The 57,671-nt window shown below is 59.1% G+C and carries 37 protein-coding genes and 15 pseudogenes (1 of these 52 only partly in view); 28 read left to right on the top strand and 24 right to left on the bottom strand.

Features of this window, described 5'->3' with window-relative positions:
* Nucleotides 1–507: 507 nt before the first annotated feature.
* Both ACVJ5M_RS44380 and ACVJ5M_RS44375 read right to left on the bottom strand, forming a co-directional pair.
* On the bottom strand, nucleotides 508–939 hold the full coding sequence (locus ACVJ5M_RS44380; protein WP_354079582.1) for a response regulator transcription factor: 432 nt from the start codon (nucleotides 937–939) through the stop codon (nucleotides 508–510).
* A 49-nt stretch (nucleotides 940–988) separates the two neighbouring features.
* Entirely contained in the window at nucleotides 989–1,672 is a 684-nt protein-coding gene (locus tag ACVJ5M_RS44375) for a response regulator transcription factor (protein ID WP_354079584.1), read from the bottom strand.
* A 1,265-nt stretch (nucleotides 1,673–2,937) separates the two neighbouring features.
* Here ACVJ5M_RS44375 and ACVJ5M_RS44370 point away from each other — a divergent pair.
* Nucleotides 2,938–3,264 (top strand): hypothetical protein, encoded by a 327-nt coding sequence (locus ACVJ5M_RS44370; protein WP_354079586.1) that lies wholly within the window; start codon nucleotides 2,938–2,940, stop codon nucleotides 3,262–3,264.
* 619 nt (nucleotides 3,265–3,883) lie between these two features.
* Nucleotides 3,884–9,463, top strand: coding sequence for a trifunctional serine/threonine-protein kinase/ATP-binding protein/sensor histidine kinase (locus ACVJ5M_RS44365; protein ID WP_354079588.1), 5,580 nt, complete (start codon nucleotides 3,884–3,886; stop codon nucleotides 9,461–9,463).
* Between the two features lie 512 nt (nucleotides 9,464–9,975).
* Here the strand turns inward: ACVJ5M_RS44365 and ACVJ5M_RS44360 are convergent.
* Complete coding sequence (locus ACVJ5M_RS44360; RefSeq protein ID WP_354079590.1) at nucleotides 9,976–10,245, bottom strand: hypothetical protein; 270 nt, start codon at nucleotides 10,243–10,245, stop codon at nucleotides 9,976–9,978.
* A gap of 622 nt (nucleotides 10,246–10,867) precedes the next feature.
* Here ACVJ5M_RS44360 and ACVJ5M_RS44355 point away from each other — a divergent pair.
* From ACVJ5M_RS44355 to ACVJ5M_RS44340, 4 genes and pseudogenes are all read left to right on the top strand, one after another.
* Nucleotides 10,868–12,127, top strand: a complete 1,260-nt coding sequence (locus tag ACVJ5M_RS44355) for a pectate lyase family protein (RefSeq protein WP_354079592.1) — start codon at nucleotides 10,868–10,870, stop codon at nucleotides 12,125–12,127.
* A gap of 428 nt (nucleotides 12,128–12,555) precedes the next feature.
* Nucleotides 12,556–13,485, top strand: coding sequence for a TauD/TfdA dioxygenase family protein (locus tag ACVJ5M_RS44350; protein WP_354079594.1), 930 nt, complete (start codon nucleotides 12,556–12,558; stop codon nucleotides 13,483–13,485).
* Between the two features lie 278 nt (nucleotides 13,486–13,763).
* Nucleotides 13,764–14,394 (top strand): annotated as a pseudogene (locus ACVJ5M_RS44345) (polysaccharide deacetylase family protein); the annotation flags it as partial.
* A 1,124-nt stretch (nucleotides 14,395–15,518) separates the two neighbouring features.
* Nucleotides 15,519–16,088: a GNAT family N-acetyltransferase gene (locus ACVJ5M_RS44340; RefSeq protein WP_354079596.1), complete on the top strand. Its 570-nt coding sequence runs from the start codon at nucleotides 15,519–15,521 to the stop codon at nucleotides 16,086–16,088.
* Between the two features lie 486 nt (nucleotides 16,089–16,574).
* Here ACVJ5M_RS44340 and ACVJ5M_RS44335 read toward each other — a convergent pair.
* A pseudogene (locus tag ACVJ5M_RS44335) lies at nucleotides 16,575–16,828 on the bottom strand (hypothetical protein); the annotation flags it as partial.
* Between ACVJ5M_RS44335 and ACVJ5M_RS44330 the strand changes: the two are divergent.
* Nucleotides 16,820–17,163 (top strand): annotated as a pseudogene (locus tag ACVJ5M_RS44330) (transposase); the annotation flags it as partial. The pseudogenes ACVJ5M_RS44335 and ACVJ5M_RS44330 sit on opposite strands and share 9 nt — an antisense overlap.
* A gap of 389 nt (nucleotides 17,164–17,552) precedes the next feature.
* Here the strand turns inward: ACVJ5M_RS44330 and ACVJ5M_RS44325 are convergent.
* The 3 genes and pseudogenes from ACVJ5M_RS44325 to ACVJ5M_RS44315 all read right to left on the bottom strand — a co-directional run.
* Nucleotides 17,553–18,059 carry a hypothetical protein gene (locus tag ACVJ5M_RS44325; RefSeq protein WP_354079598.1) on the bottom strand — a complete coding sequence of 169 codons (507 nt, stop codon included), beginning with the start codon at nucleotides 18,057–18,059 and terminating at the stop codon, nucleotides 17,553–17,555.
* Nucleotides 18,019–18,660 (bottom strand): TlpA disulfide reductase family protein, encoded by a 642-nt coding sequence (locus ACVJ5M_RS44320; protein ID WP_456679748.1) that lies wholly within the window; start codon nucleotides 18,658–18,660, stop codon nucleotides 18,019–18,021. The genes ACVJ5M_RS44325 and ACVJ5M_RS44320 overlap by 41 nt, the downstream gene beginning before the upstream one ends.
* Nucleotides 18,661–19,473: 813 nt before the next feature.
* Nucleotides 19,474–20,063, bottom strand: a pseudogene (locus ACVJ5M_RS44315) (IS630 family transposase); the annotation flags it as partial.
* A 43-nt stretch (nucleotides 20,064–20,106) separates the two neighbouring features.
* Between ACVJ5M_RS44315 and ACVJ5M_RS44310 the strand changes: the two are divergent.
* Nucleotides 20,107–20,364: a LexA family protein gene (locus ACVJ5M_RS44310; protein ID WP_354079600.1), complete on the top strand. Its 258-nt coding sequence runs from the start codon at nucleotides 20,107–20,109 to the stop codon at nucleotides 20,362–20,364.
* Nucleotides 20,365–20,403: 39 nt separating this feature from the next.
* Here ACVJ5M_RS44310 and ACVJ5M_RS44305 read toward each other — a convergent pair whose 3' ends face one another.
* Nucleotides 20,404–20,577 (bottom strand): hypothetical protein, encoded by a 174-nt coding sequence (locus tag ACVJ5M_RS44305; RefSeq protein ID WP_354079602.1) that lies wholly within the window; start codon nucleotides 20,575–20,577, stop codon nucleotides 20,404–20,406.
* A gap of 397 nt (nucleotides 20,578–20,974) precedes the next feature.
* Entirely contained in the window at nucleotides 20,975–21,133 is a 159-nt protein-coding gene (locus ACVJ5M_RS44300; protein ID WP_354079604.1) for a transposase domain-containing protein, read from the bottom strand.
* A gap of 402 nt (nucleotides 21,134–21,535) precedes the next feature.
* Here ACVJ5M_RS44300 and ACVJ5M_RS44295 point away from each other — a divergent pair, with 402 nt between their 5' ends.
* From ACVJ5M_RS44295 to ACVJ5M_RS44285, 3 genes are all read left to right on the top strand, one after another.
* Nucleotides 21,536–22,774 (top strand): cytochrome P450, encoded by a 1,239-nt coding sequence (locus ACVJ5M_RS44295; protein WP_354079631.1) that lies wholly within the window; start codon nucleotides 21,536–21,538, stop codon nucleotides 22,772–22,774.
* Nucleotides 22,775–23,634: 860 nt separating this feature from the next.
* On the top strand, nucleotides 23,635–24,726 hold the full coding sequence (locus ACVJ5M_RS44290) for an IS5 family transposase (RefSeq protein ID WP_354081279.1): 1,092 nt from the start codon (nucleotides 23,635–23,637) through the stop codon (nucleotides 24,724–24,726).
* Nucleotides 24,726–25,070 carry a hypothetical protein gene (locus tag ACVJ5M_RS44285; RefSeq protein ID WP_354081277.1) on the top strand — a complete coding sequence of 115 codons (345 nt, stop codon included), beginning with the start codon at nucleotides 24,726–24,728 and terminating at the stop codon, nucleotides 25,068–25,070. Before ACVJ5M_RS44290 ends, ACVJ5M_RS44285 begins: the two co-directional genes overlap by 1 nt.
* Before the next feature lie 537 nt (nucleotides 25,071–25,607).
* Here the strand turns inward: ACVJ5M_RS44285 and ACVJ5M_RS44280 are convergent.
* The 4 genes and pseudogenes from ACVJ5M_RS44280 to ACVJ5M_RS44265 form a co-directional block, all read right to left on the bottom strand.
* On the bottom strand, nucleotides 25,608–26,933 hold the full coding sequence (locus tag ACVJ5M_RS44280) for a DUF3422 family protein (protein ID WP_354081250.1): 1,326 nt from the start codon (nucleotides 26,931–26,933) through the stop codon (nucleotides 25,608–25,610).
* Nucleotides 26,934–29,440: 2,507 nt separating this feature from the next.
* Nucleotides 29,441–30,721: an NAD(P)/FAD-dependent oxidoreductase gene (locus tag ACVJ5M_RS44275; protein WP_354100721.1), complete on the bottom strand. Its 1,281-nt coding sequence runs from the start codon at nucleotides 30,719–30,721 to the stop codon at nucleotides 29,441–29,443.
* A 187-nt stretch (nucleotides 30,722–30,908) separates the two neighbouring features.
* Nucleotides 30,909–31,170 (bottom strand): annotated as a pseudogene (locus ACVJ5M_RS44270) (helix-turn-helix domain-containing protein); the annotation flags it as partial.
* Between the two features lie 11 nt (nucleotides 31,171–31,181).
* A complete protein-coding gene (locus ACVJ5M_RS44265) occupies nucleotides 31,182–31,409 on the bottom strand; it encodes a hypothetical protein (RefSeq protein WP_354081252.1) in 228 nt (75 codons plus the stop codon).
* A gap of 1,021 nt (nucleotides 31,410–32,430) precedes the next feature.
* Between ACVJ5M_RS44265 and ACVJ5M_RS44260 the strand changes: the two genes are divergently transcribed.
* From ACVJ5M_RS44260 to ACVJ5M_RS44245, 4 genes and pseudogenes are all read left to right on the top strand, one after another.
* Nucleotides 32,431–33,414 (top strand): TlpA disulfide reductase family protein, encoded by a 984-nt coding sequence (locus ACVJ5M_RS44260; RefSeq protein ID WP_354081253.1) that lies wholly within the window; start codon nucleotides 32,431–32,433, stop codon nucleotides 33,412–33,414.
* Nucleotides 33,415–33,997: 583 nt separating this feature from the next.
* Nucleotides 33,998–34,461, top strand: a pseudogene (locus tag ACVJ5M_RS44255) (IS5/IS1182 family transposase); the annotation flags it as partial.
* A gap of 39 nt (nucleotides 34,462–34,500) precedes the next feature.
* Nucleotides 34,501–35,906: pseudogene (locus ACVJ5M_RS44250) on the top strand (IS30 family transposase).
* Nucleotides 35,907–35,913: 7 nt separating this feature from the next.
* Nucleotides 35,914–36,240, top strand: a pseudogene (locus tag ACVJ5M_RS44245) (IS5/IS1182 family transposase); the annotation flags it as partial.
* A 195-nt stretch (nucleotides 36,241–36,435) separates the two neighbouring features.
* On the opposite strand, the gene ACVJ5M_RS44240 reads toward ACVJ5M_RS44245, so the two are convergent.
* Nucleotides 36,436–36,648, bottom strand: coding sequence for a helix-turn-helix domain-containing protein (locus ACVJ5M_RS44240; protein WP_354081226.1), 213 nt, complete (start codon nucleotides 36,646–36,648; stop codon nucleotides 36,436–36,438).
* A gap of 261 nt (nucleotides 36,649–36,909) precedes the next feature.
* A complete protein-coding gene (locus ACVJ5M_RS44235; RefSeq protein WP_456679747.1) occupies nucleotides 36,910–37,068 on the bottom strand; it encodes a helix-turn-helix domain-containing protein in 159 nt (52 codons plus the stop codon).
* Nucleotides 37,069–37,736: 668 nt separating this feature from the next.
* Between ACVJ5M_RS44235 and ACVJ5M_RS44230 the strand changes: the two genes are divergently transcribed.
* Nucleotides 37,737–38,003, top strand: coding sequence for a hypothetical protein (locus ACVJ5M_RS44230; RefSeq protein ID WP_354096694.1), 267 nt, complete (start codon nucleotides 37,737–37,739; stop codon nucleotides 38,001–38,003).
* A 682-nt stretch (nucleotides 38,004–38,685) separates the two neighbouring features.
* Here the strand turns inward: ACVJ5M_RS44230 and ACVJ5M_RS44225 are convergent.
* Both ACVJ5M_RS44225 and ACVJ5M_RS44220 read right to left on the bottom strand, forming a co-directional pair.
* Nucleotides 38,686–38,871 carry a hypothetical protein gene (locus ACVJ5M_RS44225; protein ID WP_354081222.1) on the bottom strand — a complete coding sequence of 62 codons (186 nt, stop codon included), beginning with the start codon at nucleotides 38,869–38,871 and terminating at the stop codon, nucleotides 38,686–38,688.
* Between the two features lie 780 nt (nucleotides 38,872–39,651).
* A pseudogene (locus tag ACVJ5M_RS44220) lies at nucleotides 39,652–40,994 on the bottom strand (LLM class flavin-dependent oxidoreductase).
* Nucleotides 40,995–41,554: 560 nt separating this feature from the next.
* Between ACVJ5M_RS44220 and ACVJ5M_RS44215 the strand changes: the two are divergent.
* From ACVJ5M_RS44215 to ACVJ5M_RS44195, 5 genes and pseudogenes are all read left to right on the top strand, one after another.
* On the top strand, nucleotides 41,555–42,484 hold the full coding sequence (locus tag ACVJ5M_RS44215; protein ID WP_354081220.1) for a TauD/TfdA dioxygenase family protein: 930 nt from the start codon (nucleotides 41,555–41,557) through the stop codon (nucleotides 42,482–42,484).
* Nucleotides 42,485–42,510: 26 nt separating this feature from the next.
* A pseudogene (locus ACVJ5M_RS44210) lies at nucleotides 42,511–43,269 on the top strand (ABC transporter substrate-binding protein); the annotation flags it as partial.
* Between the two features lie 306 nt (nucleotides 43,270–43,575).
* Nucleotides 43,576–44,426 (top strand): annotated as a pseudogene (locus ACVJ5M_RS44205) (ABC transporter ATP-binding protein).
* Nucleotides 44,419–44,592, top strand: a complete 174-nt coding sequence (locus ACVJ5M_RS44200) for a hypothetical protein (RefSeq protein ID WP_354096691.1) — start codon at nucleotides 44,419–44,421, stop codon at nucleotides 44,590–44,592. Before ACVJ5M_RS44205 ends, ACVJ5M_RS44200 begins: the two are co-directional and overlap by 8 nt.
* A 277-nt stretch (nucleotides 44,593–44,869) precedes the next feature.
* Nucleotides 44,870–45,289, top strand: a complete 420-nt coding sequence (locus tag ACVJ5M_RS44195) for an ABC transporter permease (RefSeq protein ID WP_456679746.1) — start codon at nucleotides 44,870–44,872, stop codon at nucleotides 45,287–45,289.
* Here ACVJ5M_RS44195 and ACVJ5M_RS44190 read toward each other — a convergent pair.
* Nucleotides 45,258–45,461, bottom strand: a pseudogene (locus ACVJ5M_RS44190) (hypothetical protein); the annotation flags it as partial. The gene ACVJ5M_RS44195 and the pseudogene ACVJ5M_RS44190 overlap by 32 nt on opposite strands.
* A 344-nt stretch (nucleotides 45,462–45,805) precedes the next feature.
* On the opposite strand from ACVJ5M_RS44190, the gene ACVJ5M_RS44185 reads away from it, so the two are divergent.
* Nucleotides 45,806–46,093 (top strand): helix-turn-helix domain-containing protein, encoded by a 288-nt coding sequence (locus tag ACVJ5M_RS44185; RefSeq protein WP_354081216.1) that lies wholly within the window; start codon nucleotides 45,806–45,808, stop codon nucleotides 46,091–46,093.
* Nucleotides 46,090–47,373: a type II toxin-antitoxin system HipA family toxin gene (locus ACVJ5M_RS44180; RefSeq protein ID WP_354081214.1), complete on the top strand. Its 1,284-nt coding sequence runs from the start codon at nucleotides 46,090–46,092 to the stop codon at nucleotides 47,371–47,373. Before ACVJ5M_RS44185 ends, ACVJ5M_RS44180 begins: the two co-directional genes overlap by 4 nt.
* Before the next feature lie 1,506 nt (nucleotides 47,374–48,879).
* On the opposite strand, the gene ACVJ5M_RS44175 is transcribed toward ACVJ5M_RS44180, so the two are convergent.
* From ACVJ5M_RS44175 to ACVJ5M_RS44150, 6 genes and pseudogenes are all read right to left on the bottom strand, one after another.
* On the bottom strand, nucleotides 48,880–49,212 hold the full coding sequence (locus tag ACVJ5M_RS44175; RefSeq protein ID WP_354081212.1) for a hypothetical protein: 333 nt from the start codon (nucleotides 49,210–49,212) through the stop codon (nucleotides 48,880–48,882).
* 389 nt (nucleotides 49,213–49,601) lie between these two features.
* Nucleotides 49,602–49,823 carry a hypothetical protein gene (locus tag ACVJ5M_RS44170; protein ID WP_354081210.1) on the bottom strand — a complete coding sequence of 74 codons (222 nt, stop codon included), beginning with the start codon at nucleotides 49,821–49,823 and terminating at the stop codon, nucleotides 49,602–49,604.
* 2 nt (nucleotides 49,824–49,825) lie between these two features.
* Nucleotides 49,826–50,023, bottom strand: a complete 198-nt coding sequence (locus ACVJ5M_RS44165; protein WP_354081208.1) for a hypothetical protein — start codon at nucleotides 50,021–50,023, stop codon at nucleotides 49,826–49,828.
* A 45-nt stretch (nucleotides 50,024–50,068) separates the two neighbouring features.
* Nucleotides 50,069–50,347, bottom strand: a pseudogene (locus ACVJ5M_RS44160) (IS3 family transposase); the annotation flags it as partial.
* 37 nt (nucleotides 50,348–50,384) lie between these two features.
* Entirely contained in the window at nucleotides 50,385–51,758 is a 1,374-nt protein-coding gene (locus tag ACVJ5M_RS44155) for an IS30 family transposase (protein ID WP_354266075.1), read from the bottom strand.
* 46 nt (nucleotides 51,759–51,804) lie between these two features.
* Nucleotides 51,805–52,685, bottom strand: a pseudogene (locus ACVJ5M_RS44150) (IS3 family transposase); the annotation flags it as partial.
* Nucleotides 52,686–53,782: 1,097 nt separating this feature from the next.
* Here ACVJ5M_RS44150 and ACVJ5M_RS44145 point away from each other — a divergent pair.
* The 5 genes and pseudogenes from ACVJ5M_RS44145 to ACVJ5M_RS44125 all read left to right on the top strand — a co-directional run.
* Nucleotides 53,783–54,272, top strand: a pseudogene (locus ACVJ5M_RS44145) (LabA-like NYN domain-containing protein); the annotation flags it as partial.
* A 944-nt stretch (nucleotides 54,273–55,216) separates the two neighbouring features.
* The gene (locus tag ACVJ5M_RS44140) at nucleotides 55,217–56,308 is read left to right on the top strand and encodes an IS5 family transposase (RefSeq protein ID WP_354081279.1); all 1,092 of its coding nucleotides are present in this window, start codon (nucleotides 55,217–55,219) and stop codon (nucleotides 56,306–56,308) included.
* Nucleotides 56,308–56,652: a hypothetical protein gene (locus ACVJ5M_RS44135; protein ID WP_354081277.1), complete on the top strand. Its 345-nt coding sequence runs from the start codon at nucleotides 56,308–56,310 to the stop codon at nucleotides 56,650–56,652. Before ACVJ5M_RS44140 ends, ACVJ5M_RS44135 begins: the two co-directional genes overlap by 1 nt.
* Before the next feature lie 678 nt (nucleotides 56,653–57,330).
* Complete coding sequence (locus ACVJ5M_RS44130) at nucleotides 57,331–57,555, top strand: hypothetical protein (protein WP_354081103.1); 225 nt, start codon at nucleotides 57,331–57,333, stop codon at nucleotides 57,553–57,555.
* A protein-coding gene (locus tag ACVJ5M_RS44125) for a hypothetical protein (RefSeq protein ID WP_354081105.1) crosses the window boundary here: on the top strand, nucleotides 57,552–57,671 show its 5' portion. It continues 72 nt past the right edge of the window; the window shows 120 of its 192 coding nt (coding positions 1–120); the start codon lies at nucleotides 57,552–57,554; its stop codon lies beyond the right edge, outside the window. The genes ACVJ5M_RS44130 and ACVJ5M_RS44125 overlap by 4 nt, the downstream gene beginning before the upstream one ends.

Below are 57,671 nucleotides of genomic sequence, written 5' to 3'. Positions count from 1 at the left end.
ACGGATACTGGGTTGGAACGCTCGAATCTCGCGGTGCACACTGTGGATCGTTCGGAAGTCCAACATCGCCTGCAGCCTTTTGTGAATGCAGCGATCGTCTTGAAGGGCTGCGTGATTTCCCTGTGATTGGCGGGTCATCCTCCCACAGACTCCGGCGCCGGACTTTCTTTGGAGCACTCGCGAAAGCGTCGGGTGAACGCTTTTCGGCGAGGTCCTGCCTCGCAAGCCGCTGCCGCGGTACTTTAGACCTAAGCTCAGCATCGCTGTTTGTGCGCACCTTTGTTAGGGCGAGGAGGGCCTCGCCTCGTCGGATTACGCGATCATTCCAGTAGCGTTTTTGTCAGGAGCCCTTGCAAGTGCTTCGATGAGAGGCCGAAGGCACAACAACAGCGACAGGAATGCGGCAAGACGGAAAGGCGATGGTCGCCACCAGCACGAGGTAAGGACTGGCAGCGGCACATTAGGCGCCGCGCGGGCGCGGCGTGGTCCAGACTGCTTCCCCATCTTTCACGCGTCCGTTCCGCCACGATGCTCGCGCAGCGCTTCATCGAGGCAGGCTATCAACTCCAGACCGGCAAAGGGTTTGGCGAAAAAGCCACTTACGCCGACGCTCAACGCGCGGGCTCGCGTGCGATCATCCGCGAAGGCAGTAATCAAGATGAATGGCGCAGCGTGACCCTGGGCCCGCATCTGTTCCAAAAGTTCAAAGCCGCTCATCGTGGGCATCTGCACGTCTGCAATGACACAGGACGTGTCATTCAATTGAGACGACCGCAAGAAGTCCTCAGCCGATGCAAACGTATGAACGATGTGGCCCTGCGATTTCAGAAGGTTGTCCAGTGCGGCACGAATCGAAGGATCGTCGTCGACAACGGAAACAGTTGAGTATCTGGACAAGACGACTCGTTCTAGTTGGGTGAGGGCGGTGGCCGAATGCATGACGGCCAGCTGAAGGGTGCGCGTGTACGATGAAATTGTAAAATCATACTTAGGTTTGTACCCTGAAACGGTCGGTCCCAATTCCCAGCCTCTCAGCCATCCTGATCAAATCGGCTAGCGATCGAGCGCCCATCTTCTTCATCACGTGCCCGCGATAGATTTTAACTGTAATCTCGGCGAGTCCGAGTTCCGCGGCTACCTGTTTGTTCAATAGGCCGGCGGCGACCAATTTCAAGACATCCTGCTCTCGTGGGCTTAGGGCCTCAAACAAGGATTGCAGCCTCCTGACCACCTTGTCTACACCTCGTCTCTTCCGATCCTGTTCGATAGCTGCGACTACGCCATCGAGCAGTTCCTGATCGCGAAACGGCTTGCTGAGAAAATCGATTGCTCCACTCTTCATGGCTTTGACGGTCATCGGAATATCGCCATGAGCGGTGATGAAAATGATGGGAATGTTAACCTTCAGTTTGGCTAACTCACTCTGGAGCTCAAGCCCGCTCGATCCCGGCAGCCTGATGTCAAGCACAAGGCAGCTAGGACCATCAGGAAGCTCGCTTTGGAGCATTTCCTGGGCCGATCCGTAAGCAACGACATCTAGACCGATCGAACGAAATAGGTTGACCAGCGATTCGCGCATTGAGAGGTCATCGTCGACGACGAGGACGCTCGGCCTCACCTCCGGCCCTTCGACATTTGCGGCTTCCTTCCGCGGTGCAGAGCGCTTGGTCACGATAAGAGCCTCACTTGTGCAATTTACAGTGGAATTATCGCATCACAACGACCTTTGATTGAGACATGCAGCCTTTCGCGTAGGCTAATCTTTGAGATTTTCCAGGTGCGTGACTGGTTAGCCATTCGCACCAGCGTTGCCCATTACAGGAAAGTCTAGCAAAAACCGCTCGAGCGGTCGAGAACTGCCTTTGGCGTTTCTCCGCCGTCGCGTTGGACCAGCCCTGCGGCATCGATCAAATCAATGAACAGCCGGTCGAGAAGCACCGAATCCAAGACTTGCGGCGCTCGCTGCAGCGAACGACTCAATTTGTGGCTGAAGGATCAGAATGCCCGGCGCTTTGGTAGTTGAACGCGGGGGCGCGAGCTGAGCGAATTGGCGCGATTGTGCCTGTGCATGCGCCGATCCCGCCGGCGTTGCGATCGGCAACCGGCGTAGACTATCGCACCCGCACTAAGGAAGATACAAACCAGAACGAGAAGCAGCGGCATCAGCACATGAACTCTTTTTTCCGTCGTCAGAGCGCCTGTGAGTTGCGTCTTTGCGAGCTCGGGGAAAGCACCTTGCATCGACTTCGTACAACCTGACGCAAGGTGCGATTCAAGTCCTTTCCGTCATCATGTTTGTAGGAAATATGCTCGAACTCGAGCTGCTGCGGGGACGCTCACGTTCGTTCGTCTCGTTGCTTCCTTTACCAGGCTCGCCCCCAAAGATCAGGCGGCGTAATCTGAATGGAGAGGCGGGATACACTCCATTCGGTGTCCGGCTGCATTCGGTGTTCGGCTGCGGACCAGTGCGGCAAAAGGCAGCTGCATTGCGCTGCTGCATCAGCCAAACAACCGCTGATCCAGCGAAGAATCATTCTCCTAAGAATTGGCGGACATCAGAGTTCCGTGTCGGGCAGCCTGGAGATCGGCTCTTTGACCTACATAGGACCGACAAAACCCGGCCCGAGCGGTCAACCTGAAGCTATTGTCAGCCCCACCAGCAGCTCATCGATCCGCTAGGCGGGGTCATTAAAGGCGGCCCGACGCACTCCGTCGAGCAGAAAGTGCGTCGGGTGCGCCCCACATCGCCAGTACATCCGTGGTGATGCTGCAACCAATGAAGCAACCAGCGTGGCAAAACTGAGGCTCGCTCACCAACGTAGAGGCTCGCTCACCAACGTAGAGTAGGTCGTGACTTCCTGCGAATTCGTACCGGTCAGGAAGGGCTTGAATCGTTCGTAGCATCACGTTGTACGATGCCGGTGTAGATCTATCGAATTGGCAAAGTCCGATCCGGCACAGTTCTGGTTGGCAAAGACTTGGATAAATGTTGTCACGGTGCGCGTGGCGAGAAGAAGACGTTCCGCTGTTCTTCATTTAATTGCCTTTTCCTTCACCGGTTTTGGGGAGCTTACGCCTCCCTTGAACAGCGGTTTAACCAGCATGAACTTTCTCAGATCTATCGAAATCGCCTGGCCGGCAATCGCCCTCCTGAGAACCGAAGCGAGTGGCATTCGGATCGGTGAGAGCCTGTACGGACGCTTTGTGAGCATCAGGAGTGCCTTTGTCGCGGGTCAGTTGCTCGAGCAATGGGAGCAGGAATGAAGAGGATAGTTTTGGCGCGGTTTCGTTCACAGTGGCTCGCAGATCTGCCCTTGATGCTGTGGTTCGGAGTCGATGACAGCGTGGCGCCTTCCAACAACGGAGCCAGGAGTGAATGTTGATCTCGAAAACAGCACCGCGCATGTCGGCGGGATTTTTAGCCTGAGCGCCGTTGCGGCGCTCAGGCCGATGCAGCCGTCAGAAGCCGGCGTCCAATGGACTCGCACGTTGCGCCGATCATGGGCAAACCGATCAGCGTTCACATGTCATTGCCTGCTTGAGCAGTAGCAGCGATCTGGGGCCCTGCTGCAGGTCGGGCAGTGCGCCGCTGGCGGTCGGGTAACGGCTACGAGCCGTTCGATCAAAAAGGATACTTCGCCTCTACACTGCGCCAGTCGGGAGCGCCCGCCGCCGATGCTGTGCAGGCCCGGCCTGCGCGCCGGATTGGGCTGGATTGACACGATCGGGCTGTCAGGTATTGGGTGGTGTAAGTTGCATCTTGTTTGCCGCGGTTCAGTCTTTGGCGGCCTTGATCGGTACTCGCGCCCTTTGCGAAGTCCCTTCACAAGCTCGCCCCATATGTGTCAGATTTTGGCTCAATCCTTATTGACTGGGCGGGCAAATGCCGCGGGACCCCCTCAGCCGAACTCTGTTCGGCTCAAATGTCGACAGTGACATCCAGGACATCCAGCCCCTGTGGGAGGACGGTGATCGCGCGTTCTGCCGTGCGTGGCGTCGGCAAACCCACGGCAGCAGCGCTGTCGTGCTTATTGTGCGGCCCACCGCAGAACACCCAGCGACGCTTGACCGCCTCGCCCACGAGTGTGAGCTGAGGGAGGAGCTAGACGAGGCATGGGCGGTGCGGCCGTTGGAACTTATCCGGGAAGCTGGTCGGACTATGCTGGTCCTGGAGGATCCATGCGGCGAGCCACTGCTAAATTTACTCGGAATCCGTATGGAGCCCAAGCCGTTCCTGCGCCTCGCTGTTGGTATCACGAGGGCCGTGGGCAAGCTTCACCGGCGCGGCTTGGTCCATAAGGACCTGAAACCCGCTCACATTCTGGTCAATTGTCCTGACGAACAGGTCCGACTCACTGGGTTTGGTCTGGCTTCCCGCCTTTCCCGCGAGCGCGTGCCGCCTGAGCCTGCCGAGTTCATCGCGGGCTCGCTGCCCTACATGGCGCCCGAACAGACCGGACGAATGAATCGCTCAGTCGACTGTCGCAGTGATCTCTATTCACTTGGCGTGACATTCTATCAGATGCTGACCGGCGCGCTGCCGTTCACGGGCTCAGATCCCTTGGAGTGGATCCATTGTCATATTGCAAGAAAAGCAACACCGCCTGTCGAGAAATCGCAAAACCTCCCAGAGCCAATCTCTCAGATTGTGATGAAACTCCTCGCGAAGACCGCCGAGGAACGCTACCAGACTGCCGCTGGCCTTGAGCACGATCTGCAACACTGTCTGGCAGCATGGGCCAACCACGGTCGCATCGACACATTTGAGCTCGGCGCAGACGACACACCTGATCGGCTGCTCATCCCCGAGAAGCTCTATGGCAGAGCCCGCGAGATCGAGACCTTGCTTGGCTCTTTCGATCGCGCGGTGAAGAGCGGCGCGCCGGGGTTGCTGCTGGTTGCCGGCTACTCCGGCATTGGTAAGTCCTCGCTTGTCCAGGAGCTACACAAAGTACTCGTGCCCTCGCGCGGACTGTTGGCATCAGGCAAATTCGAGCAACTGAAGCGCGATGTTCCCTATGCGACATTAGCACAGACCTTTCAGAGCCTTGTGCGTCCTCTCCTCAGCAAAAGTGAGGGCGAACTCGCGACTTGGCGGCAAGCGCTCCGGGAGGCGCTCGGCGCGAATGGACGGCTGATGGTCGAATTGATCCCCGATCTGAGCCTGATCATTGGCGAGCAGCCCGCGCCTGCTGAGCTTCCACGCCGGCAAGCGCAAAATCGTTTCCAGCTCGTGCTTCGCCGCTTTATCGGTGTGTTCGCCCGGCGAACCCATCCATTGGTGCTCTTCCTCGACGATTTGCAGTGGCACGATGCCGCAACGCTCGACCTGATCGAGGATCTTCTGACTCAGTCGGACCTGCACCTACTGCTGATCGGAGCTTACCGCAGCAACGAAGTTGATGCAGGCCATCCACTGAAACGCAAGCTCGAGTCCATCAGGAGAGCCGACGTAATTCTAGAGGAGATAACGCTTTCGCCGCTCACTGCAGTCGATGTCGCGCAGTTAGTCGCGGACACCCTTCGCTGCGGACCAAAACGCGCTGCCCCGCTTGCAAAGTTGGTGCATCAGAAGACAATGGGCAATCCGTTCTTCGCCATTCAATTCTTGTCTGAACTTGCCGAAGAGCACCTGTTAACGTTCGATCACGAGCCTGCGCGCTGGCGTTGGGATCTCGAGCGCATTCACGCAAAAGCCTACACCGAGAACGTCGTCGATCTGATGCTGGGTAAGCTCATCCGGCTGCCCGACGAAACGCAGGACGCGCTGCAACAGCTGGCCTGTTTCGGCAACATGGCCGAGACGGCAGAGCTTGCGATCGTGCTCGAAACGTCACAGGCACAGGTGCAGGCGAGGCTATCGCCAGCGATCCGGCAGGAACTGGTCTCGCGCCAGGGAACAGTCTACCGCTTTGTCCACGATCGCGTTCAAGAGGCGGCTTACTTGCTGGTCCCGGAATCCTCGCGCGCTCCTGCCCATTTGCGGATCGGTCGGATGCTTGCGGCACATGTCCCTGCGCACAAACGTGAGGAGGCTATCTTCGATGTTGTCAGTCAACTCAATCGAGGTATCGCGCTAATCGCTTCCGGTCAGGAGCGAGAGCAGCTCGCGGAGTTAAATTTAATCGCAGGGCAGCGTGCCAGGGCGTCGGCGGCCTACGCCTCGGCACTGACATATTTCACTGCCGGTGCTGCGCTACTCGCGCAGGATTCGTGGCAAAGGCGCCACGATCTCGCATTCGCACTGGAAACCAGTCGGGCCGAATGTGAATTCTTGGTAGGCCGGCTGGAGATTGCGGAGTGCCTCCTGTCCGCGCTGTCGAAGCGCGCTTTGAACGCGCCCGAACGAGCGACGGTCGCATGTTTGCGGGTCGATCTTTACGTGACGCTTGGTCAGCACGGCCGAGCGGTGCTCATAGGCCTCGAGTATCTTCGCGATGTCGGGATCGAGTGGTCGCGGCATCCGACGGACCAGGAAACACTAGCCGAATATCAGCGGATGTGGTCACAACTGCCGGACGCGATCGAGGAGCTTGCTGGTTTGCCTGAAATGACAGATCAGACCACGCTTGCCACGCTTTCCGTCTTGACGCGGATTCTTCCGCCCGCAGGTTTCACGGACGTGAATTTATCCGCTCTGGTCATCTGCAGAGCCGTCAGCATCAGCCTCGAATACGGCAACACTGATGCTTCTTGCACCCACTACGCATGGCTGGGCCGAATCTCGGCCGGCCGCTTCGGTGACTACCAAGCGGCTGATAAATTTGGTCATCTTGCGTGCGATCTGGTTGATCGCGGTGAGTTCTCTCGTTTTCGGGCTCCGGTCTATTTGGCGATCGGAGGCAACGTAATCCCGTGGACGAAGCCCCTAAGGGACGGGCGAGTGTTGATCCGGCGAGCGCTCGAAGCTGCAAACAGGATCGGCGATTTTATCTATGAGGCGTACAGCTTGGTTCATCTAACCGCGAATATGATGATGGCAGGAGACCCCCTGAAAGAGGTGCAGAACGAGATAGAGAAAAGCCTTGCTACGATACGGAACAGAAAGGTCAAGTTTGCTGCTGATGCCATGACTGCACAGCTCGCAATTATTAGAACCATGCGCGGCCTCACGCGCTCATTCGGCACCTTCGATGATCAGCAATTTGACGAGCTGGACATCGAGCGATCATTTGAACGCAGTCCGGAGCTGTCACCGAGCGAAACCGTCTACTGGATCCGCAAACTTCAGGCGCGGTTTCTGGCCGGCGATTATCCTGCAGCTATTGGTGCTCGCTCGAAGGCAGAGCCCGGATTGTGGACCATCCCGACAGAGTTCTTGATCGCGGAGTTTCACTTCTATGGCGCGCTGTCTCACTCGTGTTACTGTGACAGGCTGTGTGAAAGCGAACAACAGCAACATCGAGAAATGATTGATGCCCATCACAGACAGCTGCAGATATGGGCCAGAAATTGCCCCGAAAACTTTGACAATCGGGCATCCTTGGTGGGGGCTGAAATTGCGAGGCTGGAATGCCGGGATGCAGACGCAATGCGACTGTACGAACACTCAATCCAGACCGCAAGGCATAACGGTTTCGCCCATCACGAGGGGGTCGCTTGTGAACTTGCAGCGCGCTTTTATGCAGCGCGCGGTTTTGACAGGATCTCCCGGGTTTACCTGCAGGACGCCCGTCATGGCTACCTTCGTTGGGGAGCAGATGGTAAGGTGCGTCAACTCGACGAGCTGAATCCCCATCTCAACCATGAGGAGACCACTCTTGCCGTGAATGGCATGAGGATCGGAGCTCCGGTTGAGCATCTTGAACTGGCGACCGTGACAAAAGTGTCGCAGGCGATTTCCGGCGAGATTGTGCTTCAGAAACTAATCGACACGCTTATGCGGACTGCCATTGAGCAGGCTGGCGCCGAGCGAGGTTTGTTGATTCTGCTGGATGGAGGCGAGCCACGGATCGAGGCGGAAGCCACAACAGTAGCGGATGCGCTGCTTGTAAAGGTGGAGGAACAGCCCGTGACTCCGATGGCTCTTCCCGAGTCCGTGCTGCATTTCGTCCTACGTGTCCGCGAAAACGTCATTCTCGAAGATGCTGCCGCCCAGCCTTCATTTGCGGAAGACCCGTATATCCGCGAGCGCAAATCGCGTTCTATTCTTTGCCTGCCACTGATCACGCAAGGCAAGCTGATCGGCGTACTGTATCTGGAGAATAATCTCGCCCCGCGCGTATTCTCGGCTACCCGCAACTCGGTGCTGAAAATGCTTGCCTCCCAAGCTGCAACAGCGCTGGAAAACAGCCGGTTGTACAGCGAAGTGCAGCAACGGGAGGCGAAAATCCGGCGTTTACTCGACGCTAACGTCATCGGAATCTTTATCATCCGCAAAGGGGGCGAGATCATCGAGGCAAATCAAGCCTTCCTCACGATGGTTGGATACGACCAAGGAGATCTTCTCGCAGGGCGAGTGAACGGTCTCGACCTGACGCCTCCAGAATGGCACGAGCGCACAATGGATGCTCGGACAGAAGCAAAAAGGACCGGAGCTGTTCAGCAGTTCGAGAAAGAGTATATTCGGAAGGATGGCAGCCGCGTGCCGGTGCTAATTGGCCTCGCCGTATTCGATGAGCGACAGGACCACGGTGTTGGCTTCGTCCTCGATCTGACAGAGCGAAAGAGAGTGGAAGCGGAAGCCCGTGAAAGCGAACGACGTTATCGCGAAACTCTGATGGGTCTTGCACACGCCAATCGGGTCACGACAATGGGACAGCTGGCCGCCTCGATCGCCCATGAGGTCAACCAGCCGATTGCGGCGATCAGCAGCAATGCGGGGGCAGGGCTAAATTGGCTCGCTGCTCAACCGCCAAATCTGGAAGAAATTCGGCGGACCTTCGGTTTAATTGTCCGTGACAGCATGCGCGCTGGCGACGTGATCCGCCGGATCCGCGCTCTTATGAACAAGGCTCCGATACAAACGGAGCTTCTTGCAATTGACGAAGTGATCTTAGAGGTGCTGTCCCTAGTTGGCGCAGAACTCGCAAAACATGATGTGTGGGTGCGAACCCGACGGCCTGAGGCGTTGCCGCTCGTTCGAGCAGATCGCGTTCAGGTACGGCAGGTGATTCTCAATCTAATCACGAACGCCATCGAGGCAATGAGCGAGATCAACGAAGGCGAGCGCGAACTACTGATCGCTACGCGGACTGATGGCTCGAATAATGTATTGGTCTCTTTTCAGGATACGGGTCCAGGACTCGATCCAAACAGCGCAGACCGCGTGTTCGAGGCGTTTTACACCACGAAATCCGAAGGCATGGGCATGGGTCTGGCCATTTGCCATTCTATTATTGAGGCGCACGGGGGCCGAATGTGGGCCGGCGCCAATGATCCTCGCGGAGCCGTCTTTCAGTTCAGCATGCCCGTTGCGCCGGAGGGCGTGGATCGGGCGGAACAAGTCACTGGAGCGTCTTAGGTCGAGTGCGTTGTCGAGCAGGGGGGCTCCGGGAGCTCCGATCATCTTGACAGAAGTAAGCTGCGCGACGTTGATAACAGAGATATTCGCGTTTCATGCTGCCCGTCGGGAGTGTTGGCGCGACCGCAGATTATCGCGAACTGCCAGAAACTCTGCAATCCGACCACAATGTCAGATTCCAGACGCTTCGCTGGCTCTTTGCAAACCTCTAGAGAATTGCAAGCCATCAAGCGCAATCAGAACGAATCCTGCAGACGCAGTGTTCGAGATGCGCATGCGAACCATCCCATGGGCTGCCACTGGTACATCGTTTTTCTTCTCCGGAGTTGGCCTCGTAGCCTGGGCGCCACGGCTGCCGCTCGCGATAGACGGCGCGCGTTCGATGGCATCATGCACTCTTCTGTGCTGCGTAAGGCACCTGACGCAAGCAGAAACCCACCGGCGCAGCACGTCGTTGTGCAGACGGAGGGCAGTCGAGGAAGTCGAGAAAATCCACGTGGCGCCGGGTTCGTTTACAACAAGCCGTTCGGGTTCGTCATCCTTCGGAATGAGGTGAGCCCCACGACGCCTTCGTCAGGGTCGCTGTTGGATAAGCCCTCGATGACGCCGTCGCGATCCGCCGTATTGTAATTCTGGCTCATCTTCCGCGTGCCATCGAAGAACCCAGCGAAAGTCGCCATGGCCTCGCCAGTCGGCGTCAGCTTCCCCTGCAGATTCGAACGCGCCAGGCGCGCACAAATGGTGCCCAGGAGCCTTTGCTCGTCGAGTACTACGGGCAGCATCGCTCCAACACGCCCTTCGTGAGTAGCGGTGACCCCGTGGCTAACCGTGCCTCGCGCCCTTTCCGATGAAGGTCGGCGATGTCGACGGCTCGGAAGGCAGGCGGCGTGTACATGGACGAAGCTCCGGCAGCCCGGCCGACAGCCGGACGACCCCTGATTTGAACTGGGGTGCGCCTCATGCTGGATCACAGAAAGAGCCAATCTGTGTCGTTTCATTCCTCCGCGCGCGCTCGCGCTGAGGGCAGCTAACTGATGATGTGTCAAAGGGGGATCGACGAGAGCGCTTGCAAGCTGTTCCAGCCGTCGTCTTCGAGCCGTGCCCGTTACGGCCAGCCGTGGGATAGCATCTTGCTTTCATTCTGACCAAGCTCTCGAAGCATCGACCGCTGCTTTCATCGGCCGTGAGTGGTTCAATGGCTACCCAGATCCGTCGCAGCTGGTCCGCCTGCGGCTGCACACTTCGGCTGTTGTTTAGCACGGTTCCAATATTCCGTTGCTGCCTTATTGAGGCCGATGTGATGGCGTTAACGCCCCATGCTGATGGCCCATTCCAGTTCAGCATTTCAGTTCGATAGTTCAGTTTCTCGCATGGATCTCCGGGTAGCAGAGAGAGCATATGTCTATGAAAGCCACGATGGAGCACATCAAGCGTTCGTTGCGCGTGCTCGGCGGACTTGCTGTCGCCCTCGGCATCTCTTCCGTGCTCGGATCGAACAATGCGCGATCGGAAGCCCTCAAGGGCTTTGGGTCTGCAGCGACGGGCGGCCTTGGAGGCGAGATAGTTCAGGTCAGATCAACCGAAGCTCTGAATCATGAGTTATGTCGTTCGTACAGCTTCGGGCAGTGCAATGACAATAGTCCGCGCGAGATCCAGGTAATCGGAACCATAGACTTTACCGGTACGGAAGGGCGAGGCGAGGGGCAGGGATGCCAATACGGCCGCACTTGTTCGGCGCCTTACAAGCGTGAGTCCCTTCTCCTTATGGATGGCAACGACGCGCATTGCGATGGCAAGGAGAAGACGTTGGTCGGCTTCGACAGGGCCGGCAAGCGCCCGCTGGAAATTGGCTCAAACAAAACAGTGATCGGCGTTGGCCCGAACGCTACAATCAAAGGGAAGGGACTGCGCCTGAATGGGGTCAGCAACGTCGTCATTCGCAACCTGACAATCAGTGATGTCAATCAAGGGGTGATATTTGCGGGCGATGCTATTGCAATTGCACGAGCCGACCTGGTTTGGATCGATCACAACCGATTTCATAATATCGGGCGACAGATGATTGCCGGCGGCTTTGGCCCTACGACGAATATCGCGATTTCCTGGAACGACTTCGATGGTAGCGATACCTATTCCTCCTATTGCAACGGGGAGCACTATTGGAATCTCCTGTTTCTTGGTGTCCCGCAGACGATCACCATCGCAAATAACTATTTCCATGAGATCTCGGGGCGGGCGCCGCACATCGACGGGGCCCAGACCATTGTTCATCTCGTTAACAACTACTTCCACAACACGAATGCGCAACAGAGCGGCGGATTCTTCCATGCGGTGGATGCTGGATCATCTGTGCAGGCACTGATCGAGGGTAATTACTTTGACAACATTGAAACACCCGTAAAGGCTGGTAGTGGACATATCTTTGGCTTCTTTGACAACTCCAGCGGGACCGCGCAGGACATCTGCCTTACCGTGCTCGGACGTCGCTGCATCGAGAACATCGCGACCCCAGTGCCGCGGATCAATGGCTTTCGCCTAGATGAAACCGTAATTCGGTCGTTTGGAGCTCTTCCAAAACCATCTATTCCTCTTCCATTTCGAGCGGATGATGTTCCGGCCGTGATCACGGCCGGGGCAGGCCCCGGACACCTTGGGAGCCGGTGATGGCTCGTTCGCCGACGCGGCTCGAGACTTGGCCGATTGCCGCAAACAGTTGATTGGAAGGCGCATACTGGACGAGAACGGCACGCACGGCTGGCTGCCCGACGTTGCACGAGGACCGTACGGCCTTTCTCTTCGAGTGCCGAGCGGTACAATTCCTGTCGATTATGCGCCCTATGCTTTTCCCCGCCGACCCAGGGCTCGCCTCAAATGCTTACGTCCGGTTTTTCACGGGTTCGGGTTGGAAAGAGGAGGGGGCAGCATTTCGAATTATCATCCGATCAGCTAGCTGACGGACCTTCACAGCTTCGTTTTCCGACTGGCATGGTGCTTGCTCGAGAGTACCGTAGCGCGATGTGGGTCGCCTTCGAAACCGAGTGACATGCGCCCTCGTCCGTTTGAAGAATCCGCAACGCTTGGAGAAGTTCGCAATGAGAGAAACGGCTTCGACTGATAGTGTCATTCCACCGACCGACGTCGTCAAGCGCGCAGCGCGCATCGGTATTGAAATCGGAAATGTCAAGCTCTCGGGTGATCTACCGAGCCAAACCGTCGCTGCGATCAACAGCTTGCTGCTCGAACACAAGGTGATCTTTCTCCGCGATCAGGGGCATCTTGATGACGCGGAGCAGGAGCGCTTTGCCGCTTGTTTGGGAAGGCTGGTGCCGCATCCGACGCTCGGTACCATCAATGGAACGACCTCGATCATCGAGCTTGATTCCGCGCGCGGAGGTAGTCGGGCTGATGTATGGCACGCCGATGGAACGTTTCTCGCGGCCTATCCCAAACTTGCGGTTTTGCGAGCCGTTGTGATCCCAGCATCCGGTGGCGATACGATTTGGTCGAACGCTGTGTCCGCCTATCTGCATCTGCCACGACCGCTCCAACGGCTTGCCGACGAACTCTGGACCGTTCACAGCAACGCCTTCGACTACGCCGGGACCTGCCGTGTTCGCGAAATCGACCAGAAACATTTTGATGAGGTCTTTACCAAAACGATCTATGAGACCCAGCATCCGGTGGTCCGTGTACATCCCGAGACCGGCGAGCGCGCGCTGGTTCTCGGCGATCTGGTGCAAAGGTTTATCGATATCCCAAAACGCGACGGCCAGAAGCTGTTTGATCTATTCCAGTCCCATATCACGGCGCCCGAGAATACCGTACGCTGGAGCTGGAAAGACGGCGATGTCGCGATTTGGGATAACCGCGCAACGCAGCATTATGCGGTCAACGATTACGGTGACCAGCATCGCGTCGTCCATCGTGCCACAATCGATGGTGACGCGTCCGTCAGCGTCGATGGTCGATGCAGTGTAACGCGCGTCAAGGCGACGAAGCACCCGTCCACGAAGGTTGCCTAGCAGTGTGCGGCAAATTCACATAATGCACCGGTCCTATCGCCTGTTCGCACGAGTTAATGTTTGCGAAGAGCACTTAAATCGAGCACGACGCCACGCGCAATTAGATGGTAGGAGCTAACGCGCCGCAGAGGCGGGAGGCGACCTCCTTGCTGAAGTGAGATGCTAAAGCTCATCTCGGCCTGGCGAAGATGATTCAGGCATCAAGCGGCGCAAATCCGGCCACGTCCGGTTGAGTTGGCCGCGGAGGGGGAGACGTTCGCGGGTCGGACCAAAGAGTTTTTCCTCAGACCGCCCCCTTGGCCGAGCGCGAAATTGTACTGACCTTCGACGATGGGCCCCGGCCGCCGCACACGGAAAAAGTCTGACAGCGCCGCGCGCAGGAGTGCGTCCGGGCCACATTCTTCCTGGTCGGCAAGTCGTCGGCCCAATTCCCGAGCTCGCGCGGCGGCTGGCCGCGCAAGGCCACACCATCGCGCACCACGGATGGTCGCATTCGATGGCGTCGAAGATCAGCTTCAAGAAGGCGAAAGAGGACATCGACCGCGGGATCGCGGCTGACGAAATGGCGCTCCATGGCATATCGACAATTGCGCCCTCGACGCCGTTCCTCCGCTTCCGCAGTTTCGCCTCGACGCCTAAGACGCTCGATCTGCTCCAGGATCGGGGCATCGTCGTGTTTGGAGCGGACCTGTGGGCCAGCGACTGGGAGGAAAGACCCCAGGCCAGGAGTTGAAGCTCATCATCAGCCGATTCAACGCTGAGGGGAAGGGCATCATTCTGTTTCACGACGCAAAGGCACATACCGCCGCGATGATGCCCGCCTTCCTACGGTAGCCGCTCGACAAAGGCCATCACGTCGTTCACATCGTTCCGACGGCGCAGCTGCAGAGGAATGCCGATACGCATTGATATGGAAATGTCACGGCGGCCGCAGAATGGAGTAATCCCGAATCAACTAAGCCTTCGTTCATGCTAGCCGGCGCAGTGATGGAGGCGAATCGCACCTCAGGAAGGCTACGAACCGCAAACCGACGTAGTAGGTTATTTTCGGACGTCTGCCTCATTCTTTGCCGTTTGCGCGCTGGCAGGAGTGCTAGGCGCGCATAGCCCGGCACCTCCATCGTGCAGCAGTACGTGTTCTGGAATGGCAGTAGCCCGCCGCGTCATCGGTAACCTAAGCTTTCTTCTGCTGGCCGAGACCGTCTTACGCTGTAACCCGTGTCCGCAAGCATTAGAACAGTCTTCCAACAGCAGATTCGAAGGGAATGATGGAGACGATCTCGCACGATACGGCCTGACAAATACTCTCGGAAAGCATTGAACCGAAATGCGATGGCTCGCCGAGAACCCGGCTTTGTCAGGGGGCATATTCGATTCGAAGAACACGAGAGAAGCTGGCCTCAATCGCGAGCTGAACGACCAAATCGCACCCGTCATCGGATGTCCGAGATGTTCTACGTCGCGGCAACAAATGGCGCGTCAGACGAGAAATTAGAAAAAACCGATTGTCTGAACATAAGAAAAACAGTTTGTCTTGGACTCGCGCGTTGGACGGGTTTCTGAGAGCATTGATTTCGGGCAATGCTGGTCAGCGACGCTCATGATGCTCGCGCGCAGCCATCGCAATGGGGCCGCTGAACGTCATTGCTTGGAATTGGACCGGAAACATCGCTGGTCGGCCTGCCGCTCGAGCTGCTGTAAAATGGGGAAAGTAGGTCCAAATCCGTGTTCGCAAGCGGTCAGCCGCACTGCTGCAACGTACGAGTTTGAACACGATGTGGGGCGATACGCAGGTCCAAATTTCGAGAGCGCTCCGTGCGACTATTACAATGTTCGACAAGTTATCTTTCGATTTTCTGAGATATTTGTGGCTGGGAGCGACACGAAGACGCTATCACCTCAGTGTGACCTGAGGCGTCATCTGACCGTCAACCGTGCGGCATATCTGTTCGAATCGGGTGCTACGGCAGCCCCTGCGCCGATGCGCCGCCGGACGAGGTCGTATGTTGGTTCAACTTGGAAGAGGTTATGACATGGTGACCACGCGTGAAGTCTCTGTCGATGACGCCACAACGGTGACCCACATGGTTGCTGCTCTGCTTGCCGAACTTGAGGGCGGACAAAAGCAGGGCGGACTAAATACCCAGCTTGTTGTCGACCTACTGGCCATGAAAGAGCGCATCTATGGGTTTCTGGCATTCACGGAGGGACGCCCGGTCGGCCTCATTATGTTGTCGGAAAGCGCCGCCCTTTTTGCGGGCGGAACCTACGGCATTATCACCGAACTCTACGTGGTGCCGGAGCAGCGCTCGATTGGGGTCGCGATGCGTCTCATTGAGGCTGCGGTGGGCCTGGGTACGCTAAAGGGCTGGGGCCAGCTTGAGGTGGGGGCGCCGAGGCAGCCCATATGGAGCCGTAGTCCCTGCTCAGCATTGTACTTGAAGGCCGGCTTTGCAGAAATCGGCCCACGCCTCAAGTTGCCGTTACGCGGCTTAGCTAGTCATCGTGCGAAACGTAGTGCAGCGGGGAGATCGCGGTTAGATCCTCGGCGGCAACGCGCGCCAAGCCGCTGTATCCCGGATTCGTCTTCGACATTTGCGTGAGCGTCGATGTGCCGGCACCCTGTTGACTCGCGATGGATTTGGTGATGCCGGATTTGAGTCCGCCCGCCAAATCGGAGAGCACCGGCGCATCTCAAACCCCTCATTCTGAGTGAGCTGATCCGCGCGCCCAGCTCGAAGGGACATGAACGCTGCGCGCAGGGCCAGCCTCTGCGCAGCGATGAAACATCTGTACCTGGCCAGTCTCCCAGGGCGTACGGATCGGACGGCTTACGAAAGGCTCACGAGCTCGCCCCATCCGTTGACCTGTTCTTGGCCGATTTAGTATTCTTCGCGCTCACTTGCGCTGGCGTCGCACTGACGAGCTGTTCGTACACGAGTATATGTCGCGCCCTCGGTGTTGATCAAAAAGACCCGTGCATTGGGGCGATCGGATCTTCCACGTAAATCGCCAGACCACTTCCTGAATCTCGGCAGAGCTACCGGCGACCTGTCTTGCTGGGCTGGTAAACCCGAGGTACCCCGCAACTACGTCCCACGTCGAATGACATGCGTCGGGCCGTGCTCCGCCTCGGCAAGCGGATAGGCTGGTTGGCCGCTAGAAAGGGCGAAAGGGCGTTCAATAAGGACTTACCGAACGCAGGCGTGAGCTTGCCGCGGTGAATTACGTTTCCTTGTGACCCTTCGCAGCTTGGGCGCTGCCAGTGCCGATTGTGGCCGCGCTGTTTATTGGACTTCACGTGGCAAGTGGCAAAGCCGTCGTCATCCAGAGTCGCCAACTGCAGGATAATTTATCGACCCACTCGGCCGGCGCCCTGTATCAGACTACGGCTCGAGTTCCACTACACCCAAGCACGCAAGCTGGCTCAACATGGTCGAGATCGAGATCGGCGTCCTGCGCGGTCAGTGCCTGGATCGCAGGATCGACAATCCCAAACGACTGCGCCGCGAAATCACAGCCTGGGAGCGAGGGCGCAATGCCGCCCGCTCAAGCATCAATTGGACGTTCACAACAGACAACCCGCGCCAAATGGGTCGCGCCTATCCCGCCACTTCCAAAGAGTCAAAACCTCTGTGCCGCGGCATTAGTGCGATCCTTCCTCAATTGCCGCGCTAGGGGCTTTGTTCAATCTACCAACAAAAATGCAGGGTTTGGTGGCCTCAACCTCCCAATCCCTGCAATCTCAATGCCTCCGCATCCGAAAACACGACTCCCGCTCAGTCGCTTAGAAGCTTGCTCACGGACGACCAAGCAGTAACCAGACACCCAGCAAAGACGGGCCGCAGGGCGTCGCATCGCTAGTTGTGGGCTAGGTCTTCCTTGTGACCCGCGTGTCGCAATCGCCCTGAATGATTCTGCTGGTCGCGAGCGCTTCGAAGGCGCTTACATAGCCCCGATCGTGCATTTTCGACTAACATCCCCCTTCATGTCTGCTCCTGCGGCTGCACTTTGGGAGCTCCAGCCGACTCTTCCTGCGAAATCGAACAAGAAGCGCTGCAACAAACCTACTCGCCCCTGTAGGTGGCCAAGGTTTGGAGCAACTGCGGCATATAATACTTCTTCATAGCGTCCGGCACTTTCGGATTGGCTAGTCGTGTCATTTCCCGCTCTATCAGCTCGATCGCGCGTTGCTTGTCACCCTTCTCGTAGTAATACTGAGCGAGCGCCCCATGAGAATAGAAATTGACGCCACCGCTGGCTTGCCCAGGATTGAGGATATGTTCCAACACATCCTTGCCGATCGCAAAGCGTTCCGCACGCGGAAGGTGGGCCTTATCGTTCTCCCGATCAAACAGTTGTTCCATGACGAAAATCAGCCCACGCTCAGCCTCTGACTGTTTCTTAATCGCGTCTCGAACCATTTGGTGTAAAACCTGGAAACCGGTCGCCGTGTCGCGCATTTTGTGAAGCAACAGATCCGCATGAATCTGCCGGAAGATGAGAGTGTCCGGCATGGCGGCAATGCCCTTCTCAACCGCTGAGAGCGCTGCCGGCCAATCCTTTGCTTCCATTGCCGGTTGAATCGTCTCGAGGATCGGGAGTGCGCGCGCTATGGTCTGCCGCGATCCGTTCCGCATCAGTGGCTTTAGCCTCATCGCTGCCGCGCCAAGTGTCGTTGAAAATTTTCGGCAAGACGGCGTCGATGTCGATCGGATGACCGATAAAGGCAATGTGGCCGTCGCGGTCGACGATGAACAATGTCGGAACCCCGAGAGAGGAGCTGGCATCCATCCAAAGCTTGTTCATTTCGCCCGTACTGTCGAACCCGATTCGATAGTTCAGATTTGAGACTTTTTCAGTCAACCAGGCGTCCAACTTGGTGCGAGCCTGATCCGGCGTTGGTGCTTCTTCACTAGCTGCGATTCCGACGACCTCAAGTCCTTCGTCTTTGTATTCTGACTGCAGCTCTATCAGATGAGGGATCGCCCGCACACATGGACCGCACGAAGTTGACCAAAATTCGACGATGTACACTTTCCCTGGCTGGAAGTTCGTGAGGGGCGCGCCACGCAGCCAGTTCTCGACTTTGAGCGAAGGAGCGGGGGACGCCAAGCATAGCTGCTGCATGTAATTCTCTTCAAAGTTACTCGTTGCGCGACCTTGTCGGTTCACCTTTAGCAATCACCGTGCCAGGCTGTCCGTGCGCACTAAGCACATGACAAAGCTTTGAAAAACATCCACACGCCCAGTAAGGTCCCATGTATGTAACCCGACAAGCCGCGTCGGCGTCGGATTTCGGGCACGCATCGCGACCTTCGTGCCGCCAGAAGATCGTCTTGCGATGTGCATCAGCGAGCCGCGCTGCACCAGTAGGAGGCGCGTGAGAATACGGATGGTGCCCGCTGACCGACAAATTCCAAGGGTCCGGTCGTGGACAACAGCGGTCAGCATCGGATGCGGCACTATCTTTCCGAGCCGAACCAGCAAAGCTGCCTGTCGGCGTGGTCCAGATGACCGCGGACCGATCTCGAGATCGGACTCGCAAGCACGAAAACTGGTGCGAGCATTGCTTGAACATAGGGAAACCAACTCAATCTCGCCAGAGCGAGGCGGAGAATATTGAATTCGAACCCGCGGCACATTGGCTTGCATGCCCCGTAGATGGGCACCGTGGACGCGGTCTGTCTGGTTAACATTCGCCCCACATCCTCGAGAACGCGTTGTCCAGGCTGACTGAAGATTCTGTGCGAAGGATATGTCGAACCTTCTTAGTCTCCTCGTCAACGCCTTCAGTCTCCGCGCGAACAAGCCAACGGCTTCGCGGCGCTAGCAATACAACCACTGACTCTAGATGAGCCTCATGACTCGGTTGCCGCTCACGATCGCGTGAATCGCCTAAGGAGGTGAGTTGTAGATGCGTGCAGCTGCGCGCCTGCTCAATGTGCCGCTCGCAGATCAGGTCGATCACTCGCGAGATGCACCAGACTGACGCGCCTCGCCGATGAGTTGCACCGGGCTTTCGTCGAAGCACACGAACGGCCGCTTGGCATCGGGCGCTTCGGCATAGAGCTCGAGCACGTCTTCCATGCGGGCGACGTATTCGCCATCGACCTTCGGAATGCACCACATGTCCTTGCGCCAGGGCTTGAGGTCATTTTCGGCCAGGCGCCGCCGAACGTCTCGTGCGTCAGGCTCTTGTGCTCGGTGAGCTTGACCATCGCGCCTGCCAGCAGCTCAAGCGTCCAGCGGGCGCGGCCCTGGGGTGGGCTGGTACAGGCTGTCGCCACCAGCAAGGCTTCTTCCTTGCTCGTAAATTTGCGCTCCGCTCCGGGATGCGGCTCTTCGCTCAGCGCCCGCTCCAGATTACCTTCCACGAAGCGTCGCTTGGTCCGGTACACGGTCGAGCCGCCCACCCGGACGCTCCTTGCGATCTCCTCGTCGCTGGCGCCGGCATCGGCGGCTAGCAAAATCTGCGCTCGCTTGAGCTTGCGCGAGACAGGCTTGCCGCCGTTGAGCAGTGCCCTGAGTTCCGTGCGCTCGATTTGGCCGAGGTCGACCCGAGAGCGTACATTCATGGCGTGCCTCCGTGTTCGAGGCACGCACAAACAACGGAATCGGATGGCCGGCGTGAGTCCTTCGGCAGAACCCTTCACGACCAAGCAGGGGCAGTACCTCGCCTTTATCGACCGCTATACGCGGCTGCACCGCAGACCCCCGGCCGAAACCGACATGCAGGAATATTTCCGCGTCAGCCCACCCTCAGTTCACCAGATGCTGCTGATGCTGGAAGGAGCCGGCCTCATCACAAGGCAGCCAAGGACTCCTCGCAGCATCGAGGTTCTCGTTGATCCGAAACTCCTGCCCGAGCTAATCTGACCGGCGGTCGCAACCGGTCAAACTCACTGTGCAGAACCACTAGTACTGGCGGATGGCCTCGACGGGCGGCGGAATATCGGCGTAGGCGCGCCGCGTCTCGCGGCCGCTTTGTGGTGCTCCGAGCAGCGACTGTCCCTGATCGTCGGCACGGTGCAGCAGAATAGGCAGAAGCAGGCCGTGATTTACGTTGCTGCGTCCAGCAATGGCGCCCACGCCGATAGTTTGAATCGCATCACGGCATAAACCTCCTGACACCAAGGACGCGAATCGACGTCGCGATTGGCTTTGCGGCGGTGCATCGGCTCGAACAGGCGATGCGTGGTCGAAAGGATTTGGCCGATCTGGTTATGGCGCAGCGCAACGGCGGAGATCGCGGCAAACTCCGGGGTGCCGCCGTAGTTGAAAGCATCGGCATCAATGGAGCAGCGGCCAGATCCAGTCGAGCGGGCTCATGACATCGGTCCGGCCACGATCGCGGCGACGTGACCGTCGAGCATGGGAAGACTTGTGGCCGCAGGATGCTGATCGACGCGAGCCCGCAGCCATCGTTCGAGCAACGCAATCGGCATCGCGGCGGCGGTCATCGACGATGCTTTATGGCGACGTGGGCTCACGCAGCGGCCTGCGCAGCGCGCTGGCGGGCCGCCTTCCAGTTCCAGGCGAGCAGCTCGTGCAGCTGATGGCTCTCGGTTGCCCCGGAGGCGATGCGGTCCAGCACGTCAGTCAGGTAGACCTGCGGGTCGAGCTCATGGAGCTTTGCCGTGTTCACGATCGGCTCCAGAGCCGCCCAGCTGTCGGCGCCACCTTCGCTGCAAAGGGCGTGCCCGCCCGAGAGAATGAGGATAAGCGGCTGCGTGCCATAGCTGCAAGTGCTTGCGTCCTGAATTGACTACCACAAAATCAGGCGTTCGTACACCTCCCAAGTCCGATAGGGGAGCTTCGCCCGCTTTGCCGTTATTCTGCGTCGACGGGGGTCGAGCCAAGGTCGACCCAACTTCGCCGTAACATGATTTCAGATTTCAGAGCTCCCGCGAACCCGAGCCATGGACATGCGTCACACATTGTTAGTGCACCACCCAAGCTCGTTGTGTTTCGACCGAGTTTTCCAGCGAACTCTAGAGCGCACTCAGCTGAGCAAGCACAATTGCTGGCCAATGTCCGCGAGACAACCATGATAGCATTATCGGCAGAGAACGCCTGCGAGAAGGCTGATACCCCGCTGAGCCGCCTTGATGTAAGCGAGCCCAAGCGCTTTAAGGATGATACCGTTTGGCCTTGTTTCGAGCGCCTGCGAAGGGAAGATCCCGTCCATTATTGCGGAGACAGCCCATACGGACCATATTGGTCGATAACAAAATACCGCGACATCATAGCCGTGGACTCAAATCACACAATATTCTCATCAGAGCGAAGCGTCACAATTGTCGACCCGCCGGAGGAGTATTGGACCCCCAGTTTCATCAAAATGAGTCCTCCTGTCCATGCTCAGCAGCGTAAGACTATCAGTCCGATAGCGGCATCGGAGAATCTGGCGAATCTTGAAGGCTTGATTCGCTCGCGGGTTCAGAAGATCTTGGACGGTTTGCCGCGCAATGATACCTTCAACTGGGTCGACAGGGTCTCGATCGAGTTGACGACCCAAATGCTGGCCACGCTGTTCGATTTTCCATTTCAGGATCGACGGTTGCTGACCTACTGGTCGGACGTAGCTGCCTTGACGCCGCAAATGGGCGACCAGATCGACAGCTGGGAAAAGCGAAAGGTGGTGCTGTCGGAGTGCCTGGACTATTTCACACGGCTTTGGAGCGAACGGGTCAATTGCGAACCGCGCGCTGACCTGATCTCGATGATGGCGCATTCGCCGGCGACGCGAAACATGGAACCGCGCGAGTTCCTGGGCAACCTCATTCTGCTGATTGTTGGAGGCAACGATACAACGCGCAACTCAATCACCGGTGGCGTCTTGTTCATGAGCCAAAATCCGTCCGAACTGCGAAAACTCCGAGATGACGCTTCGCTACTGCCCGGGGCGGTATCCGAGATTATACGATACCAAACGCCTATCGCGCACATGCGCCGGACGGCTGTGGACGATTTGACGATAGGCCACAAGCAAATCAGGCGAGGCGATAAAGTTGTGATGTGGTATATCTCTGGCAACCGAGACGACGAAGTCATTGCGAACCCCAACAGCTTCATCATTGATCGAGACAATGTACGACAACATCTCTCATTTGGATTTGGGATTCATCGTTGCGTGGGTAGGCATCTCGCAGAGCTGCAGCTGAAAATCCTGTGGGAGGAGATGCTGAAACGATCTCTGGAGGTAAAGGTGGTGGGGGAACCGGAGCGAGTTGAATCTAATTTTGTGCACGGTTATTCCGCACTGCCGGTGCAGATTCCAGGTTAGTCTCGGTTGCGAGCGACAATCAACACTGGTCGTGCAGAACCGGCGGTTAGGATCACGGCCTGGTGGAGACCAGTTGTCTGGGTAAGTTCACCGGCGTTGCGTTGAGGGCTTGTGGTTTTTTCGAAGAGTGCGGACAAGGCCACAGCGTCGTTATCCGGTCGAAGACGCTGGCCAGCCGTACCGATAACGTCACGCCGCCGATTGTCGCATCGTTGTTACTGGAGAGCTTGGCGCCGCGCGCCGCACGAGCTCGGGAAATTGGGCCGACTTTCTTGGCCGGTTTAATATTCTTGCGGTCACTTGCGCTGGCGTCGCACTGACGAGCTGTTTGTACACGAGACGATATGTCGCGCCCTCAGTGTTGATCAGAAAGACCCGTCAATTGGGTCTAAGACCAATCTCGCCACCAAGGTCGGGTCAGAAGCAGCCTGCAGTACGGCTCCGAGGCTGCGAGGCCAACACCACCACTTTCGCCTGCAACTACAGCGATAGCTAGCCCTCGGATTTGCCAGACGTTTCATCACGCTGATTGCGTCCTCGTCGTCGACAGTCATCAAAACATTCGCTGTGCGCGAAAGGATGCTCCAAGCGACGAGCGAAGGCTCGTAGCATTCGAGCGTCGCCATCAGGGGCGACCGCGACTGGCACGGCTTTGGAACGAAATCCTCCAACCGCTTCATCGTGAACAGCTGCTCCATGAACACGTCGTTCTCGCGCATCGAACCGTTTCGCCAAGGTGGATTGGCAGTCTATCTTTGGCGTAGATATTTCAGCAGACTGCTAGCAGGCTGTTGAAAAAGGCACTCGCCGTCGACCGGCGACCGTGATTCATTGGCTCCGACGAGATTCGGAGATGGTGCGTGCGCGGCGGGGACAATCGAACGGGCGAGCTGTTCAGCTACGTTGACCTGGAGGCGCGGGTGCGGCGTGATCATCCGCTGCGAGCGACCCGGACGATTGTGAACGAGGCGCTGTCGGCGCTGGAGCGCGAGTTTGCCGCGCTCTATTCGCCGATTGGGCGGCCGTCGATCCCGCCGGAGAAGCTGCTGCGGGCGATGCTGTTGCAGGCGTTTTACTCGATCCGCTCGGAGCGGCTTCTGATGGAGCGGTTGGAATACGACCTGCTGTTCCGTTGGTTCGTCGGAATCGGCGTCGACGAGGCGGTCTGGGACCATTCGGTGTTCTCGAAGAACCGCGACCGACTGCTGGAAGGCGACATTGCGGCGAAGTTCCTGGCCGCGGTGCTGTCGCAGCCCAAGGCGAAGAAGCTTCTGTCGAGCGATCACTTCTCGGTCGATGGCACGCTGATCGAGGCTTGGGCCTCGATGAAGAGCGTCAAGCCTAAGGACGGCGCGGGCGAGCCGCCGGCGCAAGGCGGCGGGCGCAATGCCGAAGCGGACTTCCATGGCCAGAAGCGCTCGAACGACACCCATGCTTCGACCACCGATCCGGACGCCAGGCTGTACCGCAAGGGCAAAGGCAAGGAGACGAAGCTGTGCTTCATCGGGCACGGACTGATGGAGAACCGCCACGGCCTGGTGGTCGACACCTGCCTGACGCTGGCTGACGGGCATGCCGAACGGGTGGCCGCGCTACACATGATCGAGCCTCGTGCTGATCGGCCGACAGCGATCACGCTTGGCGCCGACAAGGCCTACGACACAGAAGACTTCGTCAATGAGCTGCGCTCGATGAACGTGACGCCGCATGTTGCGCAGAACACCAGCGGCCGCAGCTCTGCGATCGACGGGCGAACGACCCGGCACGGCGGCTATGCCGTCAGCCAGCGCATCCGCAAGCGCATCGAGGAGGCATTCGGCTGGATCAAGACGGTAGCCGGGCAAGAGAAGACCAGCTTCCGTGGCCGTGATCGCGTAGCATGGGCTTTTACCTTCGCTGCCGCCGCCTACAATCTGGTGCGGCTGCCCAAACTGATAGCGGAGACCGGCTGATGGCCAAGGTGCCCGGCTTCGCAAAGGCCTTTGCCGGCCGCTGGCGCATCGTCGAAATGGACAACTGGGACAGCGACTTCCTCGATCTTGCCGAAGAGGCGCATCTCACCTTCGATGGCAAGTCCGACGGTGAAGTCGCCTTCGGTGCGCTGAAGGGCTTCCTCGACGTCCGCTACGGCGCGCGAGACGATTCGCCCTGCGCGGAGTTCTCATGGGAAGGGCACGACGAGAATGACCCCGTCTGCGGTCGCGGATGGGTTATGATCGGCACTGCTGGCAGGCTCGTCGGCCATTTCTACATACACAATGGCGACGATTCAGGCCTCGTTTGCGAACGCGGCTGAGTTCTTCAACAGCCTGCTAGGCGCCCGCCGCCACGTGCGGGCGACGCTGGCATCAACCGGCGGGCAGATGCGCCAAGGGGGACAATTCCAGGGCCTGAATCTGGCGTGCTCACAAACTTGGAAGCCTGGATTCACTGAAGACAGCCAATGTATCTCTTGCGACAATGCAGAATCGGCACAAGCCATTCATGGAGCTTCGCCGCCTCGGCATCGCGAAGTTCGCCGCATCGAGTGCCACCGGTTCGCCGGCGGGGCTCTGGCGAATGTCCGGGCACCAGCGGTGCAGCACGCCCTGCGCAACCACTCTTTGACGCTCGCGGTCTCTCCGAATATTGGTTCCCCGGCCTTCACTCGGTCGAACCGCCGCGGTACGGACCCGTGTATGCCAGGTGGTGAGGGAAGGGTGGCGTTGCGAGACGTCCCCCTCCCGATCAATTAAAGCGCATATACAGGTTAACCCGTCGAGGCTCTGGCGGCAGCGTCGCACCTCGACTATGCGAGCTTCGTAGGACGGACGCGCTGATTCCCCAAGGGGCATTAGTTACGAGCTACCGAGGACGCGTCGTCGTGCTTGAAGTGCCGCTTTCGGATCTTGTAACTCACCAGCCAGATCACGCCGACGGCGATCGGGACGAAGACTGCGGTTAGGAACGAGGGATCTACTCGCAATCCGACATTGTGCGCGCCCTCGGCAAGATATTTAAACAGACTGACCACGTAATATCCAATCGCTGCGACCGACAATCCTTCGACCGTGCACTGCAGCCGAAGTTGCTGCCTCGTGCGCTCATTTATCGCCTGCAACAGGTCATGATTCTGTTGTTCGATTTCGATGTCGACACGGGTTCGCAACAGATCGGCGGCACGCGCGAGCTTGACCGACAGAGCCGCCTGACGCTCCTCCACGGTCGCGCAGGTCCGCATCGCCGGCGCCATGCGGCGCGCCAGAAACGACGACCAGCTCGGATAGCCCGAGATGTCATTGCCTTCAATGATGGATAGTCGCGATTGGACCAGCTCGTCATAGGCCCTACTGGCGCCGAAGCGAAACAGGCCACCGGTTGCACCTCTTTCGAAGGAGGCGGCCAACGCCGTCAGCTCGGCAAGCAGATGGTTGTTGAATTGCAGCCCCTCACCGCTTTGCATTTCTTCGAGCGCTTGAACAAGACGGCGGTCGATGCGATCAACAGAGGGTGCAAGCTCAAGCGCCGCCGACAGGCCAAGCAGCGCCAACGGACGGTAGGTCTCGATTTCCAGGAGCCGTTGCACCAGCGCTCCGAGATCGTGCGACGTCATTCCGAGGTCGCAGACGAGGATTTTCGTAAAGCCGTTTTCGTCCACGCGGAAGTCTGAGGCGACAACGCCTGCACCGCCCTTTGTGGCAACCATGGCCAGGCTATTTTTGTCAAAAATCTGTTCGGCGCGCTTGGTCGGCGCGGCGCCTTGCTCCACTTCTAACCTGATCGCGACCAGCAATTGACCCGTCTGCCGCAACGCTCGGATCAGCGATCGGACGGTATCATCAACGTTCCTGAATTGGTGAGCGGCAGGACCATTTGTGTTAGTCCAGATCCAGGTGAATGTTGTAAATTCCGAATGCTGCTCCCAGCGCAGCATAGCGGGCCCGATGACAATCTGATGATGTTTCGCCGATTGCTTAGGCGGCCGCAGATTGCGCTCCAGGCAGAAATCGATAAAACGGCAGCGATCGATTGCGGCCGCCTCGCCTTGCGCAAGAACAGCGAAGTGGATCACGCTGAATGGCGAGACAAGGCGCGAGAAAGGGCGCGCGTGCACTTCGCCGAGCACGGCGTCGCGTTGCGGATGCGGCTTGAAGGTTCGCAAATCCAGTTCATCGATCATCTATTGACGCCTCGCTTCAGAGTTGAGAAAGCAACCGTCAGCCTTGACGCGAAAGGCATTGGCGGTGCTGGAAACCGGGTGCGCGCGGCAACGCGCCGATCAAGTCATGTCGAGATCGATACCGAGGTCGCCTTGAGATTGGGAAAGAGGTCTTGCGGGAGCAGGATCAGGCCGAGCAAATTGAGGCGGAACAGCCTCAGCCAGGCTTCGACAGACGCCGTCAACGACGTCTGTCGGGTACGGTCCGGTGTCTATGGCAAAATGTCGGCATTGTGGATCAATGCGTGTAGCGGTGCGCCAGCAGGCGGTTCCGCGACCTCGGCAGTGACGTGCGGCACTGTCCGACGAATGCTTAGATCGACGTGGACATGGTTGTTTGTCTCCGAATCCCACGGACATCGCCCACCACCGAAGGGTTGCCCCGTGCAAGTAAGGATGCGCCGGCCCTCTTCTGAAAACAGGTTTTCGATGACATGACCGACGCCGCGCGAGGTGGTGGCAAGCGGCAGCGTCTTCCGTTCTCCCAGCGGGGTGCAGGCACGCGACCTCCGGTGCGGCTACCGCATTCTCGATTGACAGATCGATGCCCAAACACGACTCCCATCCTGTTGCCGCCGCCAAACTTCCTGGCGAGGAGAGCCGCTGCAGGATTTGGGCCAGCACGATAGAAGGGGCACGCTCGCGTCTTTCCTTGCGCAATGTGGCTTTCGAACATAGTCGAAGGCGGGTTTCAGACATTAAGCGCGTTTGTATTCTGACAGAATCCGCCGGTGGCGCAGGCCACAGGAAATTGCCTGTTTCGGCAAGACGATCGCTGCCCGGCCGCTGCCATTGTTTGAGCGGCCACGCTGTTGTCGGAATTGTCGATGCAGAGCGGGGAGAGTGACCGCGCCCAGACCCGCGGAAGGTCTGCCGATGGCTGATAACGTCACATCGAGCGAGGATGACTGGATCACGGACCCAGAGCGCTCGCCGTCCTCTCTTTGTCGCAACACGCAGAGTAGTGCAAGCGTCGCGGCTCGACCGATTATTGCAGGGAGGCACCTCCACCGAAGAGGCCGTTCGGTGCGCTCGATCCGAACAGAGCTGACATCAATGAAACCGCGGCGATAGCGCCGAGAGGCCCGCCCAACGCAGTCAGTCGTGATTGTCTCTTTGTCCCGACAGGCGCAGATTCCGCTAGCGATCACTGCCTCGTCCACGCGCTCCGCTCACGAGCGTCGCCGGCCGTAGCTGTGATCCGCTATTATTTGGTCGATCACTCACCACGATCGCCATGTATCTGGCCGTTCATGAAAAGCGATTGCGGGCTTTCATGACCGGGCTGGGGGACGATGTCACGGCAGACTGCCGTTTTGAGCTCGTGCCGCCACCAGATTGTCCGAGCGAGGGACCGGCGGTGCGCGATCGGCTGCGCGCGGCGTCATAGGCCGGCGCGCAGATCCTGATTATCGGCGGCCTTCATAAGATGAACACGCTGGTGCAGACTGCTGCCATCGATACAACATCCCAGCGCGTCGTGTTCAGCATTCCGCGGCGACAATGACGAGGCATGGCAGCGGAAGCGTTTCGTGCCGGAGGAGCTCCGCGACCGGCAGCTTGAAGACAGATCGCAGCAATAGGCGCCGCGCGTCTGCAAGGGGTCAAAGGACTTGTACGGGGCGATGCGAAGGCTTTTCGTTGTGAACATCTCCTTGTTCGGCCGGGCTGCGCGCGGCGTTCTCATTATATTTGGGCCACGCGCCGAGGGTCTTGCGCTGGGTACCCCTTGTATCTGCACGGCTATCATTTGTGCGATTGAAGCGGCTTAGCGGCCTTTGGCCGATGGCCACCGGCCAAAGCGCGTGGCGATATCGCCCGAGCCGCCCCGATGGGCCTTCGGCCACCCTTGACAGCCGCGGCGCGTAGCGGCCAGCGAAACACAGATCGGGACGAGGAGATGTCGCAAGGCCGCCACCATCGCCGCAGGCGAGGTCTTCAACGGCTTGGACCGAAAAGACGCGAAGCCCGAGGCGAGGCGCCAAGAAGCAGCGCACCACGCTTGCGACCCTCACTGTTGAAGGTGGTCGTCTACCAGACGTCCTTGACCGAACGTCAAGTCATCAATTGGAAGCCAGCAATGTCGGCGCTGCGGCTCGGGCTTAAGGATCAAGACGATAGCGGCGTAGGGGACCTGACGCGACGGCAGATTATGGCTGCGGTCGACACATCGCCAAGACCGGCAAGCGTGGGACGGCCTCTCTTCTTGTGCCGCCTCCAGCGCGCCGAATGAGCTGTCCTCCGAGGTGATTGCCATCGTCGATTCACATATCGGAAGCCGCTTTCTTCATGCCATCCCAAGCCCATTTTCGTGCCGACGTCAACTCCGCGGCAGAGAAGGACTGCCACGTAATCACTCGTTCGTTCGCTCGGTCAAACATACATGTGGTCGATGGCATCGGTACTCAGATCGCGGCATCGTTCCATACTGCTGCGAAGAAAGAGTGCCAACCGAGTTGCCCAGGCGATCAGAACCAGGAATCCATCAGGTGAAAAAGCTGGGAGGCCGTATAAAAGGCTTCCTGCGCTACACGAAACCGCCGGCGTTCAACGGCACTGACCGGCAACGGCAAATTGTTCTCCGCGATCTGCCCCAATACGTACGAAGCCAAAACACTGCCAAACACTGTGCCTGGTGCGATCCCGCGGCCGTTATAGCCAGTGAAACCGATGACGTTGCGGTCCAGCTTGTGAAGCCGGGGCAAGTTGTCCGACGTCATTCCAATCATGCCGAACCAGCCGGCTTCAAACTGGACGCCCCGAAGACCTGGAAAAAGCTTACGCAACGATCGTTGGGCCCAGGCCCGGTGAATAGATTGCCCCATTCCCTCAAGCGCGCCAACACTGCCAAACACGAGTCGCCCGGAGCGATCGAGGCGAAATGAAGAGAGAACCTCTCGAGTGTCCCACACACCCTGCCGCTCAGGCAGGATCGACTTTCTCAGATCGGCGGGCAGAGAAGGCGTGGCAAAGTTGAAATAGGGCAGTTGAATCTGTTCCTGCCGTACCTCCGACCAAAGTCCTTTGCTATAAGCATCCGTCGCGACGACCACCCAGTCGGCCTCTACAGATCCGCTTTCGGTGCCGACTCTCCAGCGCAAACCGTTGTGTTGCGCCACGATGGCCTCGCTTTGCGTAAATATCCTGGCTCCCATCGCAAGCGCGGCCCGCGCTAACCCTCGCGCATAGGCCAATGGCTGTATGGTGCCGGCGCGGCTATCGAGCAGCGCGCCGGTGTAGTCACCACCGCCTACTTTCCTGTGTGTTGCCTCCGCATTTAGCACCAAGACGGGCGCTCCACGCTTCTGCCACTGTTCGGCACGGGCCTCAATCTCCTCCAAGCCCTTACGTCCGACCGCACAATGCAAAGTGCCGGCACGTTCCAATTCACATTCGATGTCGTGCTTTTCGATGAGTTCGAACACCGTCTGCGGTCCGCGCCCGAGTTGTTCAAGCAACCGTTCTCCAAACGGCGCGCGGAGTGCGTCCGGAAGCGCGTCAGGCATGAGCCACATGCCCGCATTCACGAGCCCGACGTTCCGCCCGGAGCCGCCGAATCCTATTTCAGACGCCTCCAAAAGCGCGACACGCGCTCCACCTTCAGCAAGATGAAGGGCCGCCGACAGCCCGGTATATCCACCATCAATCACGAGGATATCCGCCGCAGTTTCGGCGGTAAGGGGAGCAGTTTCTGGCGCTGGTGGCGCAGTCAGAGCCCATAGTCCGTGTGATCGTCTATTGTTTCGCATCCGCCAATCTTGATCGACCCGAGGTCCAGCAGCTATGGTGAATACCTGTAAGCTCTGGCGGACCTCTCTAGTATGCAAAACTGACGCCGGCCAGGTGCTAGTTTCTCACTACATCATGCTCGGGGCGCAATGAATAGCCGCCATCGGGCCAGGTCGAGGGGGAGAAACATCGGCCGGGTGAAAGCGATCAGGCATCGAGATTGTGCAGGGGGTTTGCGGTTGCGCAGCACGATCTGGCGAGGGCCGGAGAAGCCGAGTCTGCTCTTTGCGTGAAGCTGCGAGAGCGCGCGCGACACGGTCTCGAGCGTGAGGCCCAGATAGTCGCCGATATCGAGCCGACACATCGGCAGCGCCATCATGCCGGGGACGGCGAGGCCGCGATCCATTTCGAGCAGGAAGGCTGCAACACGCTCCATCGCCGTCTTGCGACCCAGCAGCAACATGTGGTCTATCCGCCTGGCTATAACGTTCCTGAAGCTTCAATCGCCATAAAGATCGAGCTGGAATAGACGATGAAAGCGCGCCTCAGGTCGTCGCTGATGCCCTCATTCGCAAGAAGATCGCGGGTATCAAAAAATCGCGAGGAAGTTGCGGTCAAAGGCGACGACGGTTTTCCCGCGTAGAGGTCGGAAAACGAGGCGACTTGTGTCTCCGTAAAATCAGCGCCTTCCTCGACGTTCGGACGCACGGATCTTGGTAACGATGCTTTCCGCGCGGTTCACGACCTCATTCACCTTAACGTCGGGAATTCCCTTGCCAATGGCGACAGCCATTCTTTTCATGCCCGCATCGATCGCGGCCAGCGATTCCACCGGCCGACGAGCTCAGGTCGATATCGACAAAACGCGGCAGATCGCGAACGAATAGACTGATCGCAGTCCCGCCTTTGGGAGCAAAATCCTTTAACGCCGCACCGATTGGTAAGGTCTCGATCAGCAGCGCAACCAGAGCTGGTCCCGGTTGACTGAACAGATTCTCCGGGTTGATAAGTGGAGCGTTTGCCGGGTTAGGCCGCCAACGCGGAATGACGGCTGGTTGAAGATATCAACCGATCGAGTGGCGCGCCCCGCTGGCATGCTCGCCAGCAACGCCATCGCCATCAGCATGGACGTGCCGAATTTATGGTGAAGAATCTGGCCGGTTGCCTTTAGGGGCCCTACAAGGGTTAGCAGGCGGCTAGCTCTTCAAGCTTACGTATCCTAGCGGCATCGTCAAATGCGGGGACATGCTAGACGAACGAGATCGCAGATTACCGACCTTACCGACGTGAAATCGGCGGCGATCCAAGTACTGCGGCCCCGCCGTTCGACTTGTTCCTCGCCAGCTTGCGAATGGCTCGGGAAGAGGGCGCATCTCACCAACGGACTGGCCGATCCTAAAAGGGAGGCGAGTTCGTCGTCGCCCTGACCCTTGGAATTTGTCGGTCAGCGGGCACCACATCCGGCTTCTCGCGTACCTCCTACTGGCACAGCGCGGCTCGCGATGCGCATTCGCAAGACGATCTTCTCGCGGCGCGAAGGTCGCGATGCGTGCCCGAAATCCGACGCCGACGCAGCTTGTCGGGTTACATACATGGGACCTTACTGGGCGTGTGTATGTTTTTCAAAGCGTTGTCATGTGCTTAGTGCGCGCGGACTGCCTGGCACGGTGATTGCTATTATTCGGGTGCAGCGACAAGCTCGCGCAACAGGTCGCTTTGGAGTTGAATCATGGCGCTAAACGTCGAGTCCCCCGCTCCTTCGCTCAAAGTCGAGAACTGGCTGCGTGGCGAGCCCCTCACGAACTTCGAGCCAGGGAAAGTGTACATCGTCGAATTTTGGGCAAGTTGGTGCGACCCATGTGTGAAGGCGATGCCCCATCTGATAGAGCTGCAAGCAAAATACAAAGACGAGGGGCTTGAGGTCGTCGGAGTCGCAGCTTATGAAAAAGCACCAACGGCGGATGAGGCGCGCACCAAGTTGGACGCATGGTTGACTGAAAATTTCTCAAATCTGAACTATCGAATCGGGTTCGATAGTTCGGGCGAAATGAACAAGCTTTGGATGGATGCCAGCTCTTCTCCCGCGGTTCCGAGATCGTTCATCGTCGACCGCGACGGCCACATTGCCTTTATCGGTGATCCGACCGACATCGCCCACGTCTTGCCGAAAATTATCAACGGCACTTGGCGCGGCAGCGATGAAGCTAGAGCCGCTGATGCGAAACGGATTGCGGAAGACAAACGCACAGAGCGCTTTTACTCAATCGAAGACACAATTCGATCGGCGGAGGAAGCAAAGGATTGGCCGGCAGCGCTCTCAGCGGCCGAAGAGGGCATTGCCATGATGCCGGACGATCGACACTTCCGCGAAATTCAGGCGGGTCTGTTGCTTCAAATGCGCGACACGGCGACCGGGTTCCAGGTCTTGCGCCAACTGGTTCAAGATGCGATTGAGAAACGGTCAGACGCTGTGTTTGGACTGATTGCCGTGATGGAGCAACTCTTTGATCCGGAGAACGATAAGGCCCACCTTCCGCGTGCCGAGCGCTTTGCGATCGGCAAGGATGTGTCGGAACATATCCTCAATTCAGTGCAAGACAGCGGCGGCCCCACCTTTGCTTCTTTTGCTTCTGATAGAGTGGTCGCTCAGTATTACTACGAGAGTGGTGACAAGCAACGCGCGATCGAGCTGCTCGAGCGGGCAATGGCATGACTAGACGATCCGGAAATCGTGCCGGAAGCTACAAAACAGTATTATATGCCGCGGCTGCTCCAAACCCTGGCCAACTACAGGGGCGAGAAGGCTTGTTGCAGCGGATCTTGTTCGGTTCCGCAAGAAAACTCTCCTGGAGCTCCCAAAGTGCAGCCGCAGGAGGAGACATGAAGGACGATGTTAATCGCAGATGGTGATCGGGGCTACGCTCCTTCGAAGCGCTCGCGACCAGAAGAACCATTTCAGGGCGATTGCAACACGCAAGTCACAAGGAAAGCCTAGCCCACAACGAGCGATGCGACGCCCTACGGCGGCCCGTCTTTGCTGGTTGTCTAGTTCGTCGTTCGTGAAGAACCGTCCAAGCAGTTGATCAAGAATCGATTTTTCGGGCGAGATTAACTTTGAGATTGCAAGCTTTCGGGCTTTGATTGCACAAAAGCTTGCAATTTCATCTTTGAGGATTCCGTCGAATGGCAAGGCGAGATTCCCTGATCGCATCGGAGGGAGCGATGCAACCAGGGGAACGAAACGACGGTGCAAGCCAAGAATGTGATGCCGATGCCAGGCCGCTGAGCCGCACCCGCGATTGATCCGGCCGGCGAAGCGACATGGTGTCAAGCTGCGCCAGTCCTATGCCACGGTGGGCAAGATCGCGCTGATCAAGCACCAGCGCTACGCCCACGCCAAACAGTTCAACCGCGACAACAGGCCCTTGAAGAAGCTCAGGACCTATCTCGGCCGCATCATCAGCGACATAGGCCGCAAACGGCGCCAACGCCGACTTGCTCGGTGGGATCGTGTTGGAGCGCATGCTGGCACGAGCGCGACAAGTGCTTGAGCAGAATCGGCACCAGCGTGGCCCGAACCTCTACTCGCTGCACGCGACGGAGGTGCAGTGCATCGGCAAGGGCAACGCGCACCGGCCTTACGAGTTCGGTGTCAAGGTCTCGGTCGCCACCACGCTGGCGCCGGCCCGCGGCGGGCAGTTCGTGACCCATGTGAAGGCGCTGCCCGGCAACCCCTATGATGCCGACACACTTGGCGGATTCAAACGGTCGTCGCAACACTCGGAGCTTGGAGGTTGCGATGAACGTTGTAATGCGCAGATCGGCGCGGTCAGGACGAGCACCATTGCCGTCGCCAGGACGGCCCTCTGCTGCAGGGCGCAATGAACAGAATAAATTTTGGCGGGCTATTGCCGCTGGGTTAAGCAGCGAAGATGCTGCACTCGAAGCCGGATTGTCACAACCTGTCGGAAGCAGATTATTCCGAAAGGCGGGCGGCATGCCACCAGCGATGTTCAGATCTTCGGCAAATGCGCTCTCCGGGCGGTACCTCTCGTTGGTTGAGCGCGAGGAGATCGCACTGCTCAAGGTGCAGGGCCATTCCATACAGGAGATTGGACGTCGCCTGGGGCGGGCTGCTTCGACAGTCTCCCGTGAACTGCGGCGCAACGCGGCCACCCGCGGCGGCGGGTTGGAGTATCGGGCAACAACTGCCCAATGGCATGCGGATCGATCCGCCCGCCGGCCCAAGCCGACCAAGCTTGCGCTCAATGCAACCTTGCGCACTTATGTGCAGGAGAGACTTGCTGGCGACGTCGTAGCCCCGAGCGGCGCTCCCGTTCTTGGTCCCGTCGTTCCGTGGAAGGGGCGCCGGCATGGCCCGCGCAAGGATCGGCGATGGGCCAAAGCCTGGAGCCCCGAGCAGATTGCCCGACGCTTGCCGATCGACTTCCCGGACGACAAGACGATGCGCATCAGCCACGAAGCTATCTATCAAGCTCTCTTCGTCCAGGGCCGTGGCGCGCTACGCCGCGAGCTGACGGCCTGCTTGCGAACAGGGCGTGTATTACGGATGCCCAGAGCGCGCGTACGCAGGCGAGGCAAGGGTTTTGTCTCCCCGGAGATCATGATCAGTGAGCGCCCTGCTGAAGCTGCCGATCGAGCAGTGCCGGGACATTGGGAGGGAGACCTCATCCTCGGTCTTGGCAGCTCGGCAATCGGCACGCTGGTCGAGCGCACGACGCGCTTCACGATGCTATTGCACCTTCCCCGGTTGGCGGGGCATGGCGAAGCTCCGCGCGTGAAGAACGGACCTGCGCTCGCGGGACACGGGGCCGAAGCCGTGCGCGATGCGATCACGCGCACCGTCATCACCTTACCCGAAGAACTGCGTCGATCGCTGACTTGGGATCAGGGAGCCGAAATGGCTCAGCACGATCGTCTCAAGATCGATGCGGGTATCCAGGTCTACTTCTGCGACCCGCAAAGCCCTTGGCAGCGCGGCACTAACGAGAACACCAACGGATTGCTGCGGCAGTACTTTCCGAAAGGCACAGACCTGAGCATCCACAGCGCCGACGAAATATCCGCTGTGGCAGCGGCCCTCAATGCCCGACCGAGAAAGACACTAGGCTGGAAAACGCCAGCGGAGGCGCTTGACGAACTGCTGTCATGAGTGAAACAACTGGTGTTGCGACGACCGTTTGAATCCGCCCTTGCAACCGTCATCCCAGAGATGGAAGCGCTGATCGGCAACACTATCGAGCGTGCTCTCCTCGACAAGGGCTATTGCGACCACAGCGCCCCGCCCGATTACAAGTTCAGGGTCTTCATCTCAGGACAGAAGCGGCGGGTGACGCGACAGACCAAGCGCGACCTGCGACGGCGCTCCGCCATCGAGCCGGTCATCAGCCACCGCAAATCCGAGCATAGCATCGGCCACAACTGCCTCTGGCATCGCCAAGGTGACACCATCAACGCCGTTCTCGCCGCCGTCGGCGATAACTCCCGCCGCCTAATCTGCTGGCTCAGGCTCTTGTTGTGGCAAATCATCGGCACCCTCGCGAAATCCACGGTCAATCAGCCTGCCAATCAGGATTCTTCACGGCCGACTAACTATACCGCTGCGCTCACAACGGGCCGCTACTTTCGGCAGATGCGGATCCCATCTCATGGAGTAGTCATAGCACCGGATGTTATACGTGCCGTCGGCACAAGTTGACAGCAGCAGCACTCCCTAGTCCAAAAGCTTGAGGCGGCGCGCCTTGATAGCAGCCTGGATTCGGCTGGACACTTCCAGCTTTCGCATGACGTTCTTGATGTGAAAATCGACGGTGTTCGGGCTGATTCTTAATATCACCCCTATTCCCCAGGATGATTTGCCCTGCTCTACCCACCGCATGCACTTCTTTTGCTGTGCGGACAACTTAACGACTTGCCCATCGATCATGTGTTGCTCCTGGAGCCGAGACGACTAGAACGCGATCAGCAAATGCCGTACCACGCGACGGAGATCGCAAACTCTCCTGCCAACACAAGTCTTGGAGCACCAATCAGCTGCCGATCCAAACCATCGGCTGTCGAAGCGATTGCGACATACGTCGTAAACGCGACAGCATGGTTGCAACAAACGGCACACTTGACGTCCGCGACCTAATTTAGGCCTGCGATAGGTCTCCTCATGGCTGGTAGGCGTCAGCATTTCGGGTGGTCACTTCAGCTTTCGCATAGCGTTCTTGATATGAAAATCGACGGCGTTCCGGCTGATTCTCAATATCACCGCTATTTCCCAGGATGATTTGCCCTCCGCTACCCACCGCAAGCACTGCTCTTCTCGTGCGGACAGCACAACGACTTGCCCATCGACCATGTGTTTCTCCTGGAGCCGCGACGACTGGAAGGCGATCAGCAAATGCCATACCACGCGACGGAGATCGCAAACTCTCCTGCCAACACAAACCTTGGAGCACCAATCAGCTGCCGATCCAACTCCAGAACCATCGGCTGTCGAAGCGATTGCGACATACGTCGTAACCGCGACAGCAGTGGTTGCAACAACGGCACACTTGACGTCCGCGACCTAAGTTAGGCCTGCGATAGGTCTCCTCATGGCTGCCAAGCGCCAGCATTATGTCCCGCGCTTGCTCCAGCGCGGCTTTCTGCATTATCCCACGGAGGAGGCGGAGCGGACCTAGCTATATCGGCCGCGGCTCCAAGGCAGAGGTTGTTGGCATTGCCGCAAATGGCGTGGAGGACTGCTTCTGTTCGCGTAAATCGCTCGACGGCTCATTGATACTGGATGAGTTGATAACGGACATCGAACAAAATCAAAGTCGTCAACGCTTTGTGGACCACGGTGCTTGGGCGACACTATTGACTCGAATGTCGCCGCGCGATGCTTGATCCATCTCGTGATCCGCACTGATCGCTTGCATCGCGTGATGTCGGAGGGCGTCAGAAAGAGGTGCAATCCGTCTTATTTGTACGCCACACCTATCCAGCGGCCATAGCATACCGAAGATCGTTCGGGGCGGAGGCATGAGCGGCGAGGGCGAAAAGACTCCGATCGAGGCATTAGGGCCGCCAAATAATCGGATAATTCCGCGTACCACGAAGCGCCGTCGCAAGAACCGTGGCATGCCGCCGCCCGCGACGTCGGATATCAATACGCTGCCGGGCAGCTCTAATTTGACGGCATTAGAGGCCGCGGCGGTTATCCGGCGCATGCCCGGCGCGCTGGAGCAGCGGCGGCGGGATCCGAACCACGCGCTGACATGGCGTTACGTCGACGGCCGCCCACTCTAATCTTGTCGATGCGGTGCGCGACTATCCGTCACCTCCTGAACCCTGATCGGCTCGGTACGTGGCTGCTCGGAAACTCTATAATCTGATTCAGCCACCATCCCTCAAGTGGCTCGAAGAGGCCCTGGCGCGGTGATCAGGCGCCGGTTGATGAGTTCCGCAATTTCATCGAAACGCGGTGTATCCCGGAAGATGGTGATGCGAGCATAGAAGTCGCCAACCTCCTCGGCGCTTAACCGCACGTACAAAGGCCGCAGCGGGAAGTTAGATCGCTGCGGCCCGCGCATGGTCAAAAAATCCGGGTTACATATCGAAGTGAAATATGGGGCCAGCCCCGGTTCGGAGAATCTACCGCTAACCTTTTCTCGGCTGATAGCTAACTTTCGCAGCAACCGAAATGCGACTGTCGTGCATTATGTTCCATTGGAAAGGTGCCGCCGGCTTGCCGGAAGGCGCTCGATTGTAACCCCTGATCCCTGGTGGTCTCGTCCCCGCACGAGATGATGATCGATATCTGCGTTTCGGAGGCGAAGCCCGATGCGCCTTGCATTGCCTTATCTTGCTATTTGCTTTTGCGCCCTTCTCGCGGCGTGGTTGTCCTTCACGCTCATCTATCGACGGAGCAGATCCTCGGCGGGCGTCGGGCAGCCGAACGTATGTGCCGCTCTCATTCAGCTCGCCTTCCTTAGCCGCACCTCATGCCGGCGCCGAACTCTGCGCCGTTTCCCTTAAGTGTGTAGAGGAAGGGATAATTGATCTTCTCGATGTGGACACGGCCGTCCTGTACCGGCCCCATGACGGACGCCATCTGAACGAAATGGCGAGCGGCGACTTCCGGATCGGCGAACGCGCGTTCGGTGACAAGTTTCATTGTGATGTTTGATGACAGATCCTGCGGCGCACATGCCGAGCAGAAAAGGCGCAATCCGACGCGCCACCACGGCTGATCTTTGGGAAGGCGTGTCGAGTCGCACGTCGATCCCACAATCGCAGCGGCTGAGCCCGCGCTCGTACACCACCGAGGCCAGAGCGGCGAACCAGCTGAGCATGAGGGCGACGCAGATCAGGGCAGGGCAGCGACAGGATTGTCCCTGGCGGCCCCGGGCTGCTTGGGGCTGTGAGGGAAGCCAGCCGGCGTGCGCCGTCGGGGGAACTAGCCAAACGTCGATCGAGCGAGGGCCGAGCTGTTCGTGTTGGGTGAGATTTGCACTCGATGACCCTACAGGAATGCTCGTCGCGACCTCTGTTGTGGGTGGGGCGCACGCGCCGGCTGTGGCGACGGGCCCATCAGACCAGCCCACCCTGCGGCGGCGGGGATTTCATCTGGGCCACCAAGCAGGCACGCTTCCAAAAAGGACCGCGATTGGTACAGGCGGAGGACGTCCGGAGCATTCGCGCTGCGCACTGCTCGTCTCAGCGACAACGTCGAGAATGCGCGGTCGATGTAGTTTATGGGCGATCTCGTTGCGAAGCTCGCTCATCGCGAAAACCAGCTTTCAAATGCGCAGCGCATTTCGAAGGCACTGCAGCTTGGTTTCCAAGGGCATAGATAAATCTGTTGCTCATCACGTCCTAGCCGTCCAGCGGCCTAATGGAAAGCAACCTGTTGGGCTTCTGCTGCGACGTCGTCAAATCAGTGTTGCCAGGCGAACTATGCGATCGCTTGAATGGCGCTGGAGAAGATGCTGGCCGGCCGGCTCAGGCCGTAATGATCGCGCAGCGTTGTGCCCGTGTAGTCGTGTGACGGAACAGGCCGCGCTTACGCAGAAGGGGCACGACCTGCTCGGCGAAGATGTCGAACCCGCCGGGCAGCCAGGGCGGCATGACGTTGAAACCATCGGCTGCGCCGTTCTCGAACCAGGTCTGCATGTTGTCGGCGATCTTCCCCGGCGGTCCGGCAATCACCCAATGGCCGCGGGCGCCAGCCAGGCGCTGCACGAGCTGGCGAATCGTCGGCTTCTCGCGATCAACGATGCCGATGACCAGCTTGAAACGGCTGGCGACGCCGCGGGCGCCCTCGGAATCGATCAGATGACGAGGAAAGGGGCCATCGAGGTCAAACCCGGAAAGGTCGAGACCGATCATCTGGCGCAGCTGTGTCAGCGAATACTCGGGCTGGATCAGGTCGTTGAACTCGTCCTGCAGCCGATCGGCCTCGATTTGCGTGCTGGCGATGAAAGGACTGATGCCGGGCAGAATCTTGATCTGATCGGGACTGCGGTCGAAGGCGCGCGCCTGACGCTTGATGTCCGCATAGAATTCCTGGGCGCGCGCCAGTGTCTGATGCGCGGTGAAGATCGCCTCGGCGAAACGCGCGCAAAGGCACGTCCATCGTCCGAAGAGCCGGCCTGGACATAGACCGGTCGTCCCTGCGGCGTCCTTGAGATGTTGAGGGGTCCACGCACGCGGAAATGCTTTCCGATGTGATTGATCGCGTGAATCTTGCCGGTGTCTGCGAAAACACCCGATCTGGGGTCGTTGACGAGCGCGTCGCCCTCCCAACTGTCCCAAAGCCGCGTGATGACGTCGAGATACTCGCGCCCGCTCATAGCGTTCGTGATGCGGGGGATGCTCGGGCAGGCCAAAGTTCTGCGCGGCCTGAGGCGTGCTCGTTGTCACGATGTTCCAGCCGGCCCGGCCGCTACTGATGTGATCCAGCGAGGCGAACAGCCGCGCCAAATTGTACGGCTCAGTATAGGTCGTCGATGCAGTCGCGATCAGGCCGATCCGCTGGGTGGCGGAGGCGATCGCGGTGAGCAGGGTGATCGGCTCGAGCCGGAACCGCTGCGCATAGCGGACATTGTCCGCCAGCGCCGGGCCGTCGGCGAAGAAGACCGCGTCGAACTTGTGCGCTTCATCGCGCTGCGCCAGCTCCTGATAATAGGTGACGTCGAGAATGCGATTGGCTGCCGAACTCCCGTGGCGCCAGGCAGCCTCGTGATGACCGTCTGGATAGATAAAGAAGTTGAGGGAAAGCTGCCGCCGTTCGACCATTTGTGAGATCCGTGTGCATTGGGAGCTGTAACAAGCGAGACTCTACGTCTGGGGTCCCGGTGATGTCGATGAATGAATTTGCGTTGTTGAGTTGGATGCAAGCATGAAGCTTGCGCGCAGAGCGCCCATCAAAAACCAGGGCAGTCGTCACGACGAGAAACGGCGGCGCTGTAACAATTTTATTGCGTCTTTGGATAAGAAGTGCGTTGCGTCGCGTCAAATTATGTTCCTGTTGCAACCGGGCGGGCAGTCATCATTGCGATTCTTTCAGTGTCAGCATCGCTGGCAAAACGTTCGTTGCCTGTCGCCGAAACAGAACTGGTTTCGTTTCATTGACTGACGATCGATCGCTCGTAGCATTGAAGGCCTCAACGCGAGGTCGTTTCATCATGCTCCAATCCGATCCCAGTGACCGATGTCAGCTCGGGCCGTCTGCCGGAGCACGTTGCGGCCGAGTAGGGCCCCTAGCCTGAAGTGATTTCATCTATCTCCGCCGTTGTTTCCGCGACCGGCGCATGGCGGGGTTTTGTCCAGGGGATCTCAGTGACGAGAGCACGACCATGAGCAACACGACGACCATCGATAACGTCATTCCGCGCGCCGACATCATCAAGCGTGCGGCGAGACTTGGCGCCGAGATCAGGAACATCAAACTGTCGGGCGACCTTTCGGACGAGACCATTAGTGCGATCAATCAGGTGCTGCTCGAACACAAGGTCATCTTCTTCCGAGACCAGGGGCATCTCGACGATGCCGAACAGGAGCGCTTTGCCATCAGGCTCGGCAGGCTGGTGCCCCGTCCGACGGTCGGCGCGATCAAGGGCACGTCGTCGATCCTGGAGCTGAACTGGGGCCGGGGAGGTGGCCGCGCAGACCAATGGCATACGGATGTCACGTTCGTCGACGCCTATCCGAAAATCTCGGTGTTGCGCGGCGTGGTGATTCCACCCTACGGCGGCGATACCGTCTGGTCGAACACGGCGGCCGCCTATCTCGACCTGCCGGCGCCTCTGCGCAAGCTCGCCGACGAACTGTGGGCCGTTCACAGCAACGCCTATGACTATGCCGTGAAGACACGGGCGACCGAGGCGGACAAAAAACACTTCGACGAGGTGTTTACCGGAACGATCTACGAAACCGAGCATCCGGTAGTGCGCGTCCATCCCGAGACCGGTGAGCGCACCCTCGTGCTCGGAAATTTCGTGCAGCGCTTCGTCGGCCTGCCGAAATACGACGGCCAGAAGCTGTTCGACCTGTTCCAGTCGCATATCACCGCGCCGGAAAACACCGTGCGCTGGAGCTGGAAGGCCGGCGACGTTGCGATCTGGGACAATCGCGCCACGCAACATTACGCGGTCAACGACTATAGCGATCAGCACCGCATTGTGCGCCGCGTCACCATCGATGGCGATGTACCGCTCAGCGTCGACGGTCGCCGCAGCGTGACGCGCGTCAAGACATCCAAGCCCCAGACCGCCAAAGCCGCTTGATCTGGCTTCGCTCAGGAGAGTTCGCAATGATGAACGCTATACTTGGATTGCTTCCCGCAACGCGCGCCCGGTTGGGACTTGCCACCCGCAAGGGGTTGCGGGCTTGCTGGCCGGCGCCCGTGGCGCTCGGCCTCACGGCCCCGGCATTCGCCGAGCCGCCGCTCGAGAAGACCGAGATCCGCTACCAGGGATCGGCCAGGCAGGTGACGTTTATCGAGCTGGCCGAGGACCTCGGCTATCTCGCGCCGCTCAAGCTCAAATGGGTTGGCAACACCATCAGCGGGCCGCAGGACATCCAGACCGTCGTCACCGGCGATATCGACATCGGCGGCGCGTTCTACGGGGCAATCCTCAAGTTGATCGCGGCGAAGGCGCCGGTCAAGGCGGTCGTCGGCTACTACGGCTCCGATGCCAACACCTATTACGGCTACTTCGTGAAGGAGGACAGCCCGATCAAGACCGCGCATGACCTGATTGGCAAGAAGGTCGCGGTCAATACGCTCGGCGCCCATCTGGAATTCGTGCTCCGCGAATATCTGGCTAGGTCCGGCCTCAGCGCAGGTGAAGCCAGGAAGGTCACGCTGGTGGCGGTCCCGCCGGTCAGCGGCGAGCAAGCGTTGCGCCAGGGCCAGGTCGAGGTCAGCGCGCTGGGCGGTGTCCTGCGCGACAAGGCGCTGGAACGGGGCGGCATCCGCTCGCTCTTTGTCGACACCGGTCTGTTCGGCCAATTCACCGGCGGCGCCTATGTGCTGCGCGAAAAGTTCATCAAGGACAATCCCAATGCCTCGCGCAAGCTGGTGGAGGGGATTTCGCGGGCCATCGAATGGGCCCAGATCACTCCGCCGGAAGAGGTGCAAGCCCGGTTCGATAAGATCGTCGCCGAGCGCGAGCGCAATGAGGATGCCTCCGATCAAATACTGGAAGAGCACCGGCGTTGCGTCCAAGGGCGGCGTGATCTCGGACAACGAAATCCAGGTATGGATCGACTGGCTGGTGAAGGACGGCCTGTTCAAGCCGGGTCAGGACAAGGCTTCCGACACCTACACCAATGCGTTCAACTATTTCCGTCCCGGAAAGACGGCGGAGGCCCGATGACCTCTGTCAAGATCCGTTTCGAGCATGTCCGCAAGGAGTTCGTCGTGCGCGGCGAGGGCTGCGGACCAGGCCGCCACTTCATCGCTCTGGAGGACATCACCCTCGATGTTCGCTCCGGCGAATTCTTCGCCCTGGTCGGCCCGAGCGGCTGCGGGAAATCCACTTTGCTTGATCTACTGGGCGGGCTCACGCGGCCGGATCCAGCTCGATGGCCGGCCGATTGCCGGACCCGGTCGCGACCGCGGCATCGTGTTCCAGCAGTATGCGCTGTTTCCCTGGCGCACCGCCGCCCAGAATGTCGAGTTCGGGCTTGATATCGCCGTGCTCAAGGCCAAGCAGCGGCTCGACATTGCGCGGCATTTCCTCGACCTGGTCGGGCTGTCCGGCTTTGCCGACCACTACCCGCATGTGCTCTCCGGCGGCATGAAGCAGCGCGTCGCGATCGCACGAAGCCTCGCTTACGATCCGGAAGTGCTGCTGATGGACGCGCCGTTCGCCGCGCTGGACGCCCAGACGCGCGAGACGCTGCAGGGCGAGCTGCTGCGGATCTGGCGCGCCACCGGCAAGACGATCGTCTTCATCACCCACGGCATCGACGAGGCCATCGTGCTCGGCCAGCGGGTGGCGGTGATGGCGTCGCGTCCGGGCCGGATCAAGCAGGTCATCGACATTCCGGACGGGCTCCGCAGCGAGGCTGACGACGTGCGCTCGCTGCCTGAGTTCGGCCGCGCGCCGCGAGGTCTGGAGTTTGTCACGCGACGAAGTGCTGAAAGCACAGCAAGGACAGTTGGCCGCCGGCGCTGGTGCGCGCACCGATCGCAAAGTGGAGGAGGTCACCCATGTCTAGCCTCGAGATGCTGACATTACTGGAGGTTGCGCACGGGCGCCGAGAGCCGCTCACCAGCGTGGAAAGCCCGGCATCGCCGGTTGTGGACCGGATCCGCGCCGGGGCCCGCGGGCTGGCTGCCTTCGGGCACCGCTCATTGCTGCTGATTGCCCTCTTGGCAGCGTAGGAGGCGGCTCCGAGGCTCGGGCTGGTCGATCCCGTGTTCCTGCCACCCTTCTCGGAGGTCATTGCTGCGGGCTTGCAGCTTGCGCAATCCGGCGAGCTCTATGATAACGTGTCCGCCAGCCTGTTGCGCGCCTTGAGCGGATTTCTGATTCGGTCGCCTTCATCGTCCCGCTCGGCGTGGCCGTCGGCTGGTATGCGCGTCTCGGCAATCTCGTGAACCAGTTCATCGAGATCTGCCGCAACACGGCGCGCTTGCGCTGCTGCCGGTCTTCATCCTGTTGCTCGGAATCGGCGAGCTGTCGAAGATCACGATGGTAATCTATAGCTGCGCCTGGCCACTCCTGCGCAATACCATTGCCGCGGTGAAGCAGGGTAGATCCGTTGCTGATCAAGTCGGCGCGGACCATGGGTGCAACCCCGCAGCAGCTGTTCCGCAAGGTGATCGTTCCAGCGGCGCTTCCGACCATCTTCGTCGGTATTCGCCTGGCCAGTGCGCCATCCTGGTGCTGGTTGCGTCCGAAATGGTCGGCGCCAAGGCCGGCCTCGGCTATCTCATCATCAAAAGCCAGTACAGTTTCCTGATCGCGCAAATGTATTTCGGCATCCTCGGGATCACGGTCATCGGGCTGGCATTCAATGCCGTCCTCAAGGCATTGGAGCGGCGCTTCATGCGGTGGAAGGCGCCGGTGACGGCGTGAGATCTGGAAGCAGGCGCCGCCCGGAACTTTCCGCGGAGGCCTGCGTCACCATGCTGTTCGGCGGCACGGCACGGGTCAGCCAGACATTGCCGCCGATGGTCGATCCTCGGCCGATCGTGATTCATCCGATGGTGATACGGTCCGTTTCGCCGATGTAGATCACGACGCCGTCGATCGGCGACAATGTCTGCATCTATCAGGCGGTCACGCTCAAGGCGCGACTTTCCGACGGATGACAGGGCCAGGTCATCAGGGGGCGACACCCGCCATCCGATCCTGGACGTGATATTCAGCCCGGCGCTCGCACCGGCTTCGGCTCCAGCTTCTCATCGATTACTGCACCGGGGTCGGATCGGCCACGCAATGCCGATCGGCTTGGCTCAATGGACACGTGAATTACGGGCCTATGTCAGCGATCGATGACTTTCTATAATGTCGTCGATCGCTGACATTTACAAATTGTTAACGAACGCCGACTTATGCTAAAGTAAGCGAACGCTGACATTTGGAACTCCCATGCTCGTACGCACACCGGCTGAACTCGGTGCCGTCCTTCGCGACCGGCGCAAGAAACTCAAACTCGATCAATCGACGTTTGCCAAGAGCATTGGCGTCAGCCGCCAATGGGTGATCGAGGTTGAGCACGGTCACCCGCGCGCTGAGCTCGGGCTGATCCTTCGCGCCCTTGACGCCCTGGACATTCGCCTGGATGCGGGCAACGAACAAGCGCCCGCCCGCGGGACCACCAGGCCAGCCGTCGATATCAACGCCATCGTGGCCAAGGCCAGGAAGAAAAAGGCATGACGAGCGAACTTGTTGCTCTGCTGGATGGTCGGGAAATCGGCCACGTGCGCAATGACGCCCGCGGCCGGCTCACCCTTGTCTATGACCAGGACTGGCGCCAGGCCGAGGGAGCCTATCCGCTGTCGCTGTCCATGCCGCTCGCGGCCGAAGAGCACGGTCCTTCCGCCGTGCAGGCCTTCCTCTGGGGACTCCTGCCCGACAACGAGCACGTGCTTGAACGGTGGGCCCGAAGATTTCAGGTGTCCGCGCGCAACGTGTTTGCCCTTATTTCCCACGTCGGCGAGGACTGCGCGGGTGCCGTTCAGTTCGTCACGCCCGATCGGCTGGAGGCCTTGCGAAGCGGGGCCGAAGACAAGGTCGAATGGCTTGACGAGATGGCGATCGCCAAACGCCTGCAAACCTTACGCGAGGATCACGCCGCCTGGCGATTGCCGCGCGATACCGGACAATTCAGCCTTGCGGGCGCCCAACCCAAAACCGCCTTGCTTCGGCAAAAAGGCAAATGGGGAATTCCCTCTGGGCGCATCCCGACGACGCACATCCTCAAACCGCCGACCGGCCATTTCGACGGACACGCGGAAAATGAACATATCTGCCTCATACTTGCGCACAATCTCGGTCTGCCCGTCGCCGACACCCAGGTGATGCATTTCGGAAAAGAAATCGCCATTGTCATCGAGCGCTACGACCGGCAGTTCAGTGGGAACGAGATCGTCCGTGTCCACCAGGAAGATATCTGCCAGGCCCTCGGTATCCTGCCGACCAGGAAGTATCAAAACGACGGCGGACCAAGCCCTGCCGATGTGATCGAGCTTTTGCGCACCTACTCCACGGATCGCGTCGCCGACGTTGACACGTTTGTCGACGCGCTGGGCTTCAATTGGCTGATTGCGGGTACGGATGCTCATGCCAAGAATTATTCGCTGCTGCTGGCCGGGGGCCCTCACGTACGGCTCGCCCCGCTCTACGACATTGCGAGCATTCTTCCCTACGATGACCTCGATCTGCAGAAGATCAAGCTCGCGATGAAAATCGGCGGCGATTACAAGCTCAGCCAGATTAGTTTGCGCGATTGGCAGAAGTTTGCGCGCGAAACGCGCCTCGATGCTGACAAGGTGATCGCCGGACTGATTTCCATGGTCGAGCAGCTTCCGGATATTGTAGCCGCCGTACGGAAGCAAGCGCAGAAAGACGGATTGGACAATGCCATCATCGGGCGTCTCGCCGAGCACCTGATCGCAAGAGCCGGGCAATGCCGTCGGCTGCTCGGTGGGGCATAGTTTCCGGTGACGGCCGCCAGCAATATGATCGACATGTCGTTGTCGATGCCAATGATGATCATCATCGGCAGCACCAGCATCAGCACCACTGCGATCGACATGCCGACGTCGATGTCGACTCGACGACGTCAGTGGGTGCTCGCGATCCGTGGCAGCCGCGTAGTCGCTGCGGGTAGCATCACCATACGGCAATGTCTTTTCAAGCCCCGGCAGACAGCGATTACTCCTCCGCGGGCTTTGCCAATTCGGCAGGGCGCTTCTAGGTCCTGTGTTTGGCCCGGGGCCCAATCAATGACGTTTTAGCCGTCTCGTACCCTTCGGGGGGCGCCGGATCAGCCAGGGCTGAAGATCAAATAGAGCAGGATCGCGGCCACGACGATTGTTCAGCCGATTGACGTGGTGAGAGCCCATACTTGCATCGGCATCGGATGGCCTCTCCCGATGAAGCCAACAAAGAGGCCGCTGGCGCTGGACAGCGACCTGTTGGACCCGCCTCAAAATGTCTTCGAGATAAAAGCCCTTACCCCGGGTCCGCCACAATCAAACGCCGGACTCACCACCCGGTAAAGTCCAAATCGATTCGAAGGCCACTGGAACAATTGTGACGTTGCGAGAGAGCGTCACAGCTAACAAGCTAAGCCCGGCACTAATGGAGTACTCGGGCGGAAGCCAACCAATCTGGCAGAGAAGTGCCTGGCGCATAAGCCGGGGATGAATTGTGAGCTATTTCACAATGCTGATATTTGAAGTGGGATAAATAAGCGTTCGCCAAGGGCCAAATATCGATTTGCCGGGCAGCAGATGGAACGCAAGCTATCATCATTGGAGCGGCAGGCTGCCGACGCTCTCCGTCGTGCAAGAAGGCTACCTATTGGCGCGGACCGCAACGACTTACGGCAACTTGCCCGAGGGCTTCTGTGGCTGCACCGCAATGGCATGGATGCGTTGATGAACGAACGTAGTAGCAATTGGTTAGAAAAGCCGGGTGCTAACTGCCGCACCCTTGCCACAAGCGCCCGCCTGGGATGCTGACGGGGGGATGCATCCCCCGAAAAGCAGTTGCGCGGGATATCGACGCAGCGCAGGACGTAGAACTGATCTTCGGTAGTTACTTCCTGTTTGAGTCTCTTGTGATCCTCACTGGCCTCGTGACTGCGGGTCGGATCTAGTAGGACCGACGGATTTGGTCAAGAGCGAGGGCGATGCATGGGAGGAATCGAACCGACTTCCGTTCGATCTTGACGTGGGTCGCGTTCTCTCCCGTGTGCGATCAACCAGCCCGCAGCAGAGCGCGAGCAAATCGAGCCGTGCAGAGACTTTCGCCCCCGCTGAGCAGCACCGCCGGCATCGCCAGATGTATCTCGTCGAGAGACCGCTAAGGAACTGGCGCACCACCGAGGCGCCGCCGCCGAGCCCGATATCCCGGTTCTTCGCGCCGCGCGCGGCTGCTTCAGTGCGACTTCGATCCCGTCAGTCACGAGATGGAAGACGGTGCCAACCGGTTGATCATCGAATTTGAAAACTAACTTTGCTTAGCCAACTTGCTTTGCAGCCAAAGCGCGTGAGGAAACACCATAGTGTCTTGGACGATACGCTGGCGATGGCGTAGGTCGGGTCAAAACCGTTCTCAAGGTCCGCCACCCAGTCGATCCAAACCGCACCATCTTGGTCTGGCGTGAATGTCCACACCTCCTCGTTGTCGTGACCTGGCATGAACTGTTGGGCGTGTTCAACCAGCTCTTCCGGCTTTACTGGATCGAGCGCCGCCACAATTAACCGGCGGTCTGCATACTGGCCGAATAGATCGGACGCGATCACGCGCCAGAACAGTTTGAGCAAAGTTGTGAGCTCTTAGCCAGTGTTTCTGACAGCCTCTGCCAGCATGGAGTAGAGCTGCTGCTTGCTGAATTCCTTCGGCTGCTGCCTCTCAGCCGTGCTCCGCAACGCCCTCCGTGTGACTGGACGGGCGCAGGCTGCCGACAACGTCGGCCTCAGCTTCGGGGGCGGCCTTATCTTGGGCGTTGCCGTCGGCGGCTTGTGCCCGCGCTTCAGGCCAGACGGGTCAGCATACCGCAGACCGCGTTACGACTGCACCCGAGGCGGCGCGCTATTTGCGCCGCGCTCTGTCCTGCGGACTAGAGCCTATTGAGGAGCGCTATGTCTTTCGCATGCCAGCCCATGGGAGAGATTATAGCGTCGACCGCCGAACACGCTAGTGGCGGACCGTCCTACTCTTGAGGATTGCCGATGTCGAACGCGCCTAGAAGGTAATCTTCACCCAACGATTGGTCAGTCGTCCGCCGGGCGATCAAGGTGAATGTCGCGTCGGGGTAGCGCGTCCACACCTCAATGTCCTCTGAAGAGACGGTTAGATATCCGAAGAAGCATTTGTATCTACCCGGCTCCGTTACCCGGCCGATTTTGTCCCAATTGATCTTGTTAACACGCATCGCTAGCTCCACTCGTTCTCAGGCAGCGAACCGGGCGGAGGCTTAAGTGCTTCGAGGCCGGCTTCGATCACCGCCAATTCCTCTTGGATTGCTTTGGCCGCGTTTTCTGGGTTGATGCCCGACACGGCTTCCAGCTGGGCGAGCAGCTTGCGCCGATGCGCCAGCAAGTCGACAAGAGCGCGTCGGTCCCGCACCTTCACGTAGCCAGCGACGATTGAGCTGCTGCCGGTTTGATGGACACCCGGTTAAGCTAATCCCACCTTGCGCTCGAACTCAACCGGGCTGAGATAGCCGATGGTCGAGTGCCTGCGGGTCGTGTTGTAAAATCGTTCGATGTAGTCGAACACATCGGCGCGTGCCTCATCTCTGGTTCGATAAATCTTGTTGGCCGTACGCTCGGTCTTGAGCGAGGAGAAGAAGCTCTCCATCGCCGCGTTGTCCCAGACGTTGCCGGAGCGGCTCATGCTGCAAACGATGCCGTGGTCGGCCATCAGGCGCTGGAACTGCTCGCTGGTGTACTGGGCGGATTCAATCGGTCGTCGCAACACCAATTAATTTCACTCATGACAGCAGTTCGTCAAGCGCCTCCGCTGGCGTTTTCCAGCCTAGTGTCTTTCTCGGTCGGGCATTGAGGGCCGCTGCCACAGCGGATATTTCGTCGGCGCTGTGGATGCTCAGGTCTGTGCCTTTCGGAAAGTACTGCCGCAGCAATCCGTTGGTGTTCTCGTTAGTGCCGCGCTGCCAAGGGCTTTGCGGGTCGCAGAAGTAGACCTGGATACCCGCATCGATCTTGAGACGATCGTGCTGAGCCATTTCGGCTCCCTGATCCCAAGTCAGCGATCGACGCAGTTCTTCGGGTAAGGTGATGACGGTGCGCGTGATCGCATCGCGCACGGCTTCGGCCCCGTGTCCCGCGAGCGCAGGTCCGTTCTTCACGCGCGGAGCTTCGCCATGCCCCGCCAACCGGGGAAGGTGCAATAGCATCGTGAAGCGCGTCGTGCGCTCGACCAGCGTGCCGATTGCCGAGCTGCCAAGACCGAGGATGAGGTCTCCCTCCCAATGTCCCGGCACTGCTCGATCGGCAGCTTCAGCAGGGCGCTCACTGATCATGATCTCCGGGGAGACAAAACCCTTGCCTCGCCTGCGTACGCGCGCTCTGGGCATCCGTAATACACGCCCTGTTCGCAAGCAGGCCGTCAGCTCGCGGCGTAGCGCGCCACGGCCCTGGACGAAGAGAGCTTGATAGATAGCTTCGTGGCTGATGCGCATCGTCTTGTCGTCCGGGAAGTCGATCGGCAAGCGTCGGGCAATCTGCTCGGGGCTCCAGGCTTTGGCCCATCGCCGATCCTTGCGCGGGCCATGCCGGCGCCCCTTCCACGGAACGACGGGACCAAGAACGGGAGCGCCGCTCGGGGCTACGACGTCGCCAGCAAGTCTCTCCTGCACATAAGTGCGCAAGGTTGCATTGAGCGCAAGCTTGGTCGGCTTGGGCCGGCGGGCGGATCGATCCGCATGCCATTGGGCAGTTGTTGCCCGATACTCCAACCCGCCGCCGCGGGTGGCCGCGTTGCGCCGCAGTTCACGGGAGACTGTCGAAGCAGCCCGCCCCAGGCGACGTCCAATCTCCTGTATGGAATGGCCCTGCACCTTGAGCAGTGCGATCTCCTCGCGCTCAACCAACGAGAGGTACCGCCCGGAGAGCGCATTTGCCGAAGATCTGAACATCGCTGGTGGCATGCCGCCCGCCTTTCGGAATAATCTGCCTCCGACAGGTTGTGACAATCCGGCTTCCAGCGCAGCATCTTCGCTACTTAGCCCCGCGGCAATCGCCCGCCAAAATTTATTCTGTTCATTGCGTCCTGCAACAGACGGCCGTCCTGGCGATGGCAATGGGGCTCGTCCTGATTGCGCCGATCGGCGCCTTACAATGTTCATCGCAACCTCAAACCTCCGAGTGTTGCGACGACCGATTGAATCCGCCCTGGCTGCCCTGGTCGGAGTGATGCAACAGCGCATCCGGCTTGCCGCGCCGCCAGACGGCCATCAACAATGCGTCCGTCACGAGCTGTGCCGTCATGGCGGCACTCATCGACCAGCCCACCACGCGGCGTGAGAACAGGTCGATCACCGCTGCGACATAGAGCCAGCCTTCGGCCGTCCAGAGATAGGTGAAGTCGGCGATCCACTTCTGGTTCGGCCGCTCGGCGGCGAACTGCCGGTCAAGGAGGTTCGCCGGTACGGTCTCGAGCTGTCGATCGCCGCTGTCCTTCGGCAAGCGCCGACGTCGCGGCCGCGCCCGCAAGCCTTGCAGGCGCATCAGCCGCTCAATCCGGTGCAGGCCGCAATCCGCCCCATCGGCGAGCAGGTCACGCCACACCCGGCGTGCGCCATAGGTGCGGTCGCTGGCGGCGAAGCTGGCCTTGACCTTGCCGCCGAGCTCCTCGTCGCTGCGGGATCTGGCGCTGGGAGAGCGGTTCAGCCAGGCATGGAAGCCCGACCGCGACACTCCCAGCGCATCGCATAGCCATGCCACCGGCCAGATCGTCCGGTGCTTCGCGACGAAGGCGAACTTCATGTCGCTTCCTTCGCGAAGTAGGCTGCGGCCTTTTTTAGGATATCCCGCTCGGCCTTCAGCTTGGCGACCTCACGGCGCAGCCGCTCGATCTCCTGCTGCTCCGGCTTCATCTGCCCGTGGCCGGGAAAGGCTTGCGCCGAGTCGGAGCCCAACTCCTTCACCCATTTGCGCAGTACGTTCTCATGAACATCCAGGTCACGGCCGGCTTGCGCCACCGACACCCCACGTTCCCGCACCAGCTTGACCGCCTCGACCTTGAACTCGCGGCTGAACTTCCGTCTTTTCATCGCCACCTCCGGCTTCATGAAACACCTAATCTTGGTGTCCATCAAACCGGCAGCAGCTCAGATCAACTCCATGGCCTTTGACACGTTCGTCATTCCCACCGGTTTGCGGGTTATCGCGGTCGGCTAAGTTCTGCCAGACCGGCTTCGGTCCTACGATATTCGACACCTTCGTCCGTTGAGCGTTGCTCCAGCAATTCGCTTCGCAAAGAGCGATTATTGTTCCGGGGGTGGTCGGGAAGCTTCGAAGAAGACACCCAATCGCGGTCACGAAGAGGATCGAGCAATTGCCGGTGATACTGATTAAAAGTCGGCCTGCGCTTTTCCTGCCGACGGATGTCTTGCAGCATCGTTTCAAGCGAGCGTTCGGGTTCCATGGCGGTTTGTTGCCATGGCACCGTTTACGATCAGTTACGGATCGGGAACAGCCGGCATGTTTTTCTAAATGATTCATGGATATCGTTTTGCAGCATGGATCATTGACGACGCATCTGTTTGGCTTGGCTTGCCCTTAAGCGAAGCTAAGTGAGCATTAAGCAATCGAGCTCCCGCCCTTAAGCGTGGAGTCCCAGAGCCGCAGTGAGCGGTCCCGTCCACCGCGATTTCGCCCGACTGGCGAATTTGATGTATAAATGAAAGTCCTCGGCAAAAACTGTTTCGGATATTCCATAATGAAGGTTATGCGAATCAATGAAGCCAATGTGTCAATAGTTTAGGTGCGCCACCCAACCGAATGCGCCGCTTCAAAAGTCAGATTGCCAGTCCCAACCGACCTTCCTTACGACGCGCTCGCTTGTCGTCGCCGTGCAACCGAACGACGGTCGATCCTGACTCGGAACACCGCAGCTGGGAGGCACGTTGGCCTTCGATGGAAGCCTTTTTGCACCGCCTCTTCGCGGCTAAGTTGGATTTTCCGATCTGGGTGCACTACGTCCTCACCCTCGGCCTGGTCCGTATCGCCTTCTTCGCCAAAGTGATGGCGGACGAATATCTTCGATCCTATCCGCTGCTGCTTTTCGTTCCCCGTTTTCTTGTCGTCTGTCCTTTTCGGTCGCGGATGCGGAATTGTCGCGACCGCTACGCCGGCCGTTCTCGCCGCTACGTTGTTGCGGGCGTTCTACTACACCGCGATGATCGAAGATCAGGAATACTCCTCGATCCGTCCTCTGATCGACTGGTTGGACTACAACGGCTACACCGTTGTCACCAAGGCGACCAAGGAGTTCATCGACGCCTCCGGCCGCCGCAAGGTCAAGGGCAACATGGACATCGAGCTTGCGGTCGACGCCATGGAACTCGCCGATCACATCGACCAGATGATCCTGTTCTCGGGCGACGGCGACTTCCGCTCGCTGGTCGAGGCCGTGCAGCGCCGCGGCGTGCGGGTCACGGTGATCCACGATTGGCAATCAGCCGCCGATGATCGCGGACGAGCTGCGCCGCCAGGCCGATGTCTTCACCGATCTCGTCGAGCTGCAGTCCAAGCTCGGCCGCGACCCGTCAGAACGCCCCGCCGCGCGTGACCGTGAAGCGCGTGGATACACGCCGAAGTTCCTGCAACAGCCGAAGGAAAACGACCCTTCCGAGTGAACGCTCCCGCCCTTCGTCCAATAGCCCCGTTGCTGGACCGAAAGCCCGAACCATATTATTATCGAGGCGCTCAATGCAGTCCAGGTGCCGCCGTTTCGATGCACTCGCCTATTGGACTTTCATGCGCCATCCACGCAGCAGCTAAGCAAAGTAAGAAGGAGACTGACAGAACCAGTAACTTCTTCGCTCAGCTTCCCCCTCATGACCACGTCAGTTCCTGTGCCCGGTGACGTGAAGACGTTGCGCTAACGCAACAGCTCTTTATGTTCCGCTTCGGAACAGGTGCTTTCGACTCAACCCCCGGACCTAGTTCTGGAATCATCGCTGCTAACCGGGGCTGAAAGTGCTCATTCCGTAAACAATCAATTTTCCCGGACGGCCGCAGGATCCATTCAGATTCTGCGGCCCTTTTTCATGTCAGTGGCGCATGCGCTTATGGAAAACAGTTACACCTTAAAGGGGGAGGCAAATTGGCCGAACCCGGGACGGCGGAGGCCTAACTACTCCACCTGCTGGATGGACCTCACGGGGCCCTTGTCAACGATCGCGATCGGCCCGAGCGTGGGGCCAATCAGAAGTACTGAATAAGCACTGGCCTAGCGACCCTTATCGTTGTCTCCGCGCTTTCGGTTTTCGAACCTTGGGCGAACATGCACTGAAGCTCAGCTCAGCAAGGGTGCTCGTGCGATTCGCCCCGCTTATTCTGCTGCTCGCCGGCTTTGCCGCTTTCAGCAGCGTGGGATTCCACAAGCCCTTCCCGCCCTACTCCGAATGGCCATCATTTATCTGCGCCGTCGTCGGCCTCCTCAGGCGCGAGCCGCTATTCGGGTGATTCTACGGCCCGTCCATGGCAGATGGTCCGTACTAGCAGGCTGTTGAAAAAGGCACTCGCCGTCGACCGGCGACCGTGATTCATTGGCTCCGACGAGATTCGGAGATGGTGCGTGCGCGGCGGGGACAATCGAACGGGCGAGCTGTTCAGCTACGTTGACCTGGAGGCGCGGGTGCGGCGTGATCATCCGCTGCGAGCGACCCGGACGATTGTGAACGAGGCGCTGTCGGCGCTGGAGCGCGAGTTTGCCGCGCTCTATTCGCCGATTGGGCGGCCGTCGATCCCGCCGGAGAAGCTGCTGCGGGCGATGCTGTTGCAGGCGTTTTACTCGATCCGCTCGGAGCGGCTTCTGATGGAGCGGCTGGAATACGACCTGCTGTTCCGTTGGTTCGTCGGAATCGGCGTCGACGAGGCGGTCTGGGACCATTCGGTGTTCTCGAAGAACCGCGACCGACTGCTGGAAGGCGACATTGCGGCGAAGTTCCTGGCCGCGGTGCTGTCGCAGCCCAAGGCGAAGAAGCTTCTGTCGAGCGATCACTTCTCGGTCGATGGCACGCTGATCGAGGCTTGGGCCTCGATGAAGAGCGTCAAGCCTAAGGACGGCGCGGGCGAGCCGCCGGCGCAAGGCGGCGGGCGCAATGCCGAAGCGGACTTCCATGGCCAGAAGCGCTCGAACGACACCCATGCTTCGACCACCGATCCGGACGCCAGGCTGTACCGCAAGGGCAAAGGCAAGGAGACGAAGCTGTGCTTCATCGGGCACGGACTGATGGAGAACCGCCACGGCCTGGTGGTCGACACCTGCCTGACGCTGGCTGACGGGCATGCCGAACGGGTGGCCGCGCTACACATGATCGAGCCTCGTGCTGATCGGCCGACAGCGATCACGCTTGGCGCCGACAAGGCCTACGACACAGAAGACTTCGTCAATGAGCTGCGCTCGATGAACGTGACGCCGCATGTTGCGCAGAACACCAGCGGCCGCAGCTCTGCGATCGACGGGCGAACGACCCGGCACGGCGGCTATGCCGTCAGCCAGCGCATCCGCAAGCGCATCGAGGAGGCATTCGGCTGGATCAAGACGGTAGCCGGGCAAGAGAAGACCAGCTTCCGTGGCCGTGATCGCGTAGCATGGGCTTTTACCTTCGCTGCCGCCGCCTACAATCTGGTGCGGCTGCCCAAACTGATAGCGGAGACCGGCTGATGGCCAAGGTGCCCGGCTTCGCAAAGGCCTTTGCCGGCCGCTGGCGCATCGTCGAAATGGACAACTGGGACAGCGACTTCCTCGATCTTGCCGAAGAGGCGCATCTCACCTTCGATGGCAAGTCCGACGGTGAAGTCGCCTTCGGTGCGCTGAAGGGCTTCCTCGACGTCCGCTACGGCGCGCGAGACGATTCGCCCTGCGCGGAGTTCTCATGGGAAGGGCACGACGAGAATGACCCCGTCTGCGGTCGCGGATGGGTTATGATCGGCACTGCTGGCAGGCTCGTCGGCCATTTCTACATACACAATGGCGACGATTCAGGCCTCGTTTGCGAACGCGGCTGAGTTCTTCAACAGCCTGCTAGGCAGCAAACAGAATGAGGAGCGCCCTAAACTTTCGTATCGTTCCGTCAACCCTCTAGATGCCGGACGATTACCTACGTTCAATTGAGCTGCTGATCGTGATCGTCTTAGGCTTCATGCGTGAGAAACGCGCACAGGCTCATCAAGCGCTGCAGTGAAAAAGGATGATCTACGAACAGCTGCGATAAAGCCAAGAGGAGAGTACAATGCCCAACTGCCCCGAAAGTCCTAAATCTGGCAGTACCGCGCGATGCGCAGTTTGTGATGGCAAGTTCGGTCTCGTCCGACATTACTCGTGTCGAACGCCTCTTTGTTCCAAGAAGTGCGTTGATCGCTTCAGGGCTCGCAGGGAAAGTGACCGCAATTGGGTGGGCTGGCTCCAGATCACCTGCAATCAGCAGCCAGAGAGCCGCGCGAGGGCTTTGTGATGGTCCAGATCTCACAACGAGGCAAGACATATTCAAAGACAGCACGGACTTTGCTCCGTGCAGCCCAAACCATGACCGATTCAGCGATTGCGGGTCAGCTTAAGACCCTTGCCGACGACTACGAGCGGCGTGCTGAGAAAGCTTGGCATGTTGATGCGGCCAAAGCATTCGTCCGATCGGCTGCTAGCGCTGAACCTGAATGGCGTGCATGACCGGGTGGGCGGCTTCAAACATGTTCCCCGAATTCTGCACCATTGAGGCGCTGAACCTGCGCCCCGGCTCAAAGGAGCTGGAGGCGTTCAACGTCGAGCGTGTGCGCGGCTACCTCGAGTGCAATCTCGGCTGCAAGAAGAAGGAAGTGATCCATGCGCTCGGCCTGCATCCGCGCACGGTGGCCAAGGCCATCAAGATCATCCGGGCAAATGCCCATCGCAGCAATGGGGCTCTCGAGTCGTGATCAAGATCATCGCCGTGCTCTGCAGTCTCTCTTCTCCGGCAAATTGCCACGAGCAGACCGTGACCACCTCGGACTTCGCCGACGTCTCGATGCAGTCCTGCTTGATGGGCGCGCCA

The organism is Bradyrhizobium sp. S3.7.6 (assembly GCF_054061875.1).
This window is presented reverse-complemented; position numbering and strand designations above follow the sequence as displayed.

Excerpts from the sequence above, each read along its gene's own strand:
- ACVJ5M_RS44380 (WP_354079582.1), bottom strand. The coding sequence starts at position 939 with ATGCATTCGGCCACCGCCCTCACCCAACTAGAACGAGTCGTCTTGTCC.
- ACVJ5M_RS44365 (WP_354079588.1), top strand. The coding sequence starts at position 3,884 with ATGCCGCGGGACCCCCTCAGCCGAACTCTGTTCGGCTCAAATGTCGAC.
- ACVJ5M_RS44360 (WP_354079590.1), bottom strand. The coding sequence starts at position 10,245 with ATGCTGCCCGTAGTACTCGACGAGCAAAGGCTCCTGGGCACCATTTGT.
- ACVJ5M_RS44355 (WP_354079592.1), top strand. The coding sequence starts at position 10,868 with ATGAAAGCCACGATGGAGCACATCAAGCGTTCGTTGCGCGTGCTCGGC.
- ACVJ5M_RS44350 (WP_354079594.1), top strand. The coding sequence starts at position 12,556 with ATGAGAGAAACGGCTTCGACTGATAGTGTCATTCCACCGACCGACGTC.
- ACVJ5M_RS44340 (WP_354079596.1), top strand. The coding sequence starts at position 15,519 with ATGGTGACCACGCGTGAAGTCTCTGTCGATGACGCCACAACGGTGACC.
- ACVJ5M_RS44325 (WP_354079598.1), bottom strand. The coding sequence starts at position 18,059 with ATGGAAGCAAAGGATTGGCCGGCAGCGCTCTCAGCGGTTGAGAAGGGC.
- ACVJ5M_RS44310 (WP_354079600.1), top strand. The coding sequence starts at position 20,107 with ATGGCCGGCGTGAGTCCTTCGGCAGAACCCTTCACGACCAAGCAGGGG.
- ACVJ5M_RS44295 (WP_354079631.1), top strand. The coding sequence starts at position 21,536 with ATGATAGCATTATCGGCAGAGAACGCCTGCGAGAAGGCTGATACCCCG.
- ACVJ5M_RS44285 (WP_354081277.1), top strand. The coding sequence starts at position 24,726 with ATGGCCAAGGTGCCCGGCTTCGCAAAGGCCTTTGCCGGCCGCTGGCGC.
- ACVJ5M_RS44280 (WP_354081250.1), bottom strand. The coding sequence starts at position 26,933 with ATGATCGATGAACTGGATTTGCGAACCTTCAAGCCGCATCCGCAACGC.
- ACVJ5M_RS44275 (WP_354100721.1), bottom strand. The coding sequence starts at position 30,721 with ATGCGAAACAATAGACGATCACACGGACTATGGGCTCTGACTGCGCCA.
- ACVJ5M_RS44260 (WP_354081253.1), top strand. The coding sequence starts at position 32,431 with ATGGCGCTAAACGTCGAGTCCCCCGCTCCTTCGCTCAAAGTCGAGAAC.
- ACVJ5M_RS44240 (WP_354081226.1), bottom strand. The coding sequence starts at position 36,648 with ATGATCGATGGGCAAGTCGTTAAGTTGTCCGCACAGCAAAAGAAGTGC.
- ACVJ5M_RS44235 (WP_456679747.1), bottom strand. The coding sequence starts at position 37,068 with ATGGTCGATGGGCAAGTCGTTGTGCTGTCCGCACGAGAAGAGCAGTGC.
- ACVJ5M_RS44230 (WP_354096694.1), top strand. The coding sequence starts at position 37,737 with ATGAGCGGCGAGGGCGAAAAGACTCCGATCGAGGCATTAGGGCCGCCA.
- ACVJ5M_RS44225 (WP_354081222.1), bottom strand. The coding sequence starts at position 38,871 with ATGAAACTTGTCACCGAACGCGCGTTCGCCGATCCGGAAGTCGCCGCT.
- ACVJ5M_RS44215 (WP_354081220.1), top strand. The coding sequence starts at position 41,555 with ATGAGCAACACGACGACCATCGATAACGTCATTCCGCGCGCCGACATC.
- ACVJ5M_RS44200 (WP_354096691.1), top strand. The coding sequence starts at position 44,419 with ATGTCTAGCCTCGAGATGCTGACATTACTGGAGGTTGCGCACGGGCGC.
- ACVJ5M_RS44185 (WP_354081216.1), top strand. The coding sequence starts at position 45,806 with ATGCTCGTACGCACACCGGCTGAACTCGGTGCCGTCCTTCGCGACCGG.
- ACVJ5M_RS44180 (WP_354081214.1), top strand. The coding sequence starts at position 46,090 with ATGACGAGCGAACTTGTTGCTCTGCTGGATGGTCGGGAAATCGGCCAC.
- ACVJ5M_RS44170 (WP_354081210.1), bottom strand. The coding sequence starts at position 49,823 with ATGCGTGTTAACAAGATCAATTGGGACAAAATCGGCCGGGTAACGGAG.
- ACVJ5M_RS44155 (WP_354266075.1), bottom strand. The coding sequence starts at position 51,758 with ATGAACATTGTAAGGCGCCGATCGGCGCAATCAGGACGAGCCCCATTG.
- ACVJ5M_RS44135 (WP_354081277.1), top strand. The coding sequence starts at position 56,308 with ATGGCCAAGGTGCCCGGCTTCGCAAAGGCCTTTGCCGGCCGCTGGCGC.
- ACVJ5M_RS44130 (WP_354081103.1), top strand. The coding sequence starts at position 57,331 with ATGTTCCCCGAATTCTGCACCATTGAGGCGCTGAACCTGCGCCCCGGC.